Raw genomic sequence first — 57,671 nt, 5'->3', positions numbered from 1 at the left:
TGGCTGCGACTGCCATCAACGAGATGCAAGCGGCTTCAAGTGAAATTTCTCAAAATGCGCAAGGAACCCTCGATTCTACGTTTAGCACCCAGCAAGAGCTCTTATCTTGTCAAAACGAGCTAAACCAAGTCGAAGAAAACTTTGTCGAGCTCACCAATGAATTAGATAACATATCGACAATATCGCTGTCTGTAGAGAGGGAGACGCAACAAATAAGCTCCGTCATCGAGATGATCAACGCGATTGCTGACCAAACCAATCTATTAGCACTGAATGCAGCGATAGAAGCCGCACGAGCTGGTGATTCAGGAAGAGGCTTCTCGGTCGTGGCAGATGAAGTAAGAGTGCTTGCTCAGAAAACTCAAGAAGCAACAACAGAGATTCAAGCGGTTATTGAAAAGCTATGCACAGGCAGTGGTCAGTCAGTAACGGCTGTTAACAACGGGACGGAAAAAGCGAAACGCACTCAAACGACGATTCAATCGACTCTAGAAAGCCTCACATTATTGAGTGAAAAGGTTCAAGGAGTGGTTGATAGGAATAACCAAATCGCGGTCGCTATTGAAGAACAAGTTAATGTCTCTGAAGAGATTAACCAGAATATTCTTTCTATACACAGTAAAGCTGAAGCTTCTCACGATCTCATGGAAGACAGTAAAAAACAGTATGAACAAAGTGTACTCAGCTTGAATGAGCTAAGAAAAGGAGTGGCTCGATTTTAAATCGCAATAGAGCAAGTGGTTAGCGGGTTCTGACGAGTGTCTACATTACGAACAAGCTAGCTTTGGTTACTAATTCAAAAGCCTCGCTATTGCGAGGCTGAGCTTATTTTTAAAGGGTATTTTAGCAGCCTAGTGTCAGGTTCAGTCAAAGTAAAAAACTGTTTTCCGCTGTTAGCTAGACAGGTGCGTCATAAGATATACGGGCATGACGGCGCATTTCGTTCTTTAGATCTTGTTCATACTGATCTAGCCAGGCATAACGCTCGCGATACAACTTGCGCTTTTGGCGTTTTAGAGCCTCAAGATCTTTCTTGTTTGGATTTGTCGGTAGACGATAAAAATAGTCGTTATGCACCTGTCCATCGTGCTCCTCCCACAAACTATCGTACTTAAGGCTGATGTCTTTGTTTTTCTTGCCGTAGCGTAATGAGTTCGACACATGGCCAGACTCTTTTACCGCATAGATATTGTTGATACCTAAGTTAATGGCTAACAGTCTTAGTGTTTCTACCATGAAGGATTTAGGTCTTAAACCGTAGAAAGCTTTTGTGAATGTGCGGCTAAATCCATTGTCATTGGCCCCGCCTTGAATACCGCCGATGTAGAAGCTGTTGTCGAAAACCGTGAACGAGATGGTATACATTTTTTCGAGTTGAGAGTTGGTCAATGAAATTGTCAGTTCACCTTCTTTTCTCGCGTTTCTTTCGAAGCTGAGATTAACCAGATAAACGTTGTCATCTATCTCAAGTTTTAAAAGATTGAGCCTTTCATTATAGATTTGGTGTCTAGCTTCTCTTGCAAAGGTGTTTTCAAACCAGTCGTAGTGTTTGGATAAGATATCAATCTTTTCTTTATTGCTAAAGCCAGTGCATAAGTAGGGAGTGACAAATTTAGAAAGGAAGTTGGGTTGCTTTATAAATAACAACTTTCTCTCTTCAGAGTTGAAATTATCACTCATTTTTCGAGTAGCTGAATAATAAAACAGGGCTCGAATAGTAAACTTAAGTATCGCTTTGTACTTACCCTTATTTTTATGGGTATTTGCTTCAATCCCCATGCGAACGACATTCATAATCACCTCAAAGAAGAAGGATTGCTCGAACACAGTCGTGTCACGAACCCTTCCAATAATCTCACCAATAACAAGAAAATGATGATAGTGAAAAAGGCGATTTGGGTAAGTATGGATATGTATAGCTATGTAACCTAATCAGTTACTTAGTGTTCATATTTTGGGCAGATGTGTTTGTGTCTTAGTGGAGAGAAGACGTAGGTAGCGATTGGTATTTGTTTTAGGAATCTGTTTCTTAAACCAAAAATGCCACTACAAATCTGCAGTGGCATTAGAACGATAACAAACTATCACTTTGCTCAAACCTAAACTTTAGTTCTTACATAAACTATAGCTCTAACAGTTTGGCCAATTCACGCTCTTCGAGAAGCTCTTCAATGCGTTGACGAGTCTTAGGCGTTTCAGCTTGCGCTTTAGTCGACTTACCTGCTTTTTTGCTTCGGCTCGTTTTCGCTTTTTCCTTAGTCGTCATCGTAACCTTCCTTGTATTTTTTGTATTACAGGTTGCACGTCTCTTTCAGTGCTTTACCTGCTTTAAATGCTGGCGTCTTTGACGCTGCAATTTGAATCTCTTCTCCGGTACGCGGGTTGCGACCAGTTCGAGCGGCACGAGAGTTAACTTTAAAGCTACCAAATCCAAGGATCGATACATCATCACCGTTAGCAAGCGAAGTAGAGATACCTTCCACAAGCGCATTGAGCGCCGTGCCTGCTTGGTCTTTTGAGATGTCTGCAGAAGTCGCAATGTGTTCAACTAATTGAGATTTGTTCATAATCTATATCCCTTATTGAGTACGGCTGGCGTCTACCTTTAGCACCTAGCTTATGCGATCTTATCAACGGCAACTGAAATATTGTCAGTGGTTGGGTAGAGCTTTGTAAAGTAACCAACAGAATTGACTATAAAAGTATCTGTCGGCTCAATCAATGGAATTCATTGATTATTATGGATTTAAAGCGAGTTAGTTGAGTTCACGAGAGATAAGTGACTGTGAATGTCTTGGTTGATTGAGAGTATCAATTAAAAGAACGCCGATCGATTTCATGAATTAGACAACAAAAACTATAAAGCCCAGCGACAGTGCTGGGCTTTATAGCGTTTCAATAATCTAGTATTTGAAGTTGTTCTGTATTTAAAGCTAACGTAACGAGAACTACTTAGTAATAAAGATTTGTTCTGTTTCTAGCGAAGTCATGTCGCGAACTTGGCGCCAGATGTAGTAGAAGATACCAAGCATCATTAGAAGGCTTGGGATAGCGATTGCAGGGTAACTGTATAGTGTCAACTTACCTAGCTCTTCATTGAAGGCTACCGTGCCTGCTGGGCTAGTCACAATCCAAGTCGCAAGGAAGTAGTTCATCGCAGAAGAGAAAGCGAAGGTACTCGCGAATAGGTAGTTCGATGTCATCAGGCAACGATCAAACTTTGCTTGGTTACCGAACTGCTTTAGGCGTTCTTCAATAAGAGAGATGTTTAACAGAGCCGGTGTGAAGATAACTTTTTGGATAAACGGGTAGCGGGTGAAGGTTGAGCCAAGAACCGCTAAACCAATTAAACCAGGGATTAATGCTTCTTTTAGTGCTAACCAGCGAGTGTCTAGTTCGAAGAAACCAATACCGCCCGTTAATAGCACGCTGACGAAGCCAAGCGCCGCGATGAAGTTGAACTTCTTATTGCGGATTAACTCCATGCCACCGTAAGCAATTGGAAACGCAAGGGCGACGAGCAATGCTAAGCCTGTTCCAAGGTGCTCCTCTCCACTGAACTTCATTAAGATGAACGAAGGGAGAAAGACGTTAAACACGACTTCGAAAAGAGGACTCGATTTTTTGTTTTCTGTACTACTCATAATTTCTAAATACATTATGTTATGGATTTATTCTCAGGGATTGTTGTTTACCTCGCCCAAGATGTAAAGCCTTAAGGCGCCATGCTGTGTAACGACATGTGACATCAACGACATCTCTGAGCCTATCTAATGCTCAACTTGGTACTTTGTGAAGGATGTTTATACGACAGACTTGGGGAAATTGAGTGGACGTTTTGGTTGAGTTTATTCAAACCTAATTCCGAAGCAGACGAGTTTATTGCATTGTTGTTTACTCTCACTCACATTCACCGCTCTCAAACGATTGATGAATGTGAAATGAGGCAGAATAGAAAGGAAGAGTTATAAGTCCATTATTGGTCGAAAAGTAGGTTAAAGCTTAAAGGGATTTTGTCGGAAATCGCTAATCCACCCACGGTCGCAGAAAGTTTGTTTAGATTCTCTGTCGATATCCCAAAATCAGCGCCGTTGACGATGATTGTCGAGGCTGAGCTAACCATGACAAGCCCTGAGGATGGAACCACCACAACTGGGAAATCGATCGTTTTTGTTACGCCGTGTAAGGTAACTTCCGCTGCTATTGTTGCTCTTTTGGGGTCACCGGATAGCATCGACGGTTCAACCTTTCCTGAGATCTTCACTTCAGGAAAATTCATTGATTCGAAGTAGAGTTTATTGAGTCTCTGGTCACGGATAGCGACACCGGTGCTCACGCTTTTCAAGTCCAATACTATTGAAAACTGACCCTCTTCGGTAAGCCCTCCAGACATAGGCTTGATGGATGCGGGTTCGACAACAAACTGCTTCTTAATGGTCGCGAATGTGATGTTCGATAACTTCGGATCTAATGTGTAGCCCGATTCCGCGAAAGATTGAGCGGAGATAACGGTGCATAGGAGGCCGAATGTAGAGATTAGTTTTTTCATAAGTTGTCACCAGATTGATGAATTCACATATTTACGTTCTTGAGTCGTGCGTTTTTAAAATGACTTTTTGGAAAGAGTGATTGATAGAAGCTTAGTTCAGCATTCGAAAAATTACCGCAGGCAAAGAAGGGCGTCGCTGTATTACTGGAATCATGATCGACTAAGTGACTTGTTTATTTTTAGTTATGTTATAACATAACTAAAAAGTCACTCTTACTTAGAATAGTTATTATGTTGGTAGGAGGGAAGCGATGAGCATGTATCAAGGAGACGACGTAATGAATGCCGTGTTAACCAAGCCTTTGGCAACCAATAGCAACCAGCCACTCAACATTAGTTCAGTTGTGACTATCCAGGATCAGGCGAATCACAAGCCAAGCTTTAGTGCTTCTGAGCAGCCAACGGTATTAGCGGATATCTACCAGAGTGATATTAATATGGCGGTATGGCAGCGACAGTTTGATGAAGGCTTAACGACGGCAATCAGTGAATTTATCGCCTCGAATCCAAACTTTAGTAAGTCTGTTAGCGTGTCACCTGATAATGCTTTCGATAAGTTGGAATTTGCTACCGATGGCACCGCCTCTAAAGCGCTATTAGAAAACATGGCAGAGCTCGTGGATATGTTTTGTTGTTTGTTCGAGCTTGAAGAAGTCGGATTGCGTTTAGCCGTTCTGAATAAAGCGATGTGCCCACGTTTCCATTTTGATCAAGTGCCTTGCCGCTTGGTGACAACTTATCATGGTGTTGCGACTCAATGGTTGCCAAACGACTTAGTCGACCGTTCTAAGCTAGGGCGAGGGGCTAACGGACAGCCAGATTCAGCGTCCGGCTTGTACAATCATGAGTCAGATATCCAACAACTTTCGAGTGGTGATGTGGCATTACTAAAAGGGGAGCGCTGGAGTGGCAACGAAAATGCAGGCCTTGTGCATCGTTCACCAGTCACTTCATCTGACGAGACACGATTGCTGTTAACGTTGGACTTTGGTTGAGCAACTTTGACTATTTAGTCCGCAACCTGTTTCTATTCAGACGTTCAACATATTTAAATACCTTCCTAATGAGCTAACGGTATAGCGCGATCTGTGCCGTTATTACTCTCAAACAGAGACACTTATCAGCTGACCTTTTTTAGCACATTAATTCAAAATTTAGAGTTTACCATTCTCTAAATCAATGGGTTACGATGCGTGCACTTACTCACATATATCAATATTTCAGCTCCTCATCGGTTTCTTAATTTATTTTAAAGCGTAAAATATATCCCGCTTGCAAACCTCTTTGGCAACCAATTTGTTCGCCACGGTTTTTTACTTCCAAATTATAGGTTTCCTATGTTCAAGAAACTCTCGCTTAAAAATAAACTGGCGATTTCAGCCAGTATGGCCATTATCCTGGGGGGGATTTTGGTCGAGGCATTGTCTTTTCGTGCTTCACTGCAAAGGTTGGATACAGAAGTTGAACAGCGTTTAGAAGGCGCATCGGCTTCTTACAATCAATATGTATCGGATTGGATCTTATCCAAAGAGCGTGCGCTTACTTCTCTTTCGAAAGAATCCAAACAAGAAAGCTTGGTGACTCACCTAAAACAGGTTCGTGATTCTGCCTCTTTTGATAATGTCTTCTTGGCATTCCCTGACGGTTCTCAAAAGAACGCGAATGGGGTAGTACTTCCGCCGGGCAATGATGACCCACGTCTATGGGGTTGGTACACCAACGCGGTAGCAAACCCTAGTAAGGTGTTCATGGATAATCCAACGGTTGCAGCTGCAACTGGGGCGAATGTTGTGTCGCTGGGTACTGCTATGCAATTACATGGTCAACAGGTTGTGTTAGGCGCGGATGTTGAAATTACCGATATTCTTAATAGCCTAGAGCAAGTGATTCTTCCGGGTGAAGGTTACATGTTCATAGCGACCAATAAAGGTACAGTTTATACGCACCCTGACACCAAGTTACTGAACAAAAATATCAGCTCACTTGGGTTAGATTTTGCGGATGTACAAAAGGCGCTGACTAGCGGTAAAGACACTTCTATCGAGTTGAACGGCAGCGACTATGTTCTATACGCACGTGCGATTGATGGAACGAGCCTGATTACAGTGAGTGTTGTTAACCATGATTCATTGGTTGCGCCACTATTTGATGCTGTGATTGGTCAAGTGTTGGTGACGCTACTTGTGGTGATCGTATGTACCATACTGTTTAACCTGCTGTGTACGATTCTCTTCCGCCCGTTGAACCACGTATCTCAAGCACTGGCGCAAATCGCGAATGGTAGCGGTGATTTAACTCAACGTATTCATGTTGAAAACCAAGATGAAGTGGGTGAGTTGGCTCATAACTTCAATACCTTTGTTGGAAGCTTGCAGCAGTTGATTGGCCATATCCGTGGTCAGTCAGAACAGCTAAACAACCAGTCAGAGCAAAGTGCTCAGCGAGCGAACCGTTCGGTGGATGAGCTTAATCATCAGCAGCAAGAAATCACCATGGTCGCGACGGCCGTAACTGAAATGGCAAGCGCCACGCAAGAGATTGCATCGCATGCTGAGCAAACAGCAAAAGCGGCGCAAGATTCAGCGACAAGCACTAACAGCGGTCACGCTCTGGTTGTGGATACCAAAGGTTCAATCAATAACCTAGCCAATGAAGTGAACGAAGCGGGTAACGTGATCAGTGAGCTCAACAAGCATGCTCAAGAGATCTCGACCGTACTTGCAACGATTCAAGGCATTGCAGAGCAAACCAACTTGCTTGCTTTGAATGCTGCAATTGAGGCGGCTCGTGCTGGTGAACAAGGTCGTGGCTTTGCTGTGGTTGCTGATGAAGTACGTGTACTTTCACAGCGCACTCATTCTTCAACGGAAGAGATCAAATCAACGATTGATATCCTGCAACGCACGACAGCGCAAGCGGTTGAGCTGATGGAAAGCAGTTCTAAACTGGCGATACATTCAGTAGAAGATGCCGACAGAGCTTCGCATGCGCTTGAAGAGATCAACTCGGCGGTGGCTTTGATCAGTGACATGGCGACTCAAATCGCGACGGCTGCTGAAGAGCAAACACACGTGACGGGTGAAATTACCCAAAACATTACGACCATTAAAGATGTTACTGACCACTTGGTTGTGGGCGCACAGGACAGCTTAACTGAGTCAAACGAACTTAAAAGCCAAGCCGCGGGTTTAAGCGACAAAGTGGCCACTTTTAAGCTTGCTTAACTGTTTTACTCGCTGATGCCTGATCAGTGAGTGAGCGGCAAGCAATAAGTCAAAGCGACGTAGATTACGTCGCTTTTTTTGTATTTGTGAGTCATCGAACACTTAATTAATCAGTTTCTGAAAACTCTTTCAGCGCACTTATTGCAGCTTCTGCTTTGTCTTTTTGAACGAAGATGTGGTCGTGATAGTAGCCTGCAACAACGTTAGCGCTAATGCCGTAAGAGCCAAGCTTTGTCGCAAACGCAGCCGTCAACCCAACCGCTTCAAGGCTCGAATGTACCGATAAAGTGATCAGGCTAAACACAGCGTCGAAGTTTAGCTGAGCTTTGGTCGCAACGTCTTCTTCCAGAACCAGCGTTAAACCTTCTTTCTCACGAAAAGTCGAGATTGGGTTGAGCTGAACATAGTCTGCTAACGCTCCGTCGACAGTGCAAAAAACATAGTTCCCGTCGATTAATTCTGGTGACATGGATCTTAGTAGGAAGTCTAGGTCGGTAATGGAAGTCATTCTTTATTCCTTTCTTCGTGCTCACGCTATGCGTAGTGCCGTTTGCGTTGGTCGATTTGCATTGTTCTGACTACGATAAGATCCAACACTGTATAAGTACAATTAATAGTACTTATTCCACATCAGCATTGTTAATGTTGACCTTGCTGTCACAGCGCTTAGAAGTGAGATGGTTTGGCACTAGAGTTGATTATCTAGGTTGTGTCGCAGAACAGTCTGAAGATTGTATGCTAGATTTATTGGTGATACACAACTGGAGATATCGATGATCTGGCTTTCAGTGAAAGTACTACAGATTGGACTTGTCTATGGATACAGGAAGTATCAAAAAACGAAAAGAGCTCCAGCTTAGGGGCTCTTTTTTTGTTTCGGAGAGGCTATTTTCTATTTCAAGTGGGAAAGAAAATCTGCATTTGCCCGGTTTACTGTTAGTAGCCAGATTAGCCTAGTAGCCAGATCCGCCCCTAATACCACCAATAAGCGAAAGTATGTTGAAAATAGAACCCATTACTCCTCACATCGGAGCTCGTATCCACGAATTAGAGCTTTCTACATGCAGTGTTGATGAACTCGATAAGGTGTATCAAGCGCTTCTAACCTATCAAGTGATCTTTCTCGACGGGCAGACTTTGTCTCCAGAACAACACTTGATGATTGCAGATCGTTTTGGAACGTTAGAACCTGCACATCCTTTCTTCCCTCGTGTGGAAAGTGCGCCCCAGGTGAGTGTTATTGAAACAACCTGAGGCAATGCGCCAATGGAAAGTTATTGGCATACCGATTTAACGTGGCGCAGCTTGCCGTCGAAAGCTTCCCTGTTGCATGCTCAACATATTCCAAGCGTCGGTGGTGACACGATTTGGTGTTCGATGACCGCTGTGTTTGATTCATTGGATGAAAATATGAAAGCAAAGCTGAGGGGCTTATCGGCGACTCATTCGTTGGTGGCCTTTGAAGGTATAGAATCAGAAGCCATTGAGCTCGATTGGCACAAATCCTTGATTAAAACAGCACAGGATAATCCGCCAGTGGTTCACTCTGTTGTCCAAGTTCATCCTGAAACGGGTAAAGAAACGCTCTATATCAATGAGCAGTTTACGCGTTATATCAACGAGTTGCCTCGTCAAGAGAGTGATGTTTTACTCAGCCAACTGTTTGAAATTGCGAGACGCCCCGAGTTTCAGGTGCGTTTCAAGTGGCTGAAGGGAACGATGGCGATATGGGACAACAGGGTCACTCAACATTATGCAGTGATTGATTACGGCGATACTCCAAGAAAAATGCATCGAGTAACAGTGACATAGCGGTAAGCTGAACACCGTTATCAAAGGAACACCGTGCATGGCCATCGCTTGAACCAAGCTCTCGTACTTAAATTTAAGTGTCAGCAGGCTGCATCATTCATCTACGCTTAATAATAAAAATAAATGCGTTGGTACATATTTGATTGAAACCTCACTGCTCGGACGTGATGTGTAATATAATCGGCGCCAAAATATAAGTATAAAAACCAAATCATAGAATTAATAAACGTCAGGGCTTAGAGAACAAAGTATTTCGTATGAACGCGATTCGTAAAGTTTACCAGTACGCAGAACCGAATCTAACCCTCGTGGGTTGGATGGGCTTTGTCGGTTTTCCAATTTACTACATTGTGTGGGAATTTTTGTTCCCGCAACCCTACGAAAACTTAGCGCTTCGCCTGTTTTGCTCAGTATTGTTCTTTGGCATTATATTTCGCAATCGCGTCCCATTTGAATGGCGAAAATACCTTCCGGCTTATTATCAAGTTGCCGTAACTATCTGTTTGCCAGGTTTCTTCTTCTACATGCTGCTAATGAATAATTGGTCCAACGTTTGGGTTATGTCATTCATGTCGGCTATTTTCCTCCATATTTTATTGGTGCACGTGACGAGAGTGATGTTTGCACAAACCTTTGCCGGTATTGGGATTGCTACCTTGTGCGCTTGGATTGCACAAGGCTTCTACCTCGAACTCACAATGGATTGGACACATGTGCCAATCTTTTTGTTTATCTACTTATTCGGCAACTTGTTCTACTTCCGCAATCAGGTGGAACATGAAAACAAGGTGTCATTGGCGAAGTCTTTTGGTGCAGGTATCGCCCATGAGATGCGAAACCCTCTAAGCGGTTTACTCACCTCTATTGATGTTATGCAGTCTATATTGCCTAACCCTAAAAGTGGCGATCAAAAAGGGCAATATGCGTTAAGTAATGAGGAAGTGATTCAGTTGCGTGAAGTGGGCGATGAAGCGATGGAGATCATTCATTCCGGTAACGAAACGATAGATCTGTTACTGACTTCAATTGATGAAAACCGAGTCTCTCGCTCTACGTTTAAGAAGCATTCAGCGCAAGCTGTGGTTGAGGATGCAATAGACAGCTTCAATTACAAGCGCTCTGCTGATAAGTCAGCAATCTCCTTGGATGTGCAGAGCAACTTTGAGTTCTTGGGCAGCGACACCTTGCTGAAATACGTCATGTATAACCTGTTCAAGAATGCGTTCCATCATCGTAGCCCTGAAGATTTTCATATTCATGTCACCATGTTCAGTGATGAAGTGACGAACCAAATTATGGTGACGGACAACGGCTCTGGTATAACGAACGATATTATTCGTCGTATTTTCCAAGACTTTTACACGACAGGCAGGTCGGGTAATTACGGTTTAGGTTTGCCATTTTGTCAGAAGGTCATGCGCTCGTTTGGTGGTGAAATTAAATGTCAGTCTGAAGTGGATCAATGGACACAGTTCACGATGATTTTCCCATCTTTGACTTCCAATTCGGTGCAGGAAATCAAGAGCGAACTGACTAAACTCAAGACGGTATTGATGATCAGTGATCAGACAGTGCTTTCCAGCAAAATGACTGAAATATCTCGCTTTATGGGCTTTGACCTCGAGATTTTGGATGTGGCGTCAGCGCTTCAGAATAAGGAATATCAATTTGAGTTCGACTTGATTTTCGCTGATATGGAGAGCTTGGATTTAAGAGCAAATTGCCTCGATAGGATTGAATCGTTACTTTCGTTCACTGAGGCGCGAATCATTTACTTGTATGAGCGTCATCCTATCAAGCGTGTGCGTAACATCTCTTTCGAGCCTATTTGGGTAGAAACACAAGTTTGGCTACTGAATACCAAAGCGACCATTGATCGTTTACTGTTTGACTCCAACTATGTGATGCCATCGGTTGCAGTAAAACCGCTAGAGGCCACAACTAAACGTACCATTATGGTGGTCGATGACAACGAGTCTCTACGCCGATTTACTGCAATGTTATTGGAAAAACAGGGCTTTGATGTTGTGCAGAAAGAAGACGGTCAACAAGCCTTAGATGCGCTTGATACCGACGACATCGACTTGATCCTAATGGATATTGAAATGCCAATCATGGACGGTGTTGAAGCTTCTCGCCGTATTCGAAGTGCCGACAAAGAATACTCTTCGGTGCCGATTATTGCTCACACGGGTGACAGTTCTCCCGTTACCTTGGAAAAGATGGAATCGTCAGGAATGTCGGACTTTATTGTTAAACCGGCGGACAAAAACCGACTGTTCGATAAAATTGCTCACTGGATTTAGTGGATGTCATAGTCTGAAGTTCACGGTAATTGGGTAGACATAAATACAAGAAAGAGCTCAGCGAATTGCTGGGCTCTTTTTGTATCGCGACATGATAGCGTCCATTCAGTCCTGCCGTTAGTGTTGGTTATAAATATGGTTCGAAAAAGGTTACACGAACTCTAACTCGGGGTGATGGTACGCTTCGTGACAAACCGTGAGCACATGGTCAATGTCTTTTGGCGTCATGTCGGCATTCACTGAAAAACGGATGATGTTTTTGTTCTTGCCAGTCGCAGGGCGGCAGAATACCGCACCGAACACATCGCGCTGTTCTAGGAAGTCACGCACACGTTCAGTGTTTCTCTCATTGCCGCACTCTAACGCTACAATTTGAGACTCACTGCGGATGTTAAAGCCAATTCGTTTTAGCCCCGTAGTTAGCGATTTTGCCCGATTGAATAAGGCTTCTCGTTTGCCTTCCGCACCTTTGATCACCTCTAACGTTTTCTCTAAACGAACCACTTCTTGTGGTAACACTGTTGAGCTAAAAATCGCAGGGTACGCCACAAACGGCAAGGTTCTAGACAGTTGTTTAGGGCCAAGGATTGCCCCAGCGCGATAAGCAAAGGTTTTTGCCAAGCTAACGGTGATGAAGTCGACTTGGTTGGTGAGCCCCAATGCTTGCACTAAGCCTGCACCATTCTCTCCATGTGTACCCAGTGAATGGGATTCATCAACGACGACCGCACAATCAAACTCTTGCGCCATTTCGTAGATGTCGCGCAGTGGGGCAATGGTGCCGATTGTGCTGTAAACCGAGTCGACAACAATGACGCCTGAGCCGTGGCGTTCTAACTGTTTGCGTAGGTGATTCATATTGTTATGCATAAACGGGTGGGCAACTGCGCCGGCAGCGCGGATTCCTTCCCATAGCGACATGTGTGCAAGGAAATCAATATACACAGGTGTCTCCGGTGGGCAGATGGTTTGCAATAGCCCAATATTGGCCGCCCAGCCTGATTGAGAAAGCATACAGCTCTCCATTCCGACATAGTTAGCGAGTTCTGTTTCAAATGCGGGTTTAGACTGCTCATCTTGTAAGAAAATGGCAGACATCACCACGTTGTCATCGTGCTCACAGATCGCCGCTTGATGGGCTTGTTGGATCTGTTTGTTGTGTGACAGCGCTAGGTAATCATTGCTCTGCATCACAACGGCACTGCGCTGGGGGCGTTTACCCAATACCAAATGCTTTTGGCTTTGATTCTGGGTAATCAGGTCTTGAATATAGAAGTTCAAGCGTTCTTCGATAAAGGAAGGTAGTGGTTTGTTTTTTGTTTTATCACTCATAATAGTTCTCTTCAAATACAGGAAAACGCCAGCGCTGACGGCTGTATATTGACGATAAAAAGTGATGTGTCATTAGCCAAGTTGCATAAATTTGCGGGTGCTTGCAAACTCAGCATTTAAGGGTTTTGAGGCGAGTGGGTTTCCTTACGGTTCGGGGCTTTAACCGAATCAAGATAGGAATAATAGCCCTCTTTTTTATGACAAAAGGCTATTAAAATTCGGCATTCGAAGGCTTTTAAAAAAGCGGATTTTGAAAGGCTGTTAGCTGTTAGCTGTTAGCTGTTAGCTGTTAGCTGTTAGCTATTAGCTGTGAATGTGGATAAGCTCAATTAAGGCATCCAATTGCTGCTTAGTTTCACCCTCTAACGAATACCCAATATTGATGCGTAAGCAGTTACTGTAAAGGTCGAGAGTGCTGAACAGGTGTCCAAGCCTAATATCAATGTTCTGGTCGGCAATTGCCCGAGCAAAGGTTACTTGGTTCAAGTTTGGGATTTGCAGCCAAAGCACCATGCCACCTTGTGGGTTACTTATCTTCACATCTTGAGGAAGGTGCTGAGCCAAATAACTTAGGTATTGTTGGCGCAAAGACAAGATCTGAGAGCATCTTCTCCTCACGTGCTTAGCGTATTGGCCAGATTCAATAAAGTCAGCAACCGCAAGTTGAGTAGGCAGGGCAACTCCGTAGCTCGCAGCAGAGAACTGAGCCTTGTACTCGTTGATAAACCTCCCCGGCAAACACCACCCCAAACGGTAACTCGGTGACAAACTTTTCGATACTGATCCACACCATAAGACATAGCCGCCTTTGTCGTAGTACTTCGCTGGGAGTGGTGTGTGTGAGGAGTAAGACAGTTCAAGATACACATCATCTTCAATGATCGGGACTCGATATTGATTCGCTAATTCGGCAAGCTTCTGTTTTTGACTTGCCGACATATTGATTCCCTGAGGGTTCATATGAGAAGTACAAAAGATCGCGGCATCGACTCGCTTGTTCTTCAAATGCGCTTCCAGCTGTTGCAAGTCGACACCATCATCGAGCGATGGGATTTCTATGATCTGACGTGACATCTTTCCGAGCAACTCTAGAATACCATTGAAACAAGGAGAGCTAATCGCAATGGTGTCGCCTTCTTTGGTACACGATTCAAGAGCGGCCTTAATCGCTGACATACAGCCAGCGGTGATCACCATTTCTTCAGGTGAAAAGTGCACATCGAGCTTGGCAAAGTGAGTGGATAATGCCTGTCGCAACATCGGCTCACCTTGTGTATCTGGGTAGTGGTTGAGCCTGCTGCCCATCCGTTTAATAGCGCGACGAAAACTTCGTTCTAATTCAACGATCGACTGTTCATCATTGGTGGTGCTCGAACCCCCTAAAGGTCCGTTGATTGAGTTGTAGGTCGAAGAGGTTTGCTTAACGCTAGATACCTTACTTTCAAACTGTGCCCACTCAGGCGTTGAGTGAGACGGCTTGTGAGGCGAGACAAAATACCCCGCTTGCGGTCGAGAATGTATCCAGCCTTGTGATTCCAGTTCTTGGTAACAGCTCACCACGGTCGACATGCTGATGGCTTGTTGCTTGGCCAATTGACGTAGCGAAGGCATGCGTCCGCCTTCCGGTCTTTTGCCTGTTTCTATCTCATCGATAAACTGATTGGCTAGCTTTCTGTAGATACTCATTGTCACGACCGCTATTAACTGTACTGGTTTTTATTGTAAAAATTGTATCTGTACTGGTTTTATTGTTCAAGGGATACTCATTCGAAACAAAGGAGGGGTCAGTATGAAAAGAAATGATTTGTTGTTAGCGGTATTCGTCATGGCGATTTGGGGATTCAACTTCTCGATGATCAAAATGGGTGTGACTAATGTTCATCCGTTGTTGGCAACCGCCGCGCGTTTTTCGCTAGCGGTGATTCCGGTGATATTTTTTGTAGCGAGACCTAATGTCGCTTGGCGCTACTTAGTGAGTTATGGCTTTGTGTTCGGTGTGGGTATCTGGGGTATGGCTTCATGGTCGATCACAGCTGGTTTATCGTCTGGGCTTTCATCGGTCTTGCTTTCAACCAACGTATTAATCGGCATGGCGGTTGGCGTGTGGGTATTCAAGGAGAGTGCTTCCGTTCGTAAGTTATTGGGTGCGATGCTAGCCATGTGTGCGTTGGCGGTATTGGTATCTGCAGCAACGGGTAATGTCACCGTTAATGGCGTGATCTTGATTATGATTGCGGCGTGCAGTTGGACCTTGATGGGCGTGATTGTTAAGGCATCGAAAACCATTCAAGCTTTTGCGTTTAATGTCTGGGGGATGCTGTTTGCTCCAGTGCCATTAGTGTTATTTGCCGTGATGTTACACGGTGACCAAATTATCTGGCAGGGCATCGAACAATGGGATTGGAACACGACGATTGCGGTGCTGTTTCAGGCTTACCCAACCACGCTATTTGGTTATTGGGTATGGAATAAGCTGCTAATCCAATACCCTTTAAGCACGACTGCGCCGTTAACCTTGTTAGTGCCTATCTTCGCATTGATCAGTGGTTACTTTATGTACGACGAGGTGCTGTCAGTCGCTCAGGTTGTTGCATCAATACTGTTTCTTGTCGGGATTGGTTTGATTGTGAAACCTGCGAATGTATCGAATACTAAAGCGACACAAACACTTGCCGAGCAAAATGATTGAAGAAAACTGATATTGCATGAGCAGCTTTGAATGACAAATAAGCCCACTAGCTTTGGTATACAAGGTTAGTGGGTTTATTTCTTTCTATGACTTAAGCGATCATGCATTCAAGCAACTGGCCCTCTAGATCGTCGTCTATTTCAAGACCGATCACTTCTATTCTGGTTTCGATACACTCATCGAGTTCTGATTCCGTCAAGCCATCCTCTGTTAAGTTGTACCCGAAAATACCACTTTGAGTAATGAATACCGCTTTCATCCGCTCAGCTTTCAATCCAACTAAAAAGTGTCTCAAACGCTGGTGGTCAAACAGTTTCTCTGCTGAGAATCGCCAACCAACGCTTTCAAAACCTTCACCTTGGTTAGTCGCTTTGATCATGCCGCTTTCTGGCATCGGTAATTCTGAAGCGAGCGGCTTTTCTTGGTGGTGATGATGGTGGTGCGCTTGTTGACCAAAGAAATTTGTATCTCCTTCGAACTCTTCAAAAGGGATTTTTCCATGGTGAGCGAAGACTAGCTTGGTATTCGGGTGACAAATTTCAGTCACGTATTCAGCCAGTTTCTCTGCGTCGCCATCTTGGTATAGGTCGACTTTGTTACCAACTACGGTATCGGCAATGGTGATTTGCTGATTGAAGGTATCGTGATCTGCATAGCGAGAATCAGAGAGCTTCCGTGCATCGACTAAGGTAACGTTTTTCTGCAGTGATAGTACTTTACGGTAATGTTCAGAGGACAAAACTTGCAGCACTTCTTTAGGGTGACCAAGCCCTGTTGGTTCGATTAACAAACGATCGGGTTTGGCTTCGTTAAGCAGTTGATTGAGCGCGATTTGCATCGGTAAACCTGCCGCACAACACATGCAACCACCGGGTACTTCACGAATGAACACTTGTTGTGTGGTCTGGTTGCCTTGAATCAAGCTACCATCAACGCCGATTTCTCCAAACTCATTCACTAACACAGCCCAGTGTTCATTTTCTGGTTTGTTCTTCATCAGGTTGAGAATCGCAGAGGTTTTTCCCACTCCAAGGAACCCGGTAATAATGTTGGTTGGAATGCTTAACATAGGTGACTTATCAGAGCTCATTAGCAATTCTCCTGTAGCCTTGAACTAGGGTGTGGTTGGCTGATACCACAGACTCTGAAAATGCGGAGTATTCAGGCGGTACTTTGGAGATGCTATTTAAGTCAAACCCTGAGCCTATATTGGTCATTGGTGGAACATGGAAGTTTTCCGGTAAATCGAGACCATCTACCACACAGTTGTGGCGAATGACGCAACCTTTGCCAATCACAGCATTGAATACCACCGAGTTGAAGCCAATAAAGACATCGTCACAAACTTCACATGGCCCATGAATGATAGAGCGGTGAGCGATAGAAGAGCGTTCTCCAATGGTAACCGCTGCTCCTGCTTTTGAGTGTATGACGACACCATCTTGAATATTGGTATCGCGCTTAATCACGATTGCTTCCATGTCACCTTGTTCGTTAACCTCGTCGGCACGAATGACGGCGTAGGGGCCGATAAACACGTTATCTTCAATGATGACTTTCCCGCAGATGATAGCGGTCGGGTCAATGAAGGCGGTTTCCGATACGTTCGGCATATGGCCGCTAGGGTTTCTTCTTAACATATTGAGCTCTTTATTTTTTTAGTCCGCAGGGCCTACCACCATTGATGGAGCGAAATATTTATGTGTCGACGCATTCATCACATACGCAGCTAATCTCTAACTGGGGGCTTGTTACAGTAAAGCCTTCTTGCTTTGCGTGAGATTGAAGATCGCGAATGATGGAAGGGGCGATGGTTTGCTCGCTGATTTTGTCGCACTTAGAGCAAATCAAAAACTGCGGGATGCCGTGCTCATGATCGCAAAGGATATGGTCGCAAAGTATGTATTTATTAGAGACTTGCAGCTTGTGCGCTAAGTGCTGCTCTTCAAGAAACTCCAACACTCGATAAACCGACATCGCTTGAACATGTTGATCAAAGTGTTCCTTACAATATTCAACGATTTCATACGCAGACAGCGCTTTGTCGGCATGAACCAGTGCACGCAGTATCAACAGTCTTTTAGCGGTAAACTGTTTTCCGTTTGTTTTACAGCCTTGTTTTACGTGCTCGATGATCGCTTCGATGTCTCTCATTCAATCCACAAAATTAGTGATAATGTAGATATGTTATAACATAACAGTTAGTTTCAGGGAACGAACTTTCACTTAAAGAACCTCTAGGTGGGCTCTCTGTTTTGAGGCTTACTTTGTAGATGAACAATAGCCGTTTATTGCCCATCATTTGCATGTTGTGCCAAAGAAGCTTTCCTATAATGATTGGATTACTGATTAAAACCCCAAAAGAACATGGGTTGTTATAAGTGAATTCGAATTAAATTCTGAAATGATACAAATCTCATATTTAATAACGCTTAATTAGTAACCTCTGTTGAGTCCCATATCAAATCAAGTGGCTGATTTTATTGGGTATCGGAGAAAAGTCTCAAAAATTATTATTTAGATCGCTAAAGTTTTAAATTCTACCAAGTGTTATTTATATAGAATATAACTCCATTTGGTAGCTGTTGAGTAGATGGTTTTTAGCTATATATGTGAATTTTGAAGCGAGTTATCTTTCTGATTTGAAAGAATAATTAAATAGTTAAGATAAAAAAGTTGGCGAAAATCAGAAGCTTGGCATACACTTTCCTTGTAAATGACCTTATCTCATTGATTGAATAGGGTAAATGCTTTGGCGCTACTCACGATAGTAGCAATGTTTAACATAGCTTTGAGGAAAGTTTTATGGCACTCACGAAGGCCGATTTGGCTGAGAACCTGTTTGAGACACTCGGATACAGCAAGCGGGATGCCAAGGAAACGGTTGAGGTGTTTTTCGAAGAAGTTCGTAAAGCACTCGAAAATGGCGAACAGGTAAAACTGTCTGGTTTTGGTAATTTTGATCTTCGCGAGAAAAACGAGCGACCTGGTCGTAACCCGAAAACTGGTGAAGACATTCCAATTTCTGCTCGACGTGTTGTTACTTTCAGACCGGGACAAAAACTAAAGGCCCGAGTTGAAAATATTAAAATCGAGAAGTAGCCAAGCAATAGACCACGCCTAGCGTGGTCTTTTTGTATCTGCATAGAGTTTAAGCGAAACGTATTTCTTTAACTTCGAGTAATCTTTCTCAAACTCTCAAACTCTCAAACTCTCAAACTCTCAAACTCCATCTTCTTTCTGTTCCCTGTAACGAACTTACTTTAGATGCGAAAACGGAGACTAGGGCTATGCCTTTGAATCTTCGCTCTAAAGGGCTTGTTGAACCTTACTTGCGATCTCTTCAGATACCCAAGGCTTCCAAACTTCTGGAGAGCTTTCTAAGAAGTAATACATAGCTTCTTCTGCATCCGCTTGATTTTCTTCCATCCAAGCTAACATCTGGCTCATTTTCTGATTGGTGAAACCACGTTTCTGGAAGTATTCGTAGGCAAGAGGCTGGCTAGTTGCGAAGCTCTCCGTTGTTACCGTGTGAACCGGCGCTGGTGGGAACATGGTCACTTTAGGTGATTCACAGTCAGGTTGAGTAGTGCAGTTTCGAAATTCCTCGACGTCGATACCGCTACCAAAATCAACTTTAACCATCTCATACTTACCTAGCACAGGCGTAGGCGACCAGTAATACCCAAACCATGCTTTTTTGCGTTCGTAAGCTTTCGCTATCGTACCTGCTAAAGCGGCGCCTGAGCCGGGATCAACCATTTCAAAATTGTGATCTTCTAACTTAAGCGCATCGAACAGGTGACCGGAGGTAATCTGACAAGTCCAACCCGCAGGGCAGCTATAAAACGCAAACTTCTCATCATCTTCTGGGTGTTCAAACAGCTTTGCGTTTTTAATCACACCTTCGATAGTCGTGAGCTCTGGATACTGTTCAACTAGGTAGTTTGGGACCCAAAACCCTTCTTCACCCCCATTAACCAGCGACTTACCTGCATAACGTAACCGTTTATCCGCTACGCCTTTGTCGAGTGCTTCTTTGATTCCGTTTGTCCAAAGTTCGGGCGCGACATCAGGCTGACCTTTTTCGATCATAGAGGTACCCGTTGGAACGCTATCTCCGGGGATCAGTTGTGCATCGCAGCCATAACCTTCATTAAGAATAAATTGGTCTACGTGTGCTATTAGGCTTGCCGAGTTCCAGTTCATGTCGGCTATCGTGAACTCACCACACTCGTTGGCATGAGATGGTAGCGCTAGAGCGGAGAGTACGAAAATCGCAGATGTTTTGATTTTCATATGACGAAATCCCTTTAATTGTCAGATGGTTGAAATTGTATCTAAGCAAAAAAACTTAAAGGGATAAAGAGCAATCACCCAGATATTTGTGACTTATTTGAACTGACTACGATCGGTCTGTTTCTGAGTTAGATGAGAGGAGTTGGAATAAAAGATAAACCACACATTTAAAATGGACAGCTAGAGAGTATGAATTAAGTGTATCTCATTGGTTTTTTAAATCCGTTCAGTAAAATTGAACAGAGGTTAAATCTAATTGAATTTAAATCGACCGAGTGATTTGCTGTAATGCGCTCAATAAACAGCCAGTTAATCTATTTTGTTGATCTAAATCTAAGGAGAAGCTTTGCGTAAGTCCGCTTTAGCTTTGATGTTACTCTTTTTATCGACTGTCGCTTCGGCAGCTGAGTACCAGCAACTCGCCAATATGTGCATTGCTTGTCATGGCAGTAACAACGATACCTCGTTTCCGTCTATCCCCAACCTTAAGTGGCAAAACCAAGTCTACCTTACTGAGCAACTGACTGACTTTAAAAGTGGCAAGCGTGAGGACAAAACGATGTCCAAAGTCGCGCAACTATTGTCAGAAGAAGACATCAAGAAGTTAGCTAATTACTTTTACCAACTGAACAACACAGGGTCACCACAATGAGTTTAGATAGAAGACAGTTCCTTAAAGCCGCGCTTTCAGCAACCGCAGTTTCTGCATTGCCGGTGTCGTGGGTGTTTGCCGCGAATCGCCCTGAAGGTTTAGCAGCACTGGACATCAATGCATTAACGTGGGCAAAAGCAGAAGATCTACCGGATTACTACACCGTTTTAAATACCAACCCTTTGAATGCGTATCCGCCAGAAAGTATGCTTGCACCTGCTGTGACCCCTGCAGATGTTCCCTTTGTTCGTTGGAATGGCTTGATGCCAGATTTTACGGAGATGGACCCAGATACTTGGACCTTTGAAGTGAAAGGTGAATCGGTAAAACAGAGTAAAACCTACACGATAGCTGAGCTCAAATCTAAGTTTAAACATCACACGCAAAGCCTTGTGTTGGAGTGTGGTGGTAACAGCCGTAACAATTTTTATCCGAGCACTAAAGGCAATCAATGGAACAATGCTGGTGTTTATTGTTCGCAGTGGACAGGTGTGTTGTTGAGTGATGTGCTTAAAGACTGTGGCATTAAAGATGATGCGGTTTACGTTGGTAACCATGGCTTTGATAAACACTTGAGTGGTAAAGGTGAGGCGATTTCACGTGGCGTTCCTATTGCAGCTGCGATGAACGATAACGCCTTGATTGCATGGGAAATGAATGGCGAGCCGATCCCATATCTCCATGGTTATCCACTACGAACGGTATTTGGCGGTCGACCGGCTTCTGTTTCTCAGAAATGCACAACAGGCATCAGTATTCGAAACAAGATTCATGATGGCCATAAGATGGCGGCTCCTGCTTATCAAGTGCCTAAGAACCCAATCGCTCCGGGTGAGAAAGTAGATAACAAAGATTTCCGAATCATTGAAGAGATGATTGTGAAGTCGCTGATTACTTCTCCAAAAAGCGGGACAGAGTTTGCGCTTGGTAAAAAGGTTAAAGTCAGTGGTCATGCTTGGGCTGGGTTAAGAACCGTTGAGAAGCTGCAAGTGAGTTACGACTACGGTACCACTTGGCACGATGCAAAGCTGAATAAGCCAGTAAACAAGGGCGCTTGGCAACAATGGGAAGCCGATCTAGACCTTCCTATGACCGGCTATTATGAGATCTGGGCGAAGGCGACCGATAGCGAAGGTGATAGCCAGCCAGTCGTGCAACCGCAATGGAATCCTAAAGGTTACCTGTTTAATGGTTGCCACCGTATTGCTGTAAGAGTGTCGTGATGCTGTCTATTTCCAATAAGCCTATTGATGGCAGTTCTAAACTTACCAATTTGGTTGATGTTCACGCATTTCATACAGACTCAACTCCTGCCAGCAAGCGCAGTTACCGTAAAGGCATAATGAGAGCGGCATTGGTGTGTAGCTTATTAACGTCGATGCTCGTTCATGCTGAAGACATTCCAGAGAACCCAAAAGAGTACTACGGCGTAGATAAAGCGTCGGGTCTGATCATGGCACCCGGTTGGGAGACCGTGAAAGGGCAATGTAACGCCTGCCATACCAGCTTAATCGTTGCTCAGAACAGCGGAAACAGAGAGCAATGGCGTGAAACCATTCAGTGGATGGTCGACACTCAAGGGCTGTGGGATCTATCTGATACTTGGGATCCGGTATTGGATTACCTCAGTACCTACTATCAAGACAAAGGCATCGATATGAACAAGTATCGTCGTAAGCCTATTGATAGCGCCTTGATGCCACCTATGCCGGGAGAGAACCAATGATCATTAAGCGATTAAAGCGAACTTCTCTTGCGAGTGGAAACGTTGCGAACGGAGCTGTTGTTAATAGAGTTGCTGCAAATAGAGCTATTGCGATAGCCGCTGTATCAGTAGTTTTGTTGTTGTCGGCGTGTACTGATGAACAGCCGAGCACTGAAGATAAAGTTGCCTCGCGCGTCGAATCATTAGGAATAGAGTCGAAACCAGCGCCGAAGCTTGAAGTGGAAGCTAAATCTGAGGTTGAAACGCTTGTCGATAGCAAGGTAATCACCAAAGATTACATACCTAGCTTAGTGTCAGGTGAAAAGTTGGTTCAGAATCTATGTAGTCAGTGTCATGGCGACAAAATAATTCCCTTCGTACAATCTTATCCAAACATCAAAGGTCAGAAAGCGGGGTATATTATTAAGCAACTGCGTGATTTTAAAAGTGATGAACGCCAAGATTTGTACATGCAGTCGGTGGTCAAACACCTTTCAGATGAAGACCTGCAAGACGTAGCCGCATTCTATGGTACGTTGAAGCCATTGGACTTATACAACCGCACTAAAGAGTATTATCACCAGTAGCTGAGCTTTTTGGGAACACTGGTTAAGTTGGTCTCTACGAGGTTCGGTGGGTAAAGCAGTAGATAACGATAAGAAAAACAATAGATAAAGGAAAGGGCTGCGATTATGCAGCCCTTTGTCGTTCTTGTTTATGAATAAGCGGTTAAGCCGCTTTAATGTGCGTGGTAATGTACGGTTGCCATGCTTGTTGGTAAAGCTCTAAAGATTGGCGTCTTAGGCTATTAATTTGTGCCGCTTCGATATCGTTGATTGGGCGATGTTCTGCAATTGCGTGACGCTCAATACCTTGGATAATTTCGTACAGCTCATGTTCAGGGCCACTTTTCACATCAGCAATCGCTTTTAAGTGAAGTTGAACCTCTGCAATGATGTTGGTTTTAGGTAAACGAACCAACAAGTTAAGGTCACGGTAGCCAGAGTCAGCTGGTGATTTAAACTTGTTTTTCAGCTTAACAACGTCTGCTTCACGGCTTAACGCTTCGTAAACTTCAACCAAGCTCTCTACATCGTTCGCGATGATAGTTGCACGGGCTAAGTCGGTAATTTTTGTCACATCACCATCAAGCTCAAGGGCGATTTTTTCTTCTGCACGAGCTTGAGATTTAACGCCAGCAAATAGCGCTTCAGAATTGGTGAGTAGGGCAGTACTTTTACAGATAGTTTCTAGTTCAGCTTGGCCTTGATGCGCTTTGCTGTACAGAATATCGAAGTCGGTGTAAGGCTGAGTCGGGCGTGAGTCGAAGGCTTTGATGCCGTAAAGGCCGCTCAAACTATGACGGAATACGTTTGAAGATATTTGGTTTTGCGCAGGAGTGCGCGTTTGATCTGTTGAACTTGTTGAAACAGGTGCTGCTGCGAATGCAGGCGCTCGGCTCAATACCAAAAGCATTAGGGCCGTCGTACGGAGAAATACACTCATTCAAACTCCAAAATACAAGGTTACAAAAAACGGGTAGTCAAAAGGGGTAACCAGTAACGCACAAGAGTAAAAACAGCTTAACTAAACTTACTACATATTAAATGGGGCTAGTTAAGACAGAAACCAACTCTAACGTTTAATATTGCTTTAAAATGTGAAGATATAGACAAATAATCCAAGCGTTAGTTCCGCAATTATCAGAACTTTGAACTTAGCCAGTTTCTGATTTTATCGAAACTAATTTGGTACTTTAAACCAAGCTAAGGTTGCTCTTACCTGTCTATACTGTACCCTTGCATTATGACTGTTTAACATGAACGAAAGATGAATAATCCTGAATTTTGGCACAATAAATGGGCAGCCAACCAAATTGGTTTCCACCTCGAAGATGTAAACCCACTTCTGATTAAATTTTGGGAAAAGACTGAGCCCAGCTACGAGAAGAGTGTGTTCGTTCCACTTTGTGGTAAAAGTGAAGATCTGATTTGGCTAGCTTCAAAGCATGAAGATGTTCAAGGTGTCGAGTTAAGCCAGATTGCGGTTCGCGCATTTTTTGCAGAGCACCTTTACACGCCGACTGTGACTCAAATTAGCGGTCAGCACGAACTGTATCAATTCGATGAACTGAACATCTACACGGGCGATTACTTTACAGCGCCAATCCAGCCTGTCGACACCATTTATGATCGCGTGTCTTTAGTCGCATTGCCTGAAGAGATGCGAGTGCAGTACGTAGAGCGTTTGAAACAACTGTTGACACCGGGCGGTAAGATCCTTTTGGTGACTCTAGATTATGACCAAAGCGAGATGGCGGGGCCTCCGTTTAGCGTACCTAAGTTAGAGATTGATCAATTGTTTTCGGGATACAAAATCACATTGTTGAATCAAGATATTGCGGACGATGAACATCCGAAGATTGCTAAGAAGGGCTTGTCTCGATTCAGTGAAGAAGTGTATTTGATTGAGTCAGACGCTTAAGTTCAGTCTGCTTAGTTAAGCCAACAGATAACACCAACAAAAAGACGGGCTCGATAGCCCGTCTTTTTTTATTGTTCAGATTTGAACTCGTGATTGTTCATAATTGAATAGCTGGTTAGTAAATCACTTTTACTTTTGACGCGCTCTCAATTGCATCTTCAATCGCTGTCTCAGTGCTGTTGCGACGAGTAAGCGCCACACCTAGACGACGGCGGCCATCGATATCAGGCTTACCAAACAAGCGAACCTGCGTTTGTGGTGCGTCTAGCGCCTCTGTAAGACCTTCAAAACGAATGTTGGTTGAAGTGCCTTGGCCTAGAATAACCGCTGATGCACACGGGCCGTATTGCGTGATAGATTTGATCGGCATACCGGTAAAGGCGCGTACGTGCAGTGCGAATTCAGATGAGTCTTGAGACATCAATGTCACTAAGCCAGTATCGTGTGGGCGAGGGGATACTTCATTGAAGATAACGTGATCGCCTTTAACAAACAGCTCGACACCAAAGATACCGTGACCACCTAGTGCGTTAACCACTTGTTCAGCCGTGTATTGTGCGGCTTTAAGTGCATTGTCTGACATCACTTGTGGCTGCCATGATTCACGGTAATCTCCGTCTTCTTGGCGGTGACCGATAGGCGCACAGAAGTGAACACCGTCGACTGCGCGAACGGTTAGAAGGGTGATCTCGTAATCAAAGTCGATGAAGCCTTCAACGATCACACGACCCGCGCCAGTGCGACCGCCTTCTTGTGCGTAGTCCCAAGATTTCTGGATGTCTTCTTCTGTTTTGATAACGCTTTGACCTTTACCTGAAGAGCTCATTACCGGCTTAACAACGCAAGGCATGCCCACGAATTCAACAGCGGCTGAGAAATCTTCAAAGGTGTCTGCAAAGCGGTAAGGAGAAGTGCTCAGTTTCAACTCTTCTGCAGCTAGACGACGGATACCTTCGCGGTTCATCGTTAGCTTGGTCGCATTCGCAGTTGGAACGACATTTAAGCCTTGCGCTTCTAGCTCTACCAACTTGCTGGTGGCAATAGCTTCAATTTCAGGAACCACATAATCTGGCTTTTCTAGTTCAATGATCGCTTGAAGTGCATCGCCGTCTAACATGTCTAATACATGGCTACGATGCGCAACTTGCATTGCTGGTGCGTCTGCATAACGGTCACAAGCAATAACTTCCAAACCTAAACGTTGGCACTCGATAGCAACTTCTTTGCCGAGTTCACCTGAACCTAATAGAAGTACACGAGTAGCATTTTCACGAGTAGCAGTACCAAACATAGAAATTCCTTCCGATCTTTTGAACGATTGATTGAAAACGGGGTGATCATACTTATTTCAATGACAAAAGCAAACGTTTGCGCAAGTTGTTGCGTTAATTACAGGCATAAAAAAAGCAGCCCTGTTAAATAGGGCTGCTTATTTAAATTTTTGTTAATCAGATGTACTTAGATTGCTAAGTAAGTCACTGGAATGTCGGGGTTAATCGCTTCTAATGTAGATTGCGTATCCGCTAGGTGACTGATGCTACCTTCTGCGATTTCAACCAAAGCAGCACTTTCAATTTGTTCGAAATCGAAGCCAGCCAGTTTAAGTTGAATCAACGCCACTTGCAGAGGTGGTAGGCTCGGGTTGAACGCTGCATTTTCTGCGTAAGCACCCGTAAAAATTTCACCTGACGTCAGTTGTAGCGAAACACCACTTAGGTTTTTGGTGTAAGGAGCATGGCTGCGGTTTAGTGCTGCTAGCGCTTCTACAACAATAGGCGTTGTTTCTTCGGTCGTGTACTTATGATCAAGCTTCGTCATTAGGCCTGTTGTTACACCTAAATCAGCAGGGCCGAACGAGTCTGGTAGGTACTCTTGCAGAGACATTTCATCACGTTGTGGAAGCTGAACTTTAAGTTCTTTTGCTGTTGTCAGTTCGTTCATGAATTGACGACAGTGACCACAAGGGCTGAAGTTGATGGTGATATCTGAGATACCTTGCTCGCCTTTCATCCAAGCGTGGCTGATTGCAGATTGCTCAGCGTGAACGGTTTGACCAAGTTGAGCACCAGCGATTTCAAGGTTTGCACCAAAATACAGAGTACCAGACAAACCACGCACGATTGCACCAACATAAAAGTCAGATAACGGAGCGTAAGAATACGCTGCGGCAAAAGGAAGTAGCGCAATACGTAGTTCGTCATCCGCTAGACCACTTGCTTGCAGTAGGCTAGCAAATTGTTCTGGGGACAATGTCGCGTCAAAGTTGTCTGCTAATACGATGTCACTCAAAAGCGCTTTCATTGATGATGGAGCACTTTCCAGCGCCAGGGTAATACGACTGTTCATGTTGAATCCTTAATTGACCTTAGGCTTTAAGTTTATGCATTGCTCAGGAATTTTCTGTGACAAAGATCACTATTGAATTGTTGTTGTTACATTGGTTTGCATAATTAGAGTGAGGTCACACTTGAAATCGATTACAGGAGCCATTTATACAGCTGATATCGCACTTATTGCTCGTAAAAGACCGTGACTTGACTGCTATTGCTAAATAAATGCGAATAAAAAGCCCAAACAGACACTGTAATAAACAGCATTCTGGTTGGGCTGAATCGCGTGGTGATCGTTTAGGTTAAGAATAGAACCAAACCACGAGCGAAAATATACTCGGTGCGATGATTGAGGTAATGACGCCGCAAAGCACAAGAGCCAAAGAACTGAATGCTGCATCTTCCTGATTCTTTTCCGCACAAGTCGCGGTGCCTAAAGCGTGAGACACGGTACCCATGGTTAAACCACGGGCGATCGGGCTCTTAATACCAATGAGATTGTAGATTGGATAAGCAAAAATTGCCCCAAACAGACCAACAATCAATACCAGTATTGCCGCAATCGCTGCTTCACCACCTAAATGGCTCGATACTTCCATCGCAATTGGCGTGGTGACTGATTTGCCTAACAAGCTCGCAATCAAAGTTAAGTCCGCTTTAAATGCTACTGCGATTAATGCCGTTGTTGTCATCGACATCACACTGCCTAGCGTGCAAGCAAAGGTAATGATGCGCCAGTTGGCTCTGATTTGAGGTAGTTGTTCATAAAGTGGGTAAGCAAGTGCAACAACCGCAGGCTGTAGCATGTAGGTAATCCAAGTGTTGTCAGCATAGTAAGTTTCAAACGGTACTCTAAAGAACGTGAGAATCGGAATGATGATACCAATGCTGATAAGCAGGGGATTACACAGCGGCGAGTTTACTTTTTGACTTACCCAGCGAGCAAACAGGAATACCACGATGGTGAGTAGAATCCACATGATCAGTTACCTCTCGAAAGCAAGCGGTCTAAGAACCATGATAAGGACACCAACACCAGCAACGTGCCACCAACGGCGCTAGCCATAATTGGCAATGCGTTCGCGATGAGCATGTCGAAATGATCCATCAACCCAACACTGATCGGAACAAACAGTAAGATCATTAGGCGGATAATCAAGCTTGCACCGGGCTGTACCCAGTGCGAAGGAACAATACCAATCACCATGGCGGCAAACAAAATCAACATGCCAAAAATACTGCCTGGGATTGAGGTATCCAAAAAGTGTTGTAACGCGTTACCTGCTGTAAGTGCACCTATGATTAAGGTGAAGGAGATTAAGCAGTAAACCAGTTGGGTCAATCTTTCTTTCAAAGTGTTACGTCTCTTGATAATGGAATTAGCTAGCTAACTTTTCTACGTACTGATAAACCGCTTTCAAGATAGCCATTTTCTTCTCGTCGCTTTCATGTTCGTGCGCGAGGTTTTCAAGGTTGAGCATGTACTCTTCTAAACGGCACTCATAAAACTCACGACAATGGTTTGCCCATTTCAATTGTTCAGCTTCGTCGAGCGTCCATGGGAAGTTACGCGCACGGTAACGGAACAGTAACGGTTTAATTCGTTCGTCACTGAAGGTGATATCCAAAGCTGCCAAGTTGTTCGGGTCAGTTTCACGAATGATGTTCATCGCTGTTTTATCAGCAGGTGAAAAGAAACCGTCGTAAAGGTGTGTATCAACATCATCACTCTTTTCGTACTCGCGTTCTTGTGAGTACAGGCCGATCAGTTTTTCGCGAATCTCTGGATGTTCGCGCAGCAGTGCCAAGTTCTTCAAGCATTGTTGGCGATCGATACCGATGGTTTCGGCATTTTCAGCCGTCAGCGTTTTGGCTGGAGCAAGAATAGGGCACTTGTTCAGTTGAACCAATTTGATGGGTACGGGTAACTCGTCTTCACTCAGTTCGCTGCGTTTGGTATAGAGCCTGTCTCTGAGTTCATCAGCGCCCAGTTCTAACAGTGGGCTTGGATCTTTGGCTAAATCAACCACGATAACGGCATTTTGATTGGTTGGGTGCCAAGCCATAGGCACAATCCAGCTTGTGTAGTTGCAGTCACGGCCAAACATGCCAGAAACGTGCATTAATGGTGTCATGTTTACGATATCAACCAGGTCATTTAGCTTACGCTTATGACGCATGTTGTAAAGGTAATCGAACATCTTAGGTTGCGCAGCTTTCAGCTTCTTCGCTAACTCGATGGTCGCAATAACATCTGCCATCGCATCGTGCGCGTTCTCATGTTCAATGCCGTTTGCCACAGATAGGTGTTCCAGTTTGAAGCTTGGGTAACCTTCTTCGTTCTCTGGCCAAACAATGCCTTCAGGACGCAGTGCGTGAACAGCGCGCATTACATCTAATAGATCCCAACGAGAGTTGCCGTTCTGCCAGCTCCACGCATATGGGTCGATGAAGTTTCGGTAACAGGTGTAACGCGTTACCTCATCATCGAATCGAATACTGTTGTAGCCAAGGCTTGTGGTGTTTGGTTTCGCCAACTCAGCATGGATCTTAGCGATAAACTCAGGTTCAGGAAGACCTTGTGAAGCCGCTTTTTGAGGGGTGATACGGGTGATCAATGCTGCTTCTGGCGCAGGGAGGTAATCAGCAGGAGGTTGGCAGTAGATAACCAGAGGCTCTCCAATAACATTGAAATCTTGGTCGGTACGAACACCTGCAAACTGACTCGGACGGTCTTTTGCTGGGCTAACGCCCCAAGTTTCGTAATCGAAAAAGAAGTAGGTCGGCTGATTATCTGAACTCATTGAATTTCCTGAACAGCAAGCGCGGAACGTTTACTGTGGCTGAAGGTTAGTTTTGTTCAGTATCTGATAGTATGCGGTACGCGTGCAACCCAGATCACAAATAAATTGCCGGAAAACGGTGCTTTACTATTCAATCGAGTCGGTAGGGAAGGTTTTGAATCCAATTGTGGCTTTACTATGGTCACAATTCTGCCTGTGTACCTCTTTTTTACCTATCTTTTCACCTTAGCTGTTGTAAAGCGATGAGTCGGGTTTCAGGTTTACCGCGAATGAGTTTGTTTGTCTTTTACTGTAAAGCTGTGTGATTAGAGACACCTCGTTGTTTTTTGACTGGTGGTTAATCTGCTGTACCTGTAGCTAATCCGCTGTGCTTGTGTCTAAACTGAAGCGCAGATGGGCTTTGTTGCGTAATTCAATGGAACTAAATCAAGAACCTACGATCTGATCAGCTACCTCCACTCTATCTCGTAGTCCTATGCCTAAGCCTCGTTATAAAACAACCAACTGGAAGCAATACAACCGATCACTCATTAACCGTGGTTCTCTGACTTTTTGGATTGATGAAGAAGCAATAAGCGGATGGGCGCAAAGCAAACAGAATAAGCGCGGTAGGCCGCGTCGGTTCAGTGATTTAGCTATCACGACAGCACTCATGGTCAAACGAGTTTTTTCTATGCCATTGAGAGCGCTGCAAGGATTTATCGACTCGATATTTAGGTTAGCCCATGTACCGTTAAGTTGTCCGCATTACACCTGCATCAGTCGTAGAGCCAAGCAAGTTGAGGTTTCATTTAAGACTAAAACGAGAGGAGCGATACAGCACCTAGCCATTGATGCTACTGGCCTTAAGGTTTATGGCGAAGGTGAATGGAAAGTCAAAAAACATGGGACGGATGGCAAGCGTAGAGTCTGGCGAAAGCTGCATATTGCAGTCGATACCAACACTCATGAGATCATTGCCGCCGAGCTAAGTTTATCGACGGTTACAGATGGAGAAGTACTCCCGAACTTACTGAAACAAACACGCCGAAGTATCCTTGAGGTGTCTGGTGATGGCGCTTACGACACGAGAGCGTGTCACGCTGCTATTAAGATTAAGGGAGCTATTGCGCTTATTCCCCCAAGAGAAGGGGCTGCCTTCTGGGAGCGTGGTCACCCTCGAAATTTCGCCGTGGGTTGCCAGAAATTATACGACTCAAATAAGTATTGGAAAGAGCGGTATGGATACCACAAACGTTCACTCTCAGAAACAGCGATGTATCGAGTTAAACAGTTGCTAGGAGGGAAACTGAGCTTAAGAAATTACAATGCCCAGGTGGGTGAAACTTACGCGATGATAAAAGCGTTGAACAAGCTTACTGGGTTAGGTATGCCTGAAACTTGTCGTATTGACTAAGAAACAAGCGAAACGGGTTGGCTCTATCTCTAAATTTAATTACGCAACAAAGCCATTATTGTGTATTGGTGCCAAAGTGAAAATCGGCGCTAACCACCCCGCAGGCCTTTACACCAGTACAATCCCTTTTGAGGTTAATTATAAATGAAGTTGTTTATCTCATGTGTTCTCGGCTTAATCTTCACAACACAAGCCTATGCTCAGCTACTTATCGCTCCGACTCGTTTTGTTTTGGATGCCGACACTTCGGTGACTGAAAAAATCGTCGTCGAAAACAATTCAGATCAACCGATTCGCTTGGAGATAAAACCGATTTATCGCCCAGTAAAGGCGAGTGGCTTGGTTAGAACTGACGCTAATATTGCTGAATCGGAAGACATCGCGAGTTGGATTAAAGTGTCACCACCAATAATTCGTGAACTTAAACCCAATCAAAGACGCACGGTTCGCTTACGTATGAATGCTCTGCCTGCTGACATGGCTGATGGTGAATATCGTGCTTACTTGTGGTTTTCCCCAATAGCAAAAGCTGCAGAGCTATCAGACATTGCGTTGTCTTCAAGTAAAACCAACAGTGACGGTTCAGCCTTTCAACTGAACTTTCACATCAACAGTTATGTACCCGTTTATGTTCAGAAAGGTGAGAAGGTGCAAGATGTTAAGTTTGCGTGTGACAATCAAAGCATCAAGATTCGCAACGATGGTAACTTTCAATTTACTGCAAAATTGAATGTCGACGAGCATAGCGAAAAAGTGGTGCTACTTCGTAATGCTGAATTAACCAAGCCTTTCCCAAAAGGCTCAAAGATATCACTGGTTCAGAACGGACAGCCTCTGTACGAATGTGTTCTGTAGTGCTCGTTTCATTGTCGCAGACTCTTTAAAGGCTAGTGTTCAATTGCATGCTTTGGCGACTCTTTTTGCTCGCTTCATTGTTTCCTTTTGCTGCGTATTCGCAATCTGAAGAAGAAAGTGAGGCGAACGAACTCTATCCAGCCCATGTAGAAGTTCGAGTCGGGAAAGTGGGGGATAGCTTTTATCGTGTCATGATGGATGACTACGAAGAACCCTTCATTTCGATATCCAATGCCGCTTTTTATCTGCTCGAAATGAATGGTCAGTGTGATGAAAGCGGATATTGCGAACTGTATTTGCCTCAAGATGTGGGAAGAGAATCTCCTCCGTACATTTTAGATACCGAACAAGCCATTTGTTATCGCGATGACACCAATATCCAGTCGATCAAATATCAAGTCATCGACTCAGAAACTTACATCCACTGGTACAGCTTGCAAGCTTGTATCCCGGCAAAAGTGCGTTGGGATATTGATGATTATCGGCTGACCGTTTCTCCAGAATTCAGCTCATTGACTGAACTGGAAGCCGCTATTTCTAAGATGAAAAATGAATCACGTAAAAAGGCCGAGGATCTCAAGCGAGCTGAAAACACGCCAGCTTTCGAACCTGTTGCCGCCGTGGGTTTGGCGACTCGGTTAGCGACTTCGGTTTATCACGACAGTGAAACTGGCGGTGATGTTTACGCAATTTCAGACACCATATTAAGCACTGAACACTCCTTGTCTCGCTTGTCGATTGATTCACGAGAAGATAACCCCATCGTTTATTACAACATTTCGGTAGAAGCTCATGACGGTGAAGGCTCTTTGGAAGTCGGCCATGTGTTATTAGATGGCAGCGTCTTTACTGTGAATCAAACCCTCGAAGACGGGCTCTATTACACCAATCGAAAGCGACAGACAGAGTTCGGTAACCTTCAACTCGAACGAACCACTCAACCCAACATCAGCATCGATGTTTTGGTCAATGGCATTTATCAAACCACTTATCGCTCTGATGAGTTTGGACGTTTCGTGGTTGAAGAAGACAACATCTCCCCCGGTGACACCATCAAGTTTCGCTACTACTTATCGAAAGGTGTCTGGCAGGAAGAAGAGATCACCGTCGCCGGTTTAGAAGATGCATTTCTGCCACGCAACGAGTGGGGTGTGCAAGTGGTCGGTAATGAAGGCGCAGACCGAGCGGGCGCTGTGTCGCTCGAATATGGGCTTGCCGATTACTTCACTGTGGGTAGTGCCTTTATGAGGCAACATGGCAAAGACTTGATTGGCGTTCAAGGACGATACTTACCGGCGCATTGGTTCGCGGGTCATATCGGTTGGTTACCTGAGTTCAATCGGTTTCCAATGGAGTTTGATATTTTGATCAACGGCGATCAGTCGGCATCGATAGAGCTTAATAAAACCGATGAATTGGACTTAGAGTCAATGGAGTACGATGTGTTCAAATACAACCTGTCGCTTGCAAACTTAACAGCCTTTTTAACGATAAGAGATGATGAAGACGAATTGAGTGTTGAACCCAAGTTGAACTCGAAAGTGGCTCGTAATCTGTTTGTCTCATACGCCGGTGATTATCGATATACCAAAGCTTCTCACCAAGATGATTATCTACACACTATTGGCTTGGCAAAAAGTGGGTTTTCGGATACATCGTGGAATATTTCAGGAACTGTTGATGGTTCGGGTCATCATGAACGAACGGAGCTGTCTTTAAGGAATGCGTGTAAAGAGTGCCTGCTCGATCCGTTGGAGGTTTTTCAAGAACTCACGACCAACGTATCGGCTCGCTATCAAAAGCAGGAGGTTTCGTTTACGGCTTCTTTGGAAGCTCGAGTGAATCCTTATTTGCTCTTTAAGTTGGAAGGAACCGAAGACCGATACGGTGTCGAGATGACGACCGAATTCGGCGCCAAGACTTACTTTGATGAAAGCATTGGTGAGTTTGTTGAGTGGAATCGTTACAACCATTCTAAGCTGACCGGCATTGTCTACGATCACCACAAACAACCGATACAGGGCGTAAGCCTACAAATCTTGGATCAACGAGCAGTCAGTGATGCAAAAGGCCGATTTGAATTCTCAAGTGTTCCGGCTCGAGATAATCTGCCTATCTATATTGATGAAGGGGCACTCGACCTTAACCTAACGCCGATTCAAAATCCCGTATTTGTAAATACTAAGCAAGTCGGCCTGACTCATGCTCATATCGAAATGGTGGTGTCATTTGGCGTCGATGGTACGGTAGAAGGTGACCTAGAAAACAGTGCTTATCTGCACTTTAAACATATCCAGAAAGGCACCGAGTATTCGAGCGAGATTGAGAGTGATGGCTTTTACATGGTAGAGGGGCTAATCGCGGGCAAATACATTGTGACTTTAGAAATGGGCGACAAGCGATACGTGCAAGGTGCCGACTTGGACGGCGATTTCTGGGTAAGCGACCTCACATTCAACCTCATTGATTTTCATAAGGTGTACTAGACCCGATCGCTTTGATTAATCCGAGGGAGGTGAGAGTATCAATCGAACTTTCTGCTTCATGGTTAACTCTCGGTTCTTCAAATCTTTGAATATGGCCTTCCATTCTTGAAAGGTGACTACCATCGGGTTAAAACTGTTTACGGGTTTGGTGACGCCGTAACGTACGGTTTCAACTTCCGGTTCGAACGTACCAAACAATTTATCCCAAATGATCAAAACACCGGCGTAGTTCTTATCGATGTATTGCGGGTTTTTGCCGTGATGTACACGGTGGTGTGATGGGGTGTTAAAGATGTATTCAAGTGGTCCTAAGCTTCGTATCCATTGAGTATGTACAAAGAACTGCAAACCTAGATTGAGAAGCACCACAAAGATGATCCATTTAGGGTCGAAACCTATGATGACCAGCGGTACCCAAAATAGCCACATGCCTGCGAATGGGTACATCAAACTTTGACGGAAAGCCGTACTGAAGTTCATCTGTTCTGAACTGTGGTGCGCGACGTGCGCGGCCCACATCCAGCGAACACGATGGCTTGCTCTATGGAACCAGTAATAGCAAAAGTCTTGTAACACCATCAATACAACAAAACTCAGCACGCCCATTTCAATGTCCATTAAACGCCAACCAAACATCCAAAGATACAGCTGCACGACCAATAACCCGGTGAGTAAATCGGAGAGTTGATGCATTCCCGCCAGCGTGAAGTTACACATTACTTCTGAAAGTTTATAGCTCGAGTTATCTGGCAATCGACCTTGCTTCTGACCGATAAAATACTCAGCCAACATGCACACCACGAATAAGGGCGCTAATACCAGCAGTAGCCATTCTGGGTGATTGATTAATGCGTCGATATTCATGTTTTATCCTTGTTGAGACGCCATACGCGTTCTTAGTATCAGTTTACTTAGACTTGCTCGCCTGAGATTCAGTCAGCAGAATTTCGCTACCAGCGAGCAAAGTGATCTTCTGTTAGACCAAGAACACCATCGAGTTGATGTGTCACTCCATTGTTGTCTTCAATCGAGCCAGAAAAGTGACCAACGAACTGACGAAAGTTACTCTTTAACAGCCATAAATTGAGCTTTTCGCTGCGATTATTTAAGGGCGTAAAGGTCAGGTTTATACGTCCATCTTGTGATGTTATCTGCCAAGGTAAATTCGTGTTTTGGCGACTAAACGCAAACTGTACCGGGTTAAGTAAGAGTCTGGTTCCATTGACCCATAATACGTTTTCGCAGCCTCCGGTTTCATTTACGCCCGCCGCGAGGTTCAAGCCAATATCTGTCCCATTGGATTGCGTGTTGATGCTTGCCCAGCGCCAACTGGTTTCACGCCTCATGTATCCCGCTGAGAAATCATACCCAGCACGAGCTTGTTCGAGATCGAGTGATACTCCTTTGATTTGGATGTCGCCGCTGATGCGCAAAGCGTTGTGCTTTTGGGTGTAAGTCCAACCTGAATACCCCGTTGGGCTGCACATCGTCATGGGTAAGCTGTCGGCTTCAGGCTCTAAAGCGATATCGGCCTTGATGATTTTGGTATTCAAGCGAACTCGCCATTGTCCGCCTTCAATATCGAAAGTAATGCTTTGATCGGCAATGCTTGTCTTTCCTTCAAATGGTGAAGGCGTTACATGCTTATCAAACCCTAATGGCCTCAACCAAGATGACTCTTGCAGATGGTTGTTTTCTATGTCGTACAGATAACAAAATGCCGAGACCAAGTAGCGAATATCCGCGATAGCGACACCAATAATGTGTGTATCGGTGACGATGCTGACAAACTGGAATTGTTTGTAGTGGAAGTGCTTCTGCCAAGAGTTTGCTTTTGCATCCATCGAGTTTCGATAGTCAAAGCTCTCGATGTTCAGGTGTTTAGGGATGCCATCGAAATGCCCAATGATCGGCTGACCATTAGAATCAATCAAACTGTGTGGGGCAGGGTTGGTTTTTATCATTGCGATGGTTCACATAAATTTAACAACTAAAGCCATTGTGCGATGAGTAGCGTAGAATTGGGAGGTCATATTCGGACAAGAGCGCGTTACCAATCACGATTTTGTCAGCATGTGCTACTGAAGCTGAGTAGTCATGTTTATGGGAATGGGCTCGATATAAGGAGAGACGATTGGAGATTATCGCGGAGTATCAGCCAACCGGGCATCGGCATCAGTTGGGTACATTAGATATCGCGCTGCTGTTGAATACGTTAGAGCAACGAGGCGTTGTTATTGAAAGGCTACTCAATGATGTGGGTTTGCCAAACATGGATTGGCGAGATCCGAATGGAAAACTGACTTACGCTGACAAGCTTTCGTTGTTTAGCGCGGCTAATCAGAGCTTTCCTCACGATGGCTTGGGGCTTTGGTTGGGAGAACACGCTAGCTTGAGCCACTTTGGTGTGTTGGGTTATGCGCTATCAACCAGTCAAAATGTCGGGGAGGCCATCAAGTCGGGCTTCAAGTATTTGCGCCTGAATGGTCCTATCTTTTCGGTTAAATTGTTTCTAGATTCCGAGCAAGCAGTGATTCAGATTGAGAACACCTTGGAAGTGGGCGATCTGCTCCCTTTCTGTAGTGAGTATTTCTTAAGTTCAATCGTCTCTTTGTTCAAAGAGCTGACTGGTCATGAGTTGGATATTCACACTTTGGCTTTGCCTTATGCTCGCCCTAATTACGCCAAGCTCTATGATGAGCGTTTCCAGTGCCCCATAGTTTTTGAGCAGAGCCATTGTGAACTGCGTTTTGATGCATCGGTTTTGTCACAAACCTTATTGACTCATGATGCCGCGACACTGAAGCGCTATCTTGCGTCTTGCCAATCGATAGTGGAAACGCTGGACTCTGAGCATCTACTGACTAACCAGATCAAAACGATCTTTTATCAAACCGCAGGCAGTTTCCCGAATATTGAACAACTCGCGGATGAGTTTGGTTGTAGCTCTCGTACACTCAGGCGAGAGCTAGTAACCCATGAATCCAGCTATCAAATATTGCTCACCGAAGTTCGAGTGGAACTGGCCAAAGAGCTATTACTCGGCACAACCATGAGCATTGACGATATTGGTGAAAGGCTCGGTTATAGCGACCCTGCAAACTTCAGAAGGGCGTTTAAAGGTTGGCTCAATAAAACGCCCGCGCAGTTTCGTGACGGTTTAAGTTAAAGCGTTACTTGCTAAAAAACTGTTCTCTGAAATCGGTGACTTGCTGCTGATAGTAACTGTCCCAATCTTGTTGAGTCCAAGTGGCATAACTTGATGAGCGCTGAGAGCCTAAGGTCGCTTTAAGCTGATCCAGTTGCTCGTGATAACTCATCACGGTTTGTTGCTGCTGTGCGACTTGTTGTTCTCGCGCTGCAATGTTGCTGGCCTGCGTTTCATCTAAGTAGGCTTCTTGAAGGTCAGTTTTGACTGATACTATTTCAGCAGGGCTATAACTGCTGGGTATCAAGGAGACTGCCAGTTCATATTTTTGAAGCTGTGTTTCGGCATTTAATGTGCCCGTATTGTTTTGCCATTCACTAAGCAAATCTTGATAGTTGCCCAAAAACTGGTTCGCTTCGTTCTCTTTAAGGGTGTTGGCGTTGAGCGTAAAATCCAGATGAATAAACTGGTCTGCGAATAGCTGGTGGGCCAACTCTCCCCATACTTGCTGGGCAGATTGTTTGAATAGGGCAACACGCTCTTCAAGTGTCTCTATGGATTCTAGTGGGATAGTGCTTTGGGTTAATTGCCAGTCGACTGATAGCTGTGGATAGTCGCTCAGTAATTCAAACCATATACTTGGCAATTCTGATTTCAATCGCGCGAGTTGCTCAGTGCAGTCATCACGTTGTTCGCAAAGCTTCCAGAACCCATCGAGTTCATCTAATAAAGCCTTGCCTTCAAGCTCCGTCAAGTTTTCAGCATTCGTTTCCCCGCCCGATGATTCAGCTTGGGATTGATTGCTCTGTGATGCTGGATTTTCCGAACTGGCGGTTGTAGTTGGTGTGAAATTATCGTCAGCAGTTGTCGTAGAAACACGCGGCTTGGCTTCTGTGTGTTGAGCAGAAGATAGCGCTGTTTCGTTCGTTTTTGATGACCACGAATAGCCAATAATGCTCGCCGTTAAGACGAGCATTAGGATTAATATAACTCGTTGCATTATGGGTTCACCGAGTTACTTGATCACGGCGCTAACAGGGAAGTGGTCTGAAAGATTGTAGTGCTTCCATAACTCACTGCTTGTTGATCTTGGGACATCCACGCGATTGTCGTTATGCGCTTTAGCGGCATATTCCGAGCTCACCACCACATAATCGAGATACTCAACGTTCTCGCCACCCGACATAGGTTCGCCCGCAAAGTTGTTGATGCGTGGATCAAAGGTAGACGCGGTGTAACCTGAATATTGTGGTTCATCAGCCTGCAGGTTAGCGAACATCTGTTGGTAGTCGCCTGGGAACTTGAGCTTGTTCACGTTGAAGTCACCGCTGTAAACCACAGTTTCTGATGCTGGGATATTCAAAGACTGCGCCAGTGCACGCATCTGCTTGAATTGACGTTGTCGGTAGTCACGAGCGGTGTCCGTATCAAACGATGCCGTGTGGGTGCCGAATACATGGTAAGCCTGACCATTCTTGATCACTTCGGCGTAGTTAACGCCTTTATCAGCAAAGCAATCTGTGCCCGTACAATCAGGGAAAACATACTGAGCTTCGTTAACGATAGGATAGCGGCTGACAATGATCACACCACCGTCATAGATGTTAATCCCATCTTTATCGAGCATTTTAGTTTGATAAGGATACTCTTTCGCAAGTTCACGCAAGAACTCATCTCTGCCGTTGGCAAACACCTCTTGAAGCGCCAACACGTCGTAGCCTTTTACGTATTGAGGGAGAAGATCGTAGCGGTCGCCAATATGCGAAGCGATGGCAGGCAGCGCCCAGATGTTGTAGGTCATGACCTTGAGTGTATTGGCATCCGGCTCTGGCTGCTCATCCACTTTGGGCGGGGTGATGGTGTAATAAATATCATCATAACGCGCCGTAGAATCGGCTTTAAGTGGTAGTTCTGCATTGACCCCGAATGCATCGGTCGTGCTGCGATGAATATTGCGGTCGTCATGCAACGTTAGGTTGACGTCTGCGGCGCTTAAACCATGTTGCAGTGTCGAGTTATACCAATGTCCCTTCATGGTTTGGTTGAGCGTGACACTCTCACCCACAGCGTTTGATACCACAGTGTCAAACTCATAGGTCTTCCCAGATTTCACTCCAGTCCAGCGGTTGAAACTGATCAGCTTCTTCGTCTCCCAAGGGCCAATCTGTTCAACATGCTGTTGCCACTCATCACCGAGTTGAAGAAGGTCGGTACCAGTGTGGTTGGCTTGAATGGTCATCGCTTGATTGGTGTTATTGGTGAGATACACGTCGGTGTCTGCGATCGCAGAGGTCGAAGCGATTGATGTGGATGCCACAAGTGCAGCTAACCAAGTCCATTGAGTTTTCATCGTTTACGTTATCCTTATTGATTGATGTCTAGAATAACGTAGTCAAAAGTTATGACATTGGAGTTATAACTCTATGGCATTTATTCAAATATGAGATATATGCCAAGGTTTTATAAAATTGATTAACCATTGAAAATTAACATATTGTCTTGTTGGAATGATAAATGGTACGCGCGCGAATAATAGAGTGAGTTAATGCTTTCGAGTCGGTGGAACAGCCATTGTTGGCGTGCTTAAGTGAAAACTGTGTGCTGCGGTAAAGTGGAGGTTGTGAGCAACTAGAAGGGATTTTGGCGACAGCTTAGATCTATCAGCACAAATTTTGCGATTGTTCTGTAATTTACTCTTGTTCAGTAAACAGAAACCTTAAAAACAGGTATGATAGTGCCGTTTTTAATCCTGAACTGGGAAAGTCATGGCAAAGTTAACACTCCAAGAGCAGATGCTTAAAGCTGGCTTGGTAAATGAGAAAAAATTAAAGAAGGCGAAGAAAGGCTCTAAAAAGTCTCGCGTTCAGTCTCGTGAAGCAAAAGCGGCAGCAGAAGAAACTAAACTGGCGCAGCAAGCGAAAGACAAAGAGTTAAACCAACAGTTGAAAGAACAGCAGTTGAGCAAAGAAATTAAAGCTCAAGTGAAGCAACTGATTGAGATGAACAAGATCGAACAGAAGAACGGTGAGATCAAATACAACTTCACCGACGGTACGCTAGTTAAATACCTTTACGTAGAAGAGCTGACTCAAAAGCAACTAAGTAAAGGCATTCTAAGTATTGCTCGTCAAGGCGAGAGCTATGTTGTTATTCCAACAGCAGTAGCGAACAAGATTGCTATGCGCGACGAAGAATCTATCGTTGATACGCAGGCAGGTAGCACAGACGAAGTAGACGAAGATGACCCGTACAAAGACTTCGTGATCCCAGATGATCTAATGTGGTAATCCGTTTTACCTAGCTCCATTCTAATGGCTAGCTAAGTTTACAGGGTCTAAGAATGCAGCGAACAATCACTCGATTGGCGCTGCATTTTTTTTGGCGCAAAATGACCTTAATAAACCTAAATAAACCTCTATAGTTCGTCCCCTTAATACGGGAGAACACACATGAAAAAACGCACCAAAATTGCTTTCGCAACCACTCTGTTTTGCGCTGGTATTACTTTAGCTCACGCACAAGATTCTAATGAAGAAGTGATTGATCCTTCCAACCTGACCGCCGTTAACACATCCGCTTACCTAGGCTTTAGTAACCAAGGTGACGTGAAACTATCGGGCTCTATTGGTTATGGTTTACAAAACGGTCAAATGGCGATGGGTACCATCGAAGGCACCATGGACCAAGACGGAAAATACAAAGACAGCCGACTGCAATATTTCCATGTTATTAATTTCGCTAACCCTGTTATGCCGTCAGCGGCGGGCTCGATTGATATTATCGACAATACTCAGTTCACGACTGCAGCGTTGGGCGGAGTCGTGATGATCAAACCGGACGTAGAAAACCTAACTCTGTTCGGTCGAGTGGGCGTACTAGCGGGTGATTATGACAGTGATTTTGCATCTTCGATGGGTGAAAAAAAGACCGACATACTCGGTGGTATGGCTGCGGCGTATATCTCATGGAAGCCGGGTGCTGATGGCACGTACTTCATGCTTTCACCTGAATACACCTACATGGATGGTGACATTGAAACCTCATTACTGAAAAGCTCAATAACTGCGGGTACGCCTTTGTCGAGCGATGGTACTCGTTGGGGGCAATTTAAGATTGAAAACACCAATGGCAGCATGAAATCTGCATCGAAAAAAATCGATATTGATGACACGGTAGCGTGGGTTTTCTATAAGGTTTACTTTTAGAACCTACACCTATTTAACGATTAAAGATCCCGAAGCATGGAGGCTTCATTCAATTTCAGTTTCTCATCTTACACCTTCACTTTCCGCAACCTGTTTTAATATCGCCCCTTGTACGCTTCTTCCATCTGCTCACCCAAAACCATTCAATCAAAGCTCTATGCCAGCACGTTTACTTTGCTCTTATCACTTGCGGTGTATTTTCGTAGCGTACTCCTCAATGTTTCGGTAACAGTTCACATCGAAAAAAAATTAACGCTATAGTCGTTAATAGATAGTCTCTAAGGTTTTAATCGCTTAATGCAGAATCCTATTAATATCAGTAATTCAAACAACCTTGCTCCCTTTTTAGCTTACTTTGAACAAAAGGGGATTGAGTGGCGAAAAATTGCGGCTGAATACGACTTCCCTGAAGATATTGAAGACCGAGAGTATTGGTTGTCTTCTCACCAAGCGATGGCTTTTCTCGGTGCAATGGTCAAGCAAACCAATAAGAATGTTGGGTTTGACGTGGGGCGGTTAATCACGCTTGACCAAATCTCTCCTGAGCTGGTTTCTGAGTTCTCAGGATGTGAAAACTTAGAACATGCACTTCATCATCTGCTTGAAATGATGCCGACGTTAAACAACTACATGGTGGTTTGGGTCGATAAAATCGATGGCAAGTGGTACTTGTGTCACCGAGGCTCATACCATCCTTCGTTACCCGGTTATGACCAAGCGGAATGGTTTCGAACCTTTGCCTTTATTTCGCTGTGTCGCATGTTCTTGGGTCATCATTGGGAGCCTAACTCGGTGTTTATGAGTTTTCCTGACCACTTGGCGAGAGATGTTACCAATACTGCGAAGCTAGACGCGTTCCATTTCGACCATGCATTTGGTGCCATTGAAGTGCCGTTGTCAGCGGATTTTGTCCCAGTAGACAAGCCAATAGACAGCGATTGGTTGACGGTAATTAATGCATTGGTACAAACCTACGCGGTTCTACCGTGGTTTAATATTCAATGGCTTGCCTCATTGATTGGAACTTCGTCGCGTTCTCTACAAAGGCAGTTCACTGATCATGGTTGTACATTTCGTGGTTTGCGAGATGAGGCTCGTTGTCAGGTGGCGAAGCGGTTGCTTAAAGCCAACACATCACCTTTCGAGACAGCATGGCGATGTGGCTATAGCGATTTATCTAACTTTAACCGAGCATTCAAAGGGTGGTTGGGCAAAACGCCGGCGCAATATCAAAAGCAAACCAGCTAATTACGATATGTTTTAACGGATAAACAAAAAGCCAGCCCTTGCCAGTTACTAGATGTAAGTTGGACGGGGCTGGCTTTATTTTTATTTAATCTACTTTTGACTTAATCTAACTTTGAGTTTTTATCTAATCTCTAACGTTCGAATTACGTTACTTCTGAGTGTCACGACGTATTGCTTGTCCCGGTGCTGCACTTGTTACAAGCTCACCATCTTGAACTACAAACTGACCGTTAACTAACACGGTATCAACCCCTGTAGAAATCGCAGCCGGTACTTGGTATGTTGCTTCGTTCGCGACCGTTTTTGGGTCAAAGATAACGATGTCTGCATCCATGCCCACTTGGATACGGCCTTTTTCTCCATTTGCGGTACGAAGCCATCAAGCACAGTAGCAGGCATGTAACTCATTTTGCGAATCGCTTCTTCCATAGAGAGCAAACCACGCTCTCTTACGTACGTGCCTAAGATTTTAGTGAACGTACCGCTCGATCTAGGGTGTGCAAATGCCTCGCTTGGAATTGGCCACTCATCACCTTCGTAATAGCTGACCTTGCCATCTTCGATCAACATCCAAGGCATCGAGTCTGATTCAATCAATACATTGGGATGGATGATTGACTTATCCAGCGCAGACAACTCACTTGGTACCGCTTCATCTAAAAAGTGCCAGTTAATGATTGAGCCCGGCTGTTCTTTCTGTGCTTTAAGAAGGTCTTCGTTATTCAGGCGTTCGGTACCCATTTGGATACTTTCTTCTTGATAGCCTAAACGTTCTTTCCATTCTGGCCCGCTAAACATGGCTGCGCCAACCACCGTACTTGCTGCACCCCATGGGTAAGCGCCGGCTGTAACATGGAAACCATTCTCTGTTGCTTCATCGAACAGTTCTAATGTCGCGTCAATATCGCGCAGTGAAGTACTGTTGATGTGGTTGATGTGCATCTTTGCGCCAGTCAGTGCAGAGTTCGCAATCAACTCTTGAATAGCTTCAAAGCTGCTGCCTGGTTCCATCATGCTGGCATAACGAACGTGCGTGTAAGTCGCAACGTCGCGCTCTGCTGCAAGTTTAGAAAGGGCATAATACTCTTTTTGACCATAGCCCGGCGCATAACCCGCATTGATACCAATCCCGATTGCACCTTCGTCTAAGCCTTGCTCAACGTATGCCATGACCTTTTCTAGCTGCTCTGGTGTTGCGATTTTCTGCTTCCAGTTATCGAGCCCTTGCATGCTTTGAAAGTACTGCAAATTAGCTTGTGGCTCACTGTCGGTGAACGTTGCGATACGAGCAAATGTCCACGCTGCTGATGCGCCATAGTTAATCGGCAGGTTCTTTTCTGCCTGTCCTTTGTACCAGTCACCGATAGGCAAAATACCCGATTCTAATTCAAGGGCAGTGGTCACACCTTGTTGTGCCTGCATACGATAGCCAGCAATGTTTTGACCATGGTGATGGAGGTCGATGAAACCTGGAGAGACAATGTGATCGTTCGCATCAATGATGGTTTTACCCGTGATTGAATCTTTAGTGATCGCTTCAATGGTGCCTTTGTTGATACCAATATTTCGTACATCACTCAAACCTGTCTCTGGGTCGATAACATGACCACCTTGAATGACTACATCGTAGCTTTCTGCGTAAACATTAGCTGCTGACGCAATTAAGACGATGGGTAACGCAACAGAGCGAATGGATGATTTCATGACTGCTTTCCTATTGAAAATAAATACGTTATTGAAAATGAATACGTTACTGCAAGTTGGCGAATTACTAAGGGTAATTGACTTTATGCGCCGCCATTGAGTAACCCGTGCTGATCACTTCAGTGCCATCAATGAATGAGATAGGTAGATCTTGTTCAAAGGTGGCGATATCTCCCGACACCATAACGACTTTGTAAAGATCTTGAAGTGGGAACCCTTCATCAATATCGACAATAATGGTCTGATTTGCCGGTGGCGGCGGGGTATGGATACACGCGCCTGCGATGGGTACCAAAAGAAACTTCGTTGTTAACATGCCGTCCATTTCAAGCGGAACAACAAAGCCCGGAATAGTCACATCGTTCAGTTCGAGGTCGGTGTTGACTGTAGTCAAGCGAATGTGTTCTACCGCCAGTGCTTCTTCTCTCAGTGCCAGTAGTTCATCAGCGTCATAACCTGATTCACTTAATGCGATCTTGCTTGCTTCGTATTGTTGTGTCTCTTCAGAGTTCATCTCGCGCTTGAGGCTCGTTTTCTGATAGTTCAAAACGGCAAATAGGTTAGAGACTTGATCTTGATTCAACGCGGGTAGCGCGACTTCTTTTGTTGGCGGCGGAATCAGGTCTTCCCACATCACCATAGTTGACGACATAGCACTAAAGCTAAGCAGTAAACCTGGTAACAGAGTCGTAAAGAGTGAACTAAATCGAAATAGCATCTGATGGATTCTCCAGCGTTGTCGTAGGGTCGTTCGCAATGTCTCAGCTATTCGCTATCAATCTAAACGAATAGTAAGTAACGAAGCTTTGTCAAATCCTATTGATTTGCTCTCCGTGATTCGTGCTGTGAATAAGAGCAACCACTGAAAATACAGATAGGTCACTTTGCGCCAAGAGTGGATGGGCATTCTGATAGGGAGGAAGAGGGATTATTGAAGAATAAAAAGGGCGTAATAAATGAAAAGCCCTGATGCGCTTTTAACTAGAAAGAGCATCAGGGCTTGTTTGCATTTGAACAGGAATTGAGACTGATTGACGTTCGTTCGCTAGCTAATGTTCTGACATGCCGTAAACAAGGCTATCATTGGCACTTGCATGATCGATAAAATCGGTATTGGCGCGCTGTTCGTGTTGGTCATAGCCATCGAAGTAACAGTCGCCAATTTCATTGCGCGGGCAAACGTGAATGTGGTCTTTGATGACCAGTTCGGTAGAACAACATGGGCAGTGTTTTACATGTCCAGTGAGTACCGTAGATCGATTTGGTTTCATACATCCTCCTGATAGGCACTGTAATCTGATTGCCTATTTGCACCCTAAGTTACGCAAATTAGTGTGTCGTTATGATTTCATTTTTAAGTCAGTGAAAAACGATTCAGAAAGTGAATATTTAGAGACTAATGCAGATGTATGACTGAGAGAATGTAAGACGAATCAAGCCCAGAGCAGACGCAATGGGCTTGGAATAACAGATGATACTTTCTATGGGCTTATTGCTGCATTGGGGTAAGCGTTAGCTGAGCGCTGTTATAACCCAGTTGTGCTAGAGCCGCAGGGTCGAAGTCAGTCAGAACTTCGATGTCACCCGCGTAGTAGGTTGTGTAATCGCCAGAAGGTGTCATGGCGCTAAATGAATCAATAGAGTGCTCGGTACCAATATCGATCATTCCTGAATATTGTGACTCCGCACTAAACTGGCCTGAAACATAGGTGTAGAAAGGACGCACACTGGCACCTGCGGCGTACTGCATGCTACTCAAGCCATTGGTGTTGATTGCCCAGCTCCAATCCCACCATTTCATCTCTCCAGGAATATAGCGGTGATCCCATTGGTAGCGGATATTAGCTTGATCTTCGCTGGTGGTTCCCATGGTAAAGGTGTGAGAGACAGTCGGGCGGTTTGTTGGGTGCGAGCTTAGCGCATTGCCGCTATAACGAAGGAAACCTGTGAAGTTCACGTCGTAACTCATGTTGGTTTTGATACGGTATGGGTAAGTGATGGTAGAGCGCAAGAACTCAACCTGAAAGGGAAGTACTGAGTTCGCTGGTACGGTAATGATGGCTTGCAGTTCTGTTGGTTCAGAACGAGCGCTACTGTTGGTATCGGAGAAACGTTGGCCTTCTTCTAGCGCAACTCTTACCTCTGTTTTTCCAACTTGTGGCCAATGAAAGGTCTCATCAATGACGGCTGAATCAGCAAGGTCGAAGCGCTGTGTTTTACTCCATTGTGTGGATTGCTCAAAATGAAGGTCAACGACGATTTGTTTAGGCTGTTCGCTATCATTGATTGCATAAGCCGAGACGGTTTCAATCAGCTCTTGGTTGGTCTCTGTTATAGAGCCGTGTAAAAACGATGTGTTATCGAGTGTATAAGCGAAGTTATCAACAGTGATGCTTGTCTTCTCATTACAGCGATCACCGGCACAGCTTCCATTGTTATTGCCCTTAATCTCCCAACCATTGTTTAGCGGTTTTATTGCCATATCTTGGCCGACATAACGCGCGCTATCGCCTCCAACCCAAGCGTAACCCAGGTTATGGGCCAAGTAACTCAGTGGTCTGATAAAGTGTGTGTTGTCGCTGACTAAGGCGCGTTGAACATCAAGGTTATTGTTCGTTTCGATGGCTTGAGCTTCGTAGTAAGGCAGGCCTGCGTCTGGGGTGTTAGGGTAACACCAGGTATTGTCGCTGGGTTGTCCTTGTTTGATGAGCCCGTGGTAGCCAGACCCCATGATCACCCAGTCATTTTTAAGGCCAGCAATGTCCCACACATTCATGCGCGATAGCAGGGCGGTTTTATGTTCTTGCGCTTCTGTATTACTGAGCGGACGATAATCGGAACGGCAGATATCTTCACCGAGGCTATCCAATACGATTTGGTCTGAATATATCTTGGCATGAGTGGCAAAAGAGATGAAACAGAGGGCAGAGCTAAATAGAACGGTTTTTCTGACGTTAAGCATGAATAAGTTCCTAAATGCCATTATTTGGCTATTTTTATTAGAATCGAGTTATTAGATTTTATTGATATTATTTAAAGCCGAGGGGCTCTAGCGGGGTGTACTTTGTCATATAAAACAATGCCAAAAATACTGAAATGAATTGAAAATAAATACTTATAGATATCAGGAGGTTGTACTGATCAACTTGTTGTTTGATAAAGACTTATCTTGATGACTTCAATTAGTTTCAACAATCCAATCTATGGGTGATTAATTGTTGAACGTTTCTGTTTTTGATACCTCGCCATTTGGTATGTTGGCTTGGAAAAATTAGGCCAGCAAGATGGATTAGAGAGATTTATTGCTTAAAGGATAGGGAAGTACTTGAGTAAGCCAAATAAGAAAGGATGTTGTGATAAGCAAGATCAAAAAATGCAGCCAGCAACCGTTCGATTGCTGCTGCATTTTGTATTGTTCGAGTTAACTTAATTGAAAGAGATTAAGCATCACCTGGTTTTTCGCGTTTGCTGTTCCAACCCATAAAGTTGTAGATGTTGTAACGGGCAAAGCCTATCTGCTCATGCAAAGCAAAATCTGTGACCGCAAAGTTGTACCACAATGGCAACCATGAAATTTGAGCAGCCATATAGTCGGCTCTTACTGGAATAACATTCAAGCCGAAGTGGTTGAAGTAGAGCTCGCTACGACGAATATGTAGGCCAGATGAAACCAACACAATGTTGTCGAATTTATGATGCTTCATTAGGTCACTCGTGAGCTGTGCATTCTTCCAAGTGTTGACGCTATTTGGCTCTTGAATGATGTCACCCATCGAAACGCCAAGTCTCAGCAATTGTTGTTGATAAACTTCTGCTTCGGTAACACCGTTATTTTGTGCATCGCCACCACTGATGATCACTTTGCATGTGGTTTGGGTTTTGGCGCAATCTTTATATTGGCTGGCTGTTTCACTGATTCGGCCAAAAGAGAAAAAGGCTGGCTCAAACTCTTGCGTGCTTTTAATTAACTGCGTTCCCGCTCCCAGAAGAACAATGGCGTTATTGTCAGACCATTGGATATCAGGCTTATTTTCGTAATCGGATTGCAGGTCGTTCAGTAAATAACGAGGAATTAAACCTGAACCAATCAGCACAAATGACGATATAAGAACAAGAGATAAAAACAGAGAGGTTTTTCGCCACTGAAGTAAACGTGTAAAGCCTACAAATAGCAGAAGAAGTAATAATATAATAAAGCTCATGAGGATCCTGTTATCGAACTGGTGCCAAAATGATGTGACATACTGAAGCGGTGCATCATATATCAGTTATGTTAATCGTTCATAGCTAACTCATTGTATTATTGAACAAATGCACGATTTCTTTCTATTTAACACAATCATCGATGAGAGTATTCACAAAATCGCTTTATTATTGTTCGATAATCCCATTCTAAATATAGGTATATAAATCAAGAGGGTTATTTAAACCTTATTTCGTGTTATTTAATTTTTCGGTTCCTCGGCTTCTCATTTTTCAATTCGTTAGATCAGCTCTGATATTCTTAAACTGCCAAATTAGTCAGCTCTCAGGTTTTCAAGCTCTCAGTTCTTAAATGATCAAGCTCTTAAGTTTTCAAGCTCTCAATTTTTCAAAGTAAGCCTGAACAAATTTAACGAACACTTGGTGTTTCTTTGCCGGATAAATAACTTGAGGATAGAAGAGGTAAATACTGTTGCCTTGTTGTAGGCATTCATCAGGCAGCACTTGTTCTAACTCTCCAAGCTCGACCTCTTTCGCAACGTAGTAACTTGCGATACGGATGATGCCACTGCCTGCCATAGCTTGTTGCTTAAGTAAGTGGTTGTCATTACTTGAAAGCCAGCCGGACACATCAATATTTGCCGATTTTAAAGGCCACTCGGTTTGGTGCAGCGTTGCTAAGCATTGATGATCACTTAAGTCACTCACATTGGTAGGGCGACCAAATTGATTAAGATAACCGGGAGTCGCGACTAAATCATGCTGATAGCTAATCAAGTGTTTCGCCACCATGTTGTCAGGTGGCGTATTAGTGGCACGAAACGCGATATCGATATCATCTTGGTTGAGGTTAAAGTTGGTGTAGCTGCTGTTTATCTCAAAGCGGATTTCTGGGTATTGCTGCCTAAATTGTTGGCAGATATCGAATAGATATACCTCAGTAAACATTTTTGGCGCGGTGAGGCGTAATAGGCCTTTAACGATGTCGTGTTGCTCTGAAACGCTGCGTTCAAGCTGTAAGACTTGCGAGCGAATCGTTAAGCCTTGTTGTAACGCGCGTTCGCCTTCTTGGGTTAAACGAACACTGCGCGTGGTTCTGACCAAAAGCGGGCACTGTAAATCATTCTCTAAACGTTTGATCTGCTCAGAAAGGTAGCTCTTAGAGATACCGAGCTTTTCGGCTGCCTTGGTAAAGTTAAGTTGCTGAGCAAGCTCTATAAACAGGATCAGTCGTTCTATTCTTTTGTGTTCGTTCATTAGCGCGTTCCTACCAATCTATTGTTCGTCATATCAAACAATCATTTCGTAACTAGCATATTCTGTTTTTTAAAAAGAACAATATGATAGAGGCATATTTCTGGTCAGCAAATCTTCTAAGCGAGAATCGATATGACGAACAGCATTGAATCTACAAATAAAACGAATGACAAAAAGCGTATCCCATTATCAAATTATCTGCCGAATGTTGGGCAAGTTGCCTATGGCTGTATGGGGTTAGGTGGTGGTTGGAATGATATTCCAGTGACGAGTGCGGATGTGGCTCAAACACGAAACGTAATCGACTCCGCATTAGAGTCGGGTATTAATTTATTCGATCATGCGGACATCTATACCTTCAGCAAAGCTGAGCAAGCCTTTGGTCAAGCATTACAACAAGCGCCTGATCTGCGTGAACAGATGTTCATTCAATCCAAGTGTGGGATTCGTTTTGAAGGCGAGGGCAATGTTGGTCGTTATGATTTCTCGGCTGATTGGGTAGGCCAATCGGTAGACGGTATTCTCGAGCGTTTGAACACTGAGAAGCTTGATGTGCTGTTATTGCATCGCCCTGACCCTTTGATGGAACTCGATGAGCTAGCAAGAACGTTAGAGAACTTAAAAGCGCAAGGTAAGGTCGATTATTTTGGTGTGTCGAACATGAACAGCCATCAAATTCAGTACCTGCAATCTGCACTTGGGCAACCCATTGTCGCGAATCAAGTTGAGATGAGCTTAGCCAAGTTGGATTGGTTGAACGATGGGGTGATGATTAACTCGCAAGGGCACCATCAATCAGACTTCGCCACAGGCACGCTAGAACATTGCCAAATGAATAACATCCAACTGCAAGCTTGGGGCTGTTTGGCACAAGGCCGATTTGCTGAGCAGGGTTTGTATTCAGAACATGAGAATGTGAAAAAGACAGCGCACTACGTGGCTCAGTTAGCGAATCAATATGGCGTAGAAAGTGAAGCGATTGTGTTAGCATTTTTGCTTCGTCACCCTGCTCGTATCCAACCTGTAATTGGCACCACAAATCTAGAGCGAATCAAAGCTTCGGCAGTCGCGACTCAGATAAACCTGTCTCGTGAAGAGTGGTACAACTTATACGTGTACTCACGTGGTCAAGCACTGCCGTAAGGAATGATTATGTTGAATCAAAAGATCGCACAACAATTGGTGTCTAACGCTCTCGACATTGCTGAGCGTAATCAACAAGCAATTGCGGTGAGCGTGTGTGATACGCATGGTGAATTACTGGTGTTTATTCGCATGGATAATGTGAGTGTTCAAGCCGGATTGTTAGCACAGAACAAAGCTTATACGTCTGCAAGAGACAGACAGCCAAGTGGTAACTTAGGGGCTTGGGCGAGAGAAACCGGTAAAGACTTAAGTTACTGGACCGACGCTAAGATCACTGGCTTTAAAGGCGGTGTTCCCATTGAGTTAAAGGGGCTGGTGATTGGCGCTATTGGTATCAGCGGATTAAGTGAAGATGACGATGAAGCACTTGCTGAGAAAGTGATTCAACTTGTGCTCTAAGTGCTGTTGCTTGTGAAGTAATGGAAGTTAGAAGTAACAGATAATAAAAAACCGATGCATGTGCATCGGTTTTTTGTTTAACGAGATTCAAGTGCTTGAATCAATCGAACCCATTAAGCGTTCGCTTGTTCCAGATCTTGTTGCTTGTCTTTCTTACCTAATAGTCGGCTTGTGATGGTACCGGCTGTCATTGCACCAGATACGTTAAGCGCTGTACGTGCCATATCGATAAGTGGCTCGATAGAGATAAGCAGTGCTGCAATCGTTACAGGAAGGCCCATAGCAGGAAGTACGATAAGTGCCGCGAACGTTGCACCGCCACCTACGCCAGCAATACCGAATGAGCTCACCGTGATGATTGCAATCAGAGAAAGAATGAAATTGATGTCCATTGGGTCGATGCCAACCGTAGGCGCAACCATTACCGCTAGCATTGCAGGGTAGATACCCGCACAACCGTTTTGACCAATCGTCGCACCGAAAGAGGCAGACAGGTTAGCAATCGCTGGTGGCACGTTAAGCTTAGTGATTTGAGCTTCAACGTTCAGTGGAATCGTTGCTGCAGAACTACGAGACGTGAAAGCGAACGTCAGTACTGGCCAGATCTTCTGGAAGTACTCTTTCGGGTTTACACCAACAAAAGAAACCAACACACCGTGTACAACGAACATCAGTAGAATCGCAACGTAAGATGCAACGATGAAACCCAGTAGGCTGAGGATGTCAGAAGCACTTGATGTTGCAACTACCTTTGCCATTAACGCTGCGATGCCGTATGGCGTGAGTGCCATGATCATCTTAACTAAACGCATAACGATAGATTGTGCCGCTTCAACGAACGTACGGATTGGAGATTCCAGTTCTTCTTTCTCTGCCATCACTTTACGAGCAGCAATACCCGTTAGCACACCAAAGATAACCACAGCGATGATAGACGTAGAGCGAGCGCCCGTTAGGTCTGCAAATGGGTTAGTCGGAATAAAGCTAATCAGCATTTGTGGAATTGTTAGGTCTGAAACGCTGCCGATGCGGCTTTCAAGTGTTGCGATACGTGCGGTTTCGCGAGCGCCTTCTGTTAAACCTTCAGCAGACAGGCCGAATGCTTGCGTTACAACGATACCAACAATCGCAGAAATCGCGGTTGTTGCTAACAGCACAGAAATGGTGATGCCAGAAATCTTGCCTAGTGAACCGCCTTTTTCAAGCTTCACTACTGCTGCAATCATTGAAACCAATACTAATGGCATGATCACCATTTTCAGTAGGCCAACATAACCACGGCCAACAATGTTTACCCAGTCTAGTGTTTCGTTGATGACCGGATTGCCTTCACCAAATAGCAACTGAAGACCAAGACCAAATGCGCTACCAAATACTAAACCGAGTAAAACGAGGCGAGAAAGTGTGTTTTCTTTTTTCTGCTGTCCGTAGAGAAAAAAGAGGATACCAGTGAATACCGCTAAGGCAGCGATAGCTGAAAATGACATTTGTTTTCCTTATGAATTTCTTTAAATCGATAGGGCGCCTGGATATATGGGCGCAAATACTGTTAGCTACAGTAGCGACCTGTAACAAAACGTAAAATAAGGAAAAGTAATTTATTAGAACGATTAGTAATATCCACTCAATAGGATGGGTGGATATTCAACATTGTGATGAATAGGTGAGCTTTTTAGCGATATTTTGCCAATAAATTGAGCATGTCACTTGACGAGTAAATTTCGATATTTTGGAAATTATTTGCGAATAATCGGAACAACATTGCTTTGGCTACGTCTTCCGACTGAATAGGACGTAGGTTTTTGAACTTACCAAGCATAAACGGAGACAGCAGAGGAAAGACACTTTGCAGGAGTTTTTCATCAGCTCTTGGTTCATCACGCTCACCCACCAGAGGCCCCGGACGTGCGATGAAAAGCTGCTTGAAGCCAATACGTTTTAAGTTTTGCTCCATTTGCCCCTTACAACGAAGGTAGTGCGAATAGGAATCTGGTGAAGCGCCATAGCTAGAAACGACCGCGACGCGTTGAACCCCAAGAAACTTCATCGACTGTGCGACTTGGCTAACCAATTCCACATCGATTTTGCGAAGCGCTTCTTTTGAACCTGCCTTTTTCTTGGTCGTACCTAAGCAGATAACGCCAAGATTAGGCGTCGCATTGGTGTCATCCCAACTGGTAACTTGTAGGTCGCTGTGAATAAGAGTGTGGAGCTTGTTGGAATCAAACTGTGAATCTAACGCTCTGCGAGATAGGGCATAGATATGATCAACCGCGGGTTCATCGATGAGCAACTTCATCACATGATGACCAATTAGCCCGGTTGCACCAGCCACCACGACCGATGTTTTGTCTCCAGAAATGCTCATTTTAATCCCTTATTCACTCCACAAGTGCTTGTTTAATATAAACAGTGTTTGAATTTTAAGCGAATAAAAATTTGTTAAACGAGTGGTAAGTAGTGCGTGAGGAGTAATCGGTTTATGGAAAAGAGATCATTTCGTTTGGTTTGAAACTTAAGTTAGGTGTTAAACATAACAAAGCCCGCTGGGCGACGGGCTTTGTTACTTTTCTTGCTTCTTACTAGGTGAAGGATAGTGGGATTTTCCTTACCTTTTTGCTAGCTTTCTTACTTGATTTATTTGGTTTTCTTTTACTTGAATTTGGAATCATTACACCTCCTAAATCTTTCTTTCTTTCTTTCTTTCTTACTTACTAGTAGTCGACTATTTGTTGCTAAGTGAGGGCATTCACTTTGTGTTACGTCTTACTGAACTTACTTTGTTTTTAACTTAACAATGGAGAGAGATTGAAAAGCTTTTTGCTTAACTCACTAAGGAGAGGTTAGTAAGTTACATTAGATAAAGCATAATCGATGCCAAAACGTAAGTGGTTGATTTTTGGTGTTGGTGGTGTTTGGCTCCAAACCATGTTGTCTTTTTGATTCTCAATTTGAGAAAAAGTGGCCTTGGACTGCTCAAATTAAGAACACTCTCTGCGGTTTCTGCCACATAACCATAGATACAGCCTTGCTTAACACGTAAACTGAGTCGTAATTCACATAGACCAAGGACGTGCTATGAACCTCAAGCTTGATACTCTTGCTCCTACTCAGATTTATCACCTGATGACACAAACCGTTGTTCCTCGCCCGATTGCGTGGGCATTAACGGAATCTTCTGAACAAGAGTACAACCTAGCGCCTTTCTCTTATTTCACGCCTGTTTCCAGCAATCCGCCGCTACTGATGTTATCGGTTGGGAAGAAGCCGTCCAGCGAAATCAAAGATACCACTCGTAATGCCTTAGAAACGGGTAAGCTAGTGATTCACATTGCTTCTTCAAGTTCTGCAGAAACCATGACAGCGACAGCAGCTACCCTTGAGCATGGTGATTCGGAAGTCACCGCGAATAACATTGAGCTAGTTGAATTTGAAGGATTTTCTTTACCGAGAGTGAAAGAGTGCGCGGTCGCTTTTGGCTGCACCTTGTACGAAGTAAAAGAGGTTGGAGAGGTGCCACAAAGCCTCATCTTTGCTCAAGTCGAAACCGTGTACATTTCCGAAGACGTGATCGACAAAGAGAGTGAACGTCTTAAGGTTGATGCGTTGGCCTTGGACCCACTGTCTCGACTTGGTGGCGGTGAATACGCGACGCTTTCCAATGTGTTCTCTGTCGCACGCCCTAAGTAACAATCCTTAAGTAGCAGTCCCTAAATCAACGTACCCAGAATAAGCGTTTTTAAAAACTATGTTAGATACCCAATACTCGCAGTACATCCAACACCGAATTGACCAAAAAACCAAGCCACTCGGTGCCCTTGGTTTACTCGAAAAAGTCGCACATCAACTGGCATTGATTCAGAGCCAAGGCAAAAAAGCTGCGGTCGAACACATTGAATTGAACAAGCCAAGTATCATCATTTTTGCTGGCGACCATGGCATTGCTGACGAAGGCGTGAGTATTGCTCCAAGCGCGGTAACACAACAGATGGTGTTGAACTTCTTAAGCGGTGGCGCGGCGATCAATTGCTTCTGTGCGGTGAATAATATCGATATCACGGTAGTCGACACGGGGATATTGTTGCCTGTGGAATCTGACAGTGACATGTTGATCTCTCAGCGTTTGGGTACGCGAACCAATAACTTTGCCAATGAAGCGGGAATGAGTTTAGAAACGGTGGAACGCGGGATTGAACTGGGTACAGAGCTTGTATCTAGAACCATTTCGAATGGCACGAATATCATAATGTTTGGTGAAATGGGTATCGGAAATACCAGCAGCGCATCAGCGATCTTAAATGCATTAGCGAATCGTGCTGCAGCGGAGTGTGTTGGCCTAGGCACTGGCATCAACAATGAACAGCTTGCACGTAAAGTGGCTGTGGTTGAGCAAGGTGTCGCGCGTTGCAAAGGTTTAGATGCGAATGAAGTTAAAGATATTAAAGAGGTACTCGCACAAGTCGGTGGCTATGAAATCGTTCAAATGGTGGGGGGCTTCCTTGGCGCTTACCAAAACAGAACACCAGTGTTGGTCGATGGCTTTATCGTATCGGTTGCGGCGTATGTCGCGACTTTAATTGAACCAAACTGCCGAGACTATATGATCTTCGCACATCGCTCTGAAGAGTCAGGACACAAAATTCTGTTAGAGCTGCTCGACGCTGAGCCACTGCTCGATCTTGGATTGAGATTAGGCGAGGGTACAGGTGCTGCGCTAGCTATGCCAATTATTCGTGCGGCAGCCGAATTTTATAACAACATGGCGAGCTTCGAAAGTGCTGGAGTCACGGTTTAATGAGTGATGTACCAGAAGGATCGTTGAAAGATCGAGTCACTTATCAGTGGGAGTTGTTTGCACTGGCGATGGGCTTCTTTTCTCGCTTGCCAATGCCGAAGAACATGCCCTATTCATCAGAGCGAATGAACCGTTCGGGTCGTTACTTTTCAACGGTTGGTTTGTTGCTAGGTGCTCTATGTGGCGGTGTGTTTTTGCTACTTGATGCGGTACTGCCGAGTGCAGTAGCGATTTTCTTGATGATGAGTTTTAGCCTGATGCTCACAGGTGCATTCCATGAAGATGGTTTGACTGATATGGCGGATGGCATTGGTGGCGGCATGACTCTAGAACGTCGTTTGACCATCATGAAAGACAGTCGTATTGGCACTTATGGCGCGTCTGCACTGGTTATGGCTTTGCTTGGCAAGTGGGTGTTGTTGAATGAGCTGGTCAACATGACGGCTCTGTTTATGGTTATCGTGACCAGTTATACTTTTAGCCGCGCGATTGCTGCATCGCTAATTTACGACATGCCTTATGTCAGCGATTTAGATACCAGTAAAAGTAAACCATTGGCCAACAAGCAAACCAAAGGTGAACTTACCTTCTTATTGTTTGTAGGCGTTCTGCCTAGCCTGTGGTTTGGTCTTGAATTCGCTTT

52 protein-coding genes and 3 pseudogenes (2 of these 55 cut by a window edge) are annotated in these 57,671 nt (G+C 44.5%); 25 read left to right on the top strand and 30 right to left on the bottom strand.

What is annotated here, in order from left to right; all coding sequences use genetic code 11:
- On the top strand, window positions 1–722 hold the end of the coding sequence (locus OCV20_RS09500) for a methyl-accepting chemotaxis protein (protein ID WP_048617360.1). 829 nt of this gene lie to the left of the window's left edge; 722 of the gene's 1,551 nt are visible here — the last part of the coding sequence; its start codon lies off the left edge, out of view; its stop codon occupies window positions 720–722.
- Window positions 723–897: 175 nt separating this feature from the next.
- Here OCV20_RS09500 and OCV20_RS09495 read toward each other — a convergent pair whose 3' ends face one another.
- The 5 genes from OCV20_RS09495 to OCV20_RS09475 all read right to left on the bottom strand — a co-directional run bounded on the left by OCV20_RS09495 (window position 898) and on the right by OCV20_RS09475 (window position 4,549).
- Window positions 898–1,794: a VirK/YbjX family protein gene (locus OCV20_RS09495; RefSeq protein ID WP_157896355.1), complete on the bottom strand. Its 897-nt coding sequence runs from the start codon at window positions 1,792–1,794 to the stop codon at window positions 898–900.
- Between the two features lie 328 nt (window positions 1,795–2,122).
- Window positions 2,123–2,266 carry a hypothetical protein gene (locus tag OCV20_RS09490; RefSeq protein WP_017059112.1) on the bottom strand — a complete coding sequence of 48 codons (144 nt, stop codon included), beginning with the start codon at window positions 2,264–2,266 and terminating at the stop codon, window positions 2,123–2,125.
- 25 nt (window positions 2,267–2,291) lie between these two features.
- Window positions 2,292–2,567, bottom strand: coding sequence for an HU family DNA-binding protein (locus OCV20_RS09485; protein ID WP_017059113.1), 276 nt, complete (start codon window positions 2,565–2,567; stop codon window positions 2,292–2,294).
- 381 nt (window positions 2,568–2,948) lie between these two features.
- On the bottom strand, window positions 2,949–3,644 hold the full coding sequence (locus tag OCV20_RS09480; protein WP_048611526.1) for a VC0807 family protein: 696 nt from the start codon (window positions 3,642–3,644) through the stop codon (window positions 2,949–2,951).
- Between the two features lie 332 nt (window positions 3,645–3,976).
- On the bottom strand, window positions 3,977–4,549 hold the full coding sequence (locus OCV20_RS09475) for a YceI family protein (protein ID WP_086775259.1): 573 nt from the start codon (window positions 4,547–4,549) through the stop codon (window positions 3,977–3,979).
- A 278-nt stretch (window positions 4,550–4,827) separates the two neighbouring features.
- Here OCV20_RS09475 and OCV20_RS09470 point away from each other — a divergent pair, with 278 nt between their 5' ends.
- On the top strand, window positions 4,828–5,544 hold the full coding sequence (locus tag OCV20_RS09470) for a DUF1826 domain-containing protein (protein WP_086775291.1): 717 nt from the start codon (window positions 4,828–4,830) through the stop codon (window positions 5,542–5,544).
- 342 nt (window positions 5,545–5,886) lie between these two features.
- Window positions 5,887–7,773, top strand: a complete 1,887-nt coding sequence (locus OCV20_RS09465; protein ID WP_086775258.1) for a methyl-accepting chemotaxis protein — start codon at window positions 5,887–5,889, stop codon at window positions 7,771–7,773.
- Window positions 7,774–7,879: 106 nt separating this feature from the next.
- Here the strand turns inward: OCV20_RS09465 and OCV20_RS09460 are convergent, their stop codons facing one another.
- On the bottom strand, window positions 7,880–8,281 hold the full coding sequence (locus tag OCV20_RS09460) for an ACT domain-containing protein (RefSeq protein WP_086775257.1): 402 nt from the start codon (window positions 8,279–8,281) through the stop codon (window positions 7,880–7,882).
- 488 nt (window positions 8,282–8,769) lie between these two features.
- Between OCV20_RS09460 and OCV20_RS09455 the strand changes: the two are divergent.
- Window positions 8,770–9,585, top strand: a pseudogene (locus OCV20_RS09455) (TauD/TfdA dioxygenase family protein).
- 257 nt (window positions 9,586–9,842) lie between these two features.
- Window positions 9,843–11,891 carry an ATP-binding response regulator gene (locus OCV20_RS09450; RefSeq protein ID WP_086775256.1) on the top strand — a complete coding sequence of 683 codons (2,049 nt, stop codon included), beginning with the start codon at window positions 9,843–9,845 and terminating at the stop codon, window positions 11,889–11,891.
- 150 nt (window positions 11,892–12,041) lie between these two features.
- Here OCV20_RS09450 and cqsA read toward each other — a convergent pair whose 3' ends face one another.
- Window positions 12,042–13,223, bottom strand: a complete 1,182-nt coding sequence (gene cqsA / locus OCV20_RS09445) for an alpha-hydroxyketone-type quorum-sensing autoinducer synthase (RefSeq protein ID WP_086775255.1) — start codon at window positions 13,221–13,223, stop codon at window positions 12,042–12,044.
- Window positions 13,224–13,526: 303 nt separating this feature from the next.
- Window positions 13,527–14,909 (bottom strand): aminotransferase-like domain-containing protein, encoded by a 1,383-nt coding sequence (locus tag OCV20_RS09440; RefSeq protein WP_086775254.1) that lies wholly within the window; start codon window positions 14,907–14,909, stop codon window positions 13,527–13,529.
- Between the two features lie 103 nt (window positions 14,910–15,012).
- On the opposite strand from OCV20_RS09440, the gene OCV20_RS09435 reads away from it, so the two are divergent.
- Window positions 15,013–15,912, top strand: a complete 900-nt coding sequence (locus OCV20_RS09435; RefSeq protein ID WP_086775253.1) for an EamA family transporter — start codon at window positions 15,013–15,015, stop codon at window positions 15,910–15,912.
- Window positions 15,913–16,003: 91 nt separating this feature from the next.
- On the opposite strand, the gene OCV20_RS09430 is transcribed toward OCV20_RS09435, so the two are convergent.
- The 3 genes from OCV20_RS09430 to OCV20_RS09420 are packed head-to-tail and all read right to left on the bottom strand — an operon-like array spanning window position 16,004 to window position 18,066.
- Complete coding sequence (locus OCV20_RS09430) at window positions 16,004–17,002, bottom strand: CobW family GTP-binding protein (RefSeq protein WP_086775252.1); 999 nt, start codon at window positions 17,000–17,002, stop codon at window positions 16,004–16,006.
- Window positions 16,992–17,552, bottom strand: a complete 561-nt coding sequence (locus tag OCV20_RS09425) for an LbetaH domain-containing protein (protein ID WP_048611500.1) — start codon at window positions 17,550–17,552, stop codon at window positions 16,992–16,994. The genes OCV20_RS09430 and OCV20_RS09425 overlap by 11 nt, the downstream gene beginning before the upstream one ends.
- Window positions 17,553–17,610: 58 nt before the next feature.
- Window positions 17,611–18,066 carry a Fur family transcriptional regulator gene (locus OCV20_RS09420; protein ID WP_048611807.1) on the bottom strand — a complete coding sequence of 152 codons (456 nt, stop codon included), beginning with the start codon at window positions 18,064–18,066 and terminating at the stop codon, window positions 17,611–17,613.
- A gap of 651 nt (window positions 18,067–18,717) precedes the next feature.
- Here OCV20_RS09420 and ihfA point away from each other — a divergent pair.
- A complete protein-coding gene (ihfA, locus tag OCV20_RS09415; protein ID WP_004734853.1) occupies window positions 18,718–19,014 on the top strand; it encodes an integration host factor subunit alpha in 297 nt (98 codons plus the stop codon).
- A gap of 207 nt (window positions 19,015–19,221) precedes the next feature.
- Here ihfA and OCV20_RS09410 read toward each other — a convergent pair whose 3' ends face one another.
- Window positions 19,222–20,211 (bottom strand): ABC transporter substrate-binding protein, encoded by a 990-nt coding sequence (locus tag OCV20_RS09410; protein ID WP_048611496.1) that lies wholly within the window; start codon window positions 20,209–20,211, stop codon window positions 19,222–19,224.
- A 346-nt stretch (window positions 20,212–20,557) separates the two neighbouring features.
- Here OCV20_RS09410 and OCV20_RS09405 point away from each other — a divergent pair, with 346 nt between their 5' ends.
- From OCV20_RS09405 to OCV20_RS09390, 4 genes are read left to right on the top strand one after another with little or no spacing between them, the layout of a single operon-like run.
- Window positions 20,558–20,863 carry a c-type cytochrome gene (locus OCV20_RS09405; protein ID WP_004734857.1) on the top strand — a complete coding sequence of 102 codons (306 nt, stop codon included), beginning with the start codon at window positions 20,558–20,560 and terminating at the stop codon, window positions 20,861–20,863.
- Window positions 20,860–22,086, top strand: a complete 1,227-nt coding sequence (locus OCV20_RS09400; RefSeq protein WP_048611491.1) for a molybdopterin-dependent oxidoreductase — start codon at window positions 20,860–20,862, stop codon at window positions 22,084–22,086. The genes OCV20_RS09405 and OCV20_RS09400 overlap by 4 nt, the downstream gene beginning before the upstream one ends.
- Window positions 22,086–22,589 carry a cytochrome C gene (locus tag OCV20_RS09395; RefSeq protein WP_086775251.1) on the top strand — a complete coding sequence of 168 codons (504 nt, stop codon included), beginning with the start codon at window positions 22,086–22,088 and terminating at the stop codon, window positions 22,587–22,589. The genes OCV20_RS09400 and OCV20_RS09395 overlap by 1 nt, the downstream gene beginning before the upstream one ends.
- Window positions 22,586–23,155 (top strand): c-type cytochrome, encoded by a 570-nt coding sequence (locus OCV20_RS09390; protein ID WP_086775250.1) that lies wholly within the window; start codon window positions 22,586–22,588, stop codon window positions 23,153–23,155. Before OCV20_RS09395 ends, OCV20_RS09390 begins: the two co-directional genes overlap by 4 nt.
- A gap of 142 nt (window positions 23,156–23,297) precedes the next feature.
- Here OCV20_RS09390 and OCV20_RS09385 read toward each other — a convergent pair whose 3' ends face one another.
- Window positions 23,298–24,074: a RelA/SpoT domain-containing protein gene (locus tag OCV20_RS09385; protein ID WP_048611816.1), complete on the bottom strand. Its 777-nt coding sequence runs from the start codon at window positions 24,072–24,074 to the stop codon at window positions 23,298–23,300.
- A gap of 324 nt (window positions 24,075–24,398) precedes the next feature.
- Here OCV20_RS09385 and OCV20_RS09380 point away from each other — a divergent pair, with 324 nt between their 5' ends.
- The gene (locus OCV20_RS09380; protein WP_086775249.1) at window positions 24,399–25,052 is read left to right on the top strand and encodes a thiopurine S-methyltransferase; all 654 of its coding nucleotides are present in this window, start codon (window positions 24,399–24,401) and stop codon (window positions 25,050–25,052) included.
- 115 nt (window positions 25,053–25,167) lie between these two features.
- On the opposite strand, the gene purT is transcribed toward OCV20_RS09380, so the two are convergent.
- The 5 genes from purT to sbcB all read right to left on the bottom strand — a co-directional run bounded on the left by purT (window position 25,168) and on the right by sbcB (window position 30,186).
- Window positions 25,168–26,343, bottom strand: a complete 1,176-nt coding sequence (gene purT, locus OCV20_RS09375; protein ID WP_017059132.1) for a formate-dependent phosphoribosylglycinamide formyltransferase — start codon at window positions 26,341–26,343, stop codon at window positions 25,168–25,170.
- A 167-nt stretch (window positions 26,344–26,510) separates the two neighbouring features.
- A complete protein-coding gene (gene cdd, locus OCV20_RS09370; protein ID WP_048617318.1) occupies window positions 26,511–27,398 on the bottom strand; it encodes a cytidine deaminase in 888 nt (295 codons plus the stop codon).
- A 286-nt stretch (window positions 27,399–27,684) separates the two neighbouring features.
- Window positions 27,685–28,362 (bottom strand): LrgB family protein, encoded by a 678-nt coding sequence (locus OCV20_RS09365; RefSeq protein ID WP_017090893.1) that lies wholly within the window; start codon window positions 28,360–28,362, stop codon window positions 27,685–27,687.
- Window positions 28,363–28,364: 2 nt separating this feature from the next.
- A complete protein-coding gene (locus tag OCV20_RS09360) occupies window positions 28,365–28,736 on the bottom strand; it encodes a CidA/LrgA family protein (RefSeq protein ID WP_086775248.1) in 372 nt (123 codons plus the stop codon).
- A gap of 25 nt (window positions 28,737–28,761) precedes the next feature.
- On the bottom strand, window positions 28,762–30,186 hold the full coding sequence (gene sbcB / locus OCV20_RS09355; RefSeq protein ID WP_086775247.1) for an exodeoxyribonuclease I: 1,425 nt from the start codon (window positions 30,184–30,186) through the stop codon (window positions 28,762–28,764).
- Window positions 30,187–30,661: 475 nt separating this feature from the next.
- Between sbcB and OCV20_RS09350 the strand changes: the two genes are divergently transcribed.
- The 4 genes and pseudogenes from OCV20_RS09350 to OCV20_RS09335 all read left to right on the top strand — a co-directional run bounded on the left by OCV20_RS09350 (window position 30,662) and on the right by OCV20_RS09335 (window position 34,923).
- Window positions 30,662–31,582, top strand: a complete 921-nt coding sequence (locus tag OCV20_RS09350) for an IS5 family transposase (RefSeq protein ID WP_086773621.1) — start codon at window positions 30,662–30,664, stop codon at window positions 31,580–31,582.
- Between the two features lie 55 nt (window positions 31,583–31,637).
- A pseudogene (locus OCV20_RS09345) lies at window positions 31,638–31,730 on the top strand (DUF4402 domain-containing protein); the annotation flags it as partial.
- Window positions 31,727–32,437, top strand: coding sequence for a fimbrial biogenesis chaperone (locus tag OCV20_RS09340; RefSeq protein ID WP_086774937.1), 711 nt, complete (start codon window positions 31,727–31,729; stop codon window positions 32,435–32,437). The pseudogene OCV20_RS09345 and the gene OCV20_RS09340, both read left to right, overlap by 4 nt.
- Before the next feature lie 47 nt (window positions 32,438–32,484).
- Window positions 32,485–34,923 (top strand): carboxypeptidase-like regulatory domain-containing protein, encoded by a 2,439-nt coding sequence (locus OCV20_RS09335; protein WP_086774938.1) that lies wholly within the window; start codon window positions 32,485–32,487, stop codon window positions 34,921–34,923.
- A 15-nt stretch (window positions 34,924–34,938) separates the two neighbouring features.
- Here the strand turns inward: OCV20_RS09335 and OCV20_RS09330 are convergent, their stop codons facing one another.
- Window positions 34,939–35,787 (bottom strand): sterol desaturase family protein, encoded by an 849-nt coding sequence (locus tag OCV20_RS09330; protein WP_086774939.1) that lies wholly within the window; start codon window positions 35,785–35,787, stop codon window positions 34,939–34,941.
- An 86-nt stretch (window positions 35,788–35,873) separates the two neighbouring features.
- Entirely contained in the window at window positions 35,874–36,887 is a 1,014-nt protein-coding gene (locus tag OCV20_RS09325; RefSeq protein ID WP_086774940.1) for a DUF2804 domain-containing protein, read from the bottom strand.
- Between the two features lie 170 nt (window positions 36,888–37,057).
- On the opposite strand from OCV20_RS09325, the gene OCV20_RS09320 reads away from it, so the two are divergent.
- The gene (locus OCV20_RS09320) at window positions 37,058–38,092 is read left to right on the top strand and encodes an AraC family transcriptional regulator (RefSeq protein WP_086774941.1); all 1,035 of its coding nucleotides are present in this window, start codon (window positions 37,058–37,060) and stop codon (window positions 38,090–38,092) included.
- A 4-nt stretch (window positions 38,093–38,096) separates the two neighbouring features.
- Here OCV20_RS09320 and OCV20_RS09315 read toward each other — a convergent pair whose 3' ends face one another.
- Window positions 38,097–39,047, bottom strand: a complete 951-nt coding sequence (locus OCV20_RS09315) for a chromosome partitioning protein ParA (protein ID WP_086774942.1) — start codon at window positions 39,045–39,047, stop codon at window positions 38,097–38,099.
- Between the two features lie 39 nt (window positions 39,048–39,086).
- Window positions 39,087–40,421 (bottom strand): sphingomyelin phosphodiesterase, encoded by a 1,335-nt coding sequence (locus OCV20_RS09310; RefSeq protein WP_086774943.1) that lies wholly within the window; start codon window positions 40,419–40,421, stop codon window positions 39,087–39,089.
- Window positions 40,422–40,836: 415 nt separating this feature from the next.
- On the opposite strand from OCV20_RS09310, the gene OCV20_RS09305 reads away from it, so the two are divergent.
- The 3 genes from OCV20_RS09305 (at window position 40,837) to OCV20_RS09295 (ending at window position 43,524) form a co-directional block, all read left to right on the top strand.
- Window positions 40,837–41,358, top strand: a complete 522-nt coding sequence (locus OCV20_RS09305) for a DUF2058 domain-containing protein (RefSeq protein ID WP_010441213.1) — start codon at window positions 40,837–40,839, stop codon at window positions 41,356–41,358.
- 162 nt (window positions 41,359–41,520) lie between these two features.
- On the top strand, window positions 41,521–42,276 hold the full coding sequence (locus OCV20_RS09300) for a hypothetical protein (protein WP_086774944.1): 756 nt from the start codon (window positions 41,521–41,523) through the stop codon (window positions 42,274–42,276).
- Between the two features lie 297 nt (window positions 42,277–42,573).
- Entirely contained in the window at window positions 42,574–43,524 is a 951-nt protein-coding gene (locus OCV20_RS09295; protein WP_086774945.1) for a helix-turn-helix domain-containing protein, read from the top strand.
- Window positions 43,525–43,672: 148 nt separating this feature from the next.
- On the opposite strand, the pseudogene OCV20_RS09290 reads toward OCV20_RS09295, so the two are convergent.
- The 6 genes and pseudogenes from OCV20_RS09290 to OCV20_RS09265 all read right to left on the bottom strand — a co-directional run bounded on the left by OCV20_RS09290 (window position 43,673) and on the right by OCV20_RS09265 (window position 50,688).
- Window positions 43,673–45,228: pseudogene (locus OCV20_RS09290) on the bottom strand (amidohydrolase family protein).
- A 67-nt stretch (window positions 45,229–45,295) separates the two neighbouring features.
- Window positions 45,296–45,946 (bottom strand): DUF3299 domain-containing protein, encoded by a 651-nt coding sequence (locus OCV20_RS09285; RefSeq protein WP_086774946.1) that lies wholly within the window; start codon window positions 45,944–45,946, stop codon window positions 45,296–45,298.
- A 331-nt stretch (window positions 45,947–46,277) separates the two neighbouring features.
- Window positions 46,278–46,499, bottom strand: a complete 222-nt coding sequence (locus tag OCV20_RS09280; RefSeq protein ID WP_017059142.1) for a hypothetical protein — start codon at window positions 46,497–46,499, stop codon at window positions 46,278–46,280.
- Window positions 46,500–46,717: 218 nt separating this feature from the next.
- Window positions 46,718–48,190: an aerolysin family beta-barrel pore-forming toxin gene (locus tag OCV20_RS09275; RefSeq protein ID WP_086774947.1), complete on the bottom strand. Its 1,473-nt coding sequence runs from the start codon at window positions 48,188–48,190 to the stop codon at window positions 46,718–46,720.
- Window positions 48,191–48,668: 478 nt separating this feature from the next.
- Window positions 48,669–49,430, bottom strand: coding sequence for a YdcF family protein (locus tag OCV20_RS09270; RefSeq protein WP_086774948.1), 762 nt, complete (start codon window positions 49,428–49,430; stop codon window positions 48,669–48,671).
- A 373-nt stretch (window positions 49,431–49,803) separates the two neighbouring features.
- On the bottom strand, window positions 49,804–50,688 hold the full coding sequence (locus OCV20_RS09265) for a LysR family transcriptional regulator (RefSeq protein ID WP_086774949.1): 885 nt from the start codon (window positions 50,686–50,688) through the stop codon (window positions 49,804–49,806).
- 132 nt (window positions 50,689–50,820) lie between these two features.
- Between OCV20_RS09265 and OCV20_RS09260 the strand changes: the two genes are divergently transcribed.
- Window positions 50,821–51,831 carry an aldo/keto reductase gene (locus OCV20_RS09260; protein ID WP_086774950.1) on the top strand — a complete coding sequence of 337 codons (1,011 nt, stop codon included), beginning with the start codon at window positions 50,821–50,823 and terminating at the stop codon, window positions 51,829–51,831.
- A 9-nt stretch (window positions 51,832–51,840) separates the two neighbouring features.
- Entirely contained in the window at window positions 51,841–52,233 is a 393-nt protein-coding gene (locus tag OCV20_RS09255; protein ID WP_086774951.1) for a GlcG/HbpS family heme-binding protein, read from the top strand.
- 113 nt (window positions 52,234–52,346) lie between these two features.
- Here the strand turns inward: OCV20_RS09255 and OCV20_RS09250 are convergent, their stop codons facing one another.
- Window positions 52,347–53,720, bottom strand: a complete 1,374-nt coding sequence (locus OCV20_RS09250; RefSeq protein ID WP_048611859.1) for an L-cystine transporter — start codon at window positions 53,718–53,720, stop codon at window positions 52,347–52,349.
- A 185-nt stretch (window positions 53,721–53,905) separates the two neighbouring features.
- Complete coding sequence (locus tag OCV20_RS09245) at window positions 53,906–54,601, bottom strand: NAD-dependent epimerase/dehydratase family protein (protein ID WP_086774952.1); 696 nt, start codon at window positions 54,599–54,601, stop codon at window positions 53,906–53,908.
- Between the two features lie 710 nt (window positions 54,602–55,311).
- Here OCV20_RS09245 and OCV20_RS09240 point away from each other — a divergent pair.
- The 3 genes in view from OCV20_RS09240 to OCV20_RS09230 are tightly spaced (at most 58 nt apart) and all read left to right on the top strand, a layout consistent with a single transcriptional unit that may run on beyond the window.
- Window positions 55,312–55,923: a flavin reductase family protein gene (locus tag OCV20_RS09240; RefSeq protein ID WP_050648898.1), complete on the top strand. Its 612-nt coding sequence runs from the start codon at window positions 55,312–55,314 to the stop codon at window positions 55,921–55,923.
- Between the two features lie 58 nt (window positions 55,924–55,981).
- The gene (cobT, locus tag OCV20_RS09235; protein ID WP_086774953.1) at window positions 55,982–57,028 is read left to right on the top strand and encodes a nicotinate-nucleotide--dimethylbenzimidazole phosphoribosyltransferase; all 1,047 of its coding nucleotides are present in this window, start codon (window positions 55,982–55,984) and stop codon (window positions 57,026–57,028) included.
- Window positions 57,028–57,671 carry the 5' portion of an adenosylcobinamide-GDP ribazoletransferase gene (locus OCV20_RS09230; RefSeq protein WP_086774954.1) on the top strand. The gene runs 163 nt beyond the window's last position, so only the first 644 of its 807 coding nucleotides appear in the window; it begins with the start codon at window positions 57,028–57,030; its stop codon lies off the right edge, out of view. The genes cobT and OCV20_RS09230 overlap by 1 nt, the downstream gene beginning before the upstream one ends.

Origin of the sequence: Vibrio coralliirubri (assembly GCF_024347375.1) — a bacterium.
GTDB lineage: Bacteria > Pseudomonadota > Gammaproteobacteria > Enterobacterales > Vibrionaceae > Vibrio > Vibrio coralliirubri.
The sequence above is the reverse complement of the archived record's forward strand: the minus strand, read 5'-3'. Positions and strand labels throughout refer to the sequence as shown.

Coding starts and splice junctions, on each gene's coding strand:
- OCV20_RS09495 (WP_157896355.1), bottom strand. CDS start 1,794: ATGAATGTCGTTCGCATGGGGATTGAAGCAAATACCCATAAAAATAAG.
- OCV20_RS09490 (WP_017059112.1), bottom strand. CDS start 2,266: ATGACGACTAAGGAAAAAGCGAAAACGAGCCGAAGCAAAAAAGCAGGT.
- OCV20_RS09485 (WP_017059113.1), bottom strand. CDS start 2,567: ATGAACAAATCTCAATTAGTTGAACACATTGCGACTTCTGCAGACATC.
- OCV20_RS09480 (WP_048611526.1), bottom strand. CDS start 3,644: ATGAGTAGTACAGAAAACAAAAAATCGAGTCCTCTTTTCGAAGTCGTG.
- OCV20_RS09475 (WP_086775259.1), bottom strand. CDS start 4,549: ATGAAAAAACTAATCTCTACATTCGGCCTCCTATGCACCGTTATCTCC.
- OCV20_RS09470 (WP_086775291.1), top strand. CDS start 4,828: ATGAATGCCGTGTTAACCAAGCCTTTGGCAACCAATAGCAACCAGCCA.
- OCV20_RS09465 (WP_086775258.1), top strand. CDS start 5,887: ATGTTCAAGAAACTCTCGCTTAAAAATAAACTGGCGATTTCAGCCAGT.
- OCV20_RS09460 (WP_086775257.1), bottom strand. CDS start 8,281: ATGACTTCCATTACCGACCTAGACTTCCTACTAAGATCCATGTCACCA.
- OCV20_RS09450 (WP_086775256.1), top strand. CDS start 9,843: ATGAACGCGATTCGTAAAGTTTACCAGTACGCAGAACCGAATCTAACC.
- cqsA (WP_086775255.1), bottom strand. CDS start 13,223: ATGAGTGATAAAACAAAAAACAAACCACTACCTTCCTTTATCGAAGAA.
- OCV20_RS09440 (WP_086775254.1), bottom strand. CDS start 14,909: ATGAGTATCTACAGAAAGCTAGCCAATCAGTTTATCGATGAGATAGAA.
- OCV20_RS09435 (WP_086775253.1), top strand. CDS start 15,013: ATGAAAAGAAATGATTTGTTGTTAGCGGTATTCGTCATGGCGATTTGG.
- OCV20_RS09430 (WP_086775252.1), bottom strand. CDS start 17,002: ATGAGCTCTGATAAGTCACCTATGTTAAGCATTCCAACCAACATTATT.
- OCV20_RS09425 (WP_048611500.1), bottom strand. CDS start 17,552: ATGTTAAGAAGAAACCCTAGCGGCCATATGCCGAACGTATCGGAAACC.
- OCV20_RS09420 (WP_048611807.1), bottom strand. CDS start 18,066: ATGAGAGACATCGAAGCGATCATCGAGCACGTAAAACAAGGCTGTAAA.
- ihfA (WP_004734853.1), top strand. CDS start 18,718: ATGGCACTCACGAAGGCCGATTTGGCTGAGAACCTGTTTGAGACACTC.
- OCV20_RS09410 (WP_048611496.1), bottom strand. CDS start 20,211: ATGAAAATCAAAACATCTGCGATTTTCGTACTCTCCGCTCTAGCGCTA.
- OCV20_RS09400 (WP_048611491.1), top strand. CDS start 20,860: ATGAGTTTAGATAGAAGACAGTTCCTTAAAGCCGCGCTTTCAGCAACC.
- OCV20_RS09395 (WP_086775251.1), top strand. CDS start 22,086: ATGCTGTCTATTTCCAATAAGCCTATTGATGGCAGTTCTAAACTTACC.
- OCV20_RS09390 (WP_086775250.1), top strand. CDS start 22,586: ATGATCATTAAGCGATTAAAGCGAACTTCTCTTGCGAGTGGAAACGTT.
- OCV20_RS09385 (WP_048611816.1), bottom strand. CDS start 24,074: ATGAGTGTATTTCTCCGTACGACGGCCCTAATGCTTTTGGTATTGAGC.
- OCV20_RS09380 (WP_086775249.1), top strand. CDS start 24,399: ATGAATAATCCTGAATTTTGGCACAATAAATGGGCAGCCAACCAAATT.
- purT (WP_017059132.1), bottom strand. CDS start 26,343: ATGTTTGGTACTGCTACTCGTGAAAATGCTACTCGTGTACTTCTATTA.
- cdd (WP_048617318.1), bottom strand. CDS start 27,398: ATGAACAGTCGTATTACCCTGGCGCTGGAAAGTGCTCCATCATCAATG.
- OCV20_RS09365 (WP_017090893.1), bottom strand. CDS start 28,362: ATGTGGATTCTACTCACCATCGTGGTATTCCTGTTTGCTCGCTGGGTA.
- sbcB (WP_086775247.1), bottom strand. CDS start 30,186: ATGAGTTCAGATAATCAGCCGACCTACTTCTTTTTCGATTACGAAACT.
- OCV20_RS09350 (WP_086773621.1), top strand. CDS start 30,662: ATGCCTAAGCCTCGTTATAAAACAACCAACTGGAAGCAATACAACCGA.
- OCV20_RS09340 (WP_086774937.1), top strand. CDS start 31,727: ATGAAGTTGTTTATCTCATGTGTTCTCGGCTTAATCTTCACAACACAA.
- OCV20_RS09335 (WP_086774938.1), top strand. CDS start 32,485: ATGCTTTGGCGACTCTTTTTGCTCGCTTCATTGTTTCCTTTTGCTGCG.
- OCV20_RS09330 (WP_086774939.1), bottom strand. CDS start 35,787: ATGAATATCGACGCATTAATCAATCACCCAGAATGGCTACTGCTGGTA.
- OCV20_RS09325 (WP_086774940.1), bottom strand. CDS start 36,887: ATGATAAAAACCAACCCTGCCCCACACAGTTTGATTGATTCTAATGGT.
- OCV20_RS09315 (WP_086774942.1), bottom strand. CDS start 39,047: ATGCTCGTCTTAACGGCGAGCATTATTGGCTATTCGTGGTCATCAAAA.
- OCV20_RS09310 (WP_086774943.1), bottom strand. CDS start 40,421: ATGAAAACTCAATGGACTTGGTTAGCTGCACTTGTGGCATCCACATCA.
- OCV20_RS09305 (WP_010441213.1), top strand. CDS start 40,837: ATGGCAAAGTTAACACTCCAAGAGCAGATGCTTAAAGCTGGCTTGGTA.
- OCV20_RS09300 (WP_086774944.1), top strand. CDS start 41,521: ATGAAAAAACGCACCAAAATTGCTTTCGCAACCACTCTGTTTTGCGCT.
- OCV20_RS09295 (WP_086774945.1), top strand. CDS start 42,574: ATGCAGAATCCTATTAATATCAGTAATTCAAACAACCTTGCTCCCTTT.
- OCV20_RS09285 (WP_086774946.1), bottom strand. CDS start 45,946: ATGCTATTTCGATTTAGTTCACTCTTTACGACTCTGTTACCAGGTTTA.
- OCV20_RS09280 (WP_017059142.1), bottom strand. CDS start 46,499: ATGAAACCAAATCGATCTACGGTACTCACTGGACATGTAAAACACTGC.
- OCV20_RS09275 (WP_086774947.1), bottom strand. CDS start 48,190: ATGCTTAACGTCAGAAAAACCGTTCTATTTAGCTCTGCCCTCTGTTTC.
- OCV20_RS09270 (WP_086774948.1), bottom strand. CDS start 49,430: ATGAGCTTTATTATATTATTACTTCTTCTGCTATTTGTAGGCTTTACA.
- OCV20_RS09265 (WP_086774949.1), bottom strand. CDS start 50,688: ATGAACGAACACAAAAGAATAGAACGACTGATCCTGTTTATAGAGCTT.
- OCV20_RS09260 (WP_086774950.1), top strand. CDS start 50,821: ATGACGAACAGCATTGAATCTACAAATAAAACGAATGACAAAAAGCGT.
- OCV20_RS09255 (WP_086774951.1), top strand. CDS start 51,841: ATGTTGAATCAAAAGATCGCACAACAATTGGTGTCTAACGCTCTCGAC.
- OCV20_RS09250 (WP_048611859.1), bottom strand. CDS start 53,720: ATGTCATTTTCAGCTATCGCTGCCTTAGCGGTATTCACTGGTATCCTC.
- OCV20_RS09245 (WP_086774952.1), bottom strand. CDS start 54,601: ATGAGCATTTCTGGAGACAAAACATCGGTCGTGGTGGCTGGTGCAACC.
- OCV20_RS09240 (WP_050648898.1), top strand. CDS start 55,312: ATGAACCTCAAGCTTGATACTCTTGCTCCTACTCAGATTTATCACCTG.
- cobT (WP_086774953.1), top strand. CDS start 55,982: ATGTTAGATACCCAATACTCGCAGTACATCCAACACCGAATTGACCAA.